Raw genomic sequence first — 57671 nt, 5'->3', positions numbered from 1 at the left:
GGCGATCGCCAAGGTAGTGCCGGACTTTCCCCTCATGCTCTACAACATCCCCGGCCGTACAGGGCAGAACCTGCTACCAGAAACAGTGATCCGCCTTGCTGACCATCCGAACATTGTTGCCATCAAAGAAGCCAGCGGCAACCTTGACCAAGCCAGCACCCTTCGTGCCCAGCTGCCGCCACATTTTCGCATTTACTCTGGGGATGACTCCCTGACGTTACCACTACTGGCCGTGGGTGGTTATGGTGTCGTCAGTGTAGCCAGTCACCTTGTTGGCTCACGCATTCAAGAGATGATCCAAGCTTTTATTCAAGGCGACACAGCGACAGCGACTGCTATTCATTGTCAACTATTGCCCCTGTTCAAGGTTTTATTTGTGACGACGAATCCGATTCCGATTAAAGCTGCCCTCAGCCTGCAAGGTTGGGCGGTGGGTGCTCCCCGATTGCCCCTCACGTCTGCGAGTGACGCTGTGATTGACCAATTGAAGCCTGTTTTAGATGCTCTTGGCCTACTGAAGTCTTAAGACAACGCTGGGCATTTCCCAAGCTGCACCTTTTTTGTTGTTTCATCGTAAGGAGACCTATGAGTCAATCCGCTGCAACTGCTGCCCTGAAAATTATTCCCCTCGGTGGGCTGCACGAAATTGGCAAGAACACCTGTGTTTTTGAATTTCAAGATGAAATTATTTTGCTGGACGCAGGGTTAGCTTTTCCCACTGATGGCATGCATGGGGTCAATATCGTCTTACCCGATATGACGTACCTGCGGCAAAACCGCGAAAAAATCAAGGGAATGATTGTGACCCATGGTCATGAAGATCACATTGGTGGCATCCCCTTTCATCTCAAGCAGTTTGATATTCCCGTCATCTATGGCCCTCGCCTTGCCATGGCGTTGCTGCAAGGGAAACTCGAAGAGGCAGGGGTTGGCGATCGCACCGAACTGCGCACGGTACAGCCGCGGGAGATGGTGCGTTTGGGCAAAAACTTCCTTGTGGAGTATATCCGCAATACCCATTCCATTGCCGATAGCTTCTCCGTGGCGATTCATACCCCCATTGGCGTGATTATCCACACCGGGGATTTCAAATTTGACTTTACCCCCGTTGATGGCGAGTGCTTTGACATTCAGCGGCTAGCGGAGCATGGGGAGAAGGGGGTTCTCTGTCTCATTAGTGACTCCACCAACTCGGAAGTGCCCGGCCACACCCCCTCGGAGCGATCGGTGTTTCCCAACTTGGATCGTGCCTTTAGCCAAGCAGAGGGGCGGATTATTTTTACCACCTTTGCCTCTTCGGTACATCGCCTCAGTATGGCCTTGGAATTGGCGCAAAAGCATGGCCGCGTGGTTTCGGTCTTGGGGCGATCGATGCTCAATGTCATTGCCCATGCGCGGCAGTTGGGCTACATTCACTGCCCAGACGATCTCTTTGTGCCACTGCACATGATGCACAAGTACCCCGATCATCAGGTGATGTACCTGACCACTGGCTCCCAAGGGGAACCTCTGTCTGCCCTGACGCGGATTTCCAAAGGGGAACACAACAAAATTAAAATTCGCCCCGGCGATACTGTGATTCTCTCGGCTCACCCCATTCCGGGGAACACGATTGCCGTGGTCAACATGATCGATCGCCTGATGATGCAAGGCGCCAAAGTCATCTACGGTCGCGAACAGGGCATTCACGTCTCTGGCCATGCCTGCCAAGAGGATCAAAAGCTAATGCTGGCCTTGACGAAGCCCAAGTTCTTTTTGCCCGTACATGGCGAGCACCGCATGCTGGTGAAACATGCCCAAACGGCTCAGAGCATGGGCATTCCCCCGGAGAATATGGTGATTATTGACAACGGCGATGTGGTGGAACTCACCCGTGACTCGATTCGGGTCGTCGATAAGGTACCTGCTGGTATTGAGTTACTGGATCGCGGTGGCATTGTCAAAGCCCATGTGCTGCAAGAGCGACAACAACTGGCTGAGGAAGGCATTATCACCGTGGCGGTGGCGGTGGGTACTGATGGCAGTCTGAAAGCTACTCCTGAAGTCCACCTGCGGGGTGTGGTCACGGCGATTGAGCCACAGGCTTGGCAGGCTTGGGTACATGCCACGGTCGAAACTGCTTTGAGCGATCGCTGGAGTGAATATGCCCGCAACGGCGATATCGATTGGGCAGGGGTCAAAGCCCACATTGAACGCGAACTGGTGCGACTGGTGCGCCGTGAACTTCAGGGCAATGCCTCAGTCCTATTGCTTCTGCAACCCATCGAAGTCACCCCCACTGTGACGACAGGAATTCGGCGGCGTCGCAGCACCGCTTCTGTGGTTGGCTAGCATCAAGCCCCTTGGGCAGGAGAAGGTGCCTATTTTGTAGGGCATCCCTGCCCGTTTATTTTTGTTGCCGCTGCGCTAGCTAGCGTTGAAACGATCGGGGGCTTTCAGTAGTTAACAACTAAAGCTAGAATTACAATAACTGACTAGTACCAATGTCGCAAATAAAAATTGTGGCGCGCAATGGATATTGATGATTTTGATCTTAATTCGATGACTACTGCAGCTCAGCATCCTGACCCTTGTGTGCGTCGGCAGGTAGCGCAGTCTGCTACTACTTCACCAAACATTTTGCGGATGTTGGCCAATGACCCCCATGAAAAAGTGCGCCTTGCGGTTGCTGCCAATGGCAATACCCCTGCTGAAGTCCTAGAGGCTTGGCTATCGGAAGCTCAAAGCAATAAACCGTTAGCAGAAGCTCTTGCCCAGAACCTCAGTGCATCCCATACTCTCCTGACAACTTTAGCACAACATCCAGCGGCCAATGTCCGCCGTAAAGTGGCGATGAATCCCCAGACCCCTCCAGCGACCCTCTATAAACTAGCTGAGGAATTTCCGGCGGCAGTAGCTCGCAATCCTGGGATGAAACTCCTTGTGCTCCAAGACAGTGAACGACAGAGCATTAGTGATGAAGCCTTAATACGAATATTAGAGCTTACAGAGCCGCCGACTTGGGCATTGACAGTTGCAGTTCAGCGTCAAAGCGCAAAAGTAAGACAGCAGGCGGCTAGGGCAACAACGATTCTTCCTGAACTCCTCGAAACCCTTGCGAAGGATAAGGAGAGTGATGTCCGCCAAGCGGTAGCGAGGAACCCCAATACTCCTGCTTCTGTTTTGGAAGCCCTTGCTGAGGATGAGGATAGCGATGTCCGCCAAGCAGTAGCGGGGAACCCGAATACCCCTGTCTCACTCCTCGAAACCCTTGCTGAGGATAAGGAGAGTGATGTCCGCCAAGCAGTAGCGGAGAACCCGAATACTCCTGCCTCTGCCCTCGAAACCCTTGCGAAGCATTGGTGGTATGTCCGCGCAGCAGTAGCGGGGAACCCGAATACCCCTGTCTCACTCCTCGAAACCCTTGCGAAGGAGAACGATTTGATTGTCTGCGTAGCAGTAGCGGGGAATCCCAATACTCCTGCTTCTGTTTTGGAAATCCTTGCGAAGGATGAGTATTGGGCTGTTCGCGGAGCAGTAGCACAGAACCCCAATACTCCTGCTTCTGTTTTGGAAATCCTTGCGAAGGATGAGTATTGGGCTGTTCGCGAAGCAGTAGCACAGAACCCCAATACTCCTGCTTCTGTTTTGGAAATCCTTGCGAAGGATGAGTATTGGGCTGTTCGCGAAGCAGTAGCACAGAACCCCAATACTCCTGCTTCTGTTTTGGAAACCCGTGCGAAGGATAAGGATAGGGATGTCCGCAGAGCAGTAGCGGGGAACCCCAATACTCCTGCTTCTGCCCTCGAAACCCTTGCGAAGGAGAACGATTGGGCTGTTCGCGAAGCAGTAGCACAGAACCCCAATACTCCTGCTTCTGTTTTGGAAACCCTTGCGAAGGATTGGTATTTGGATGTTCGCGCAGAAGTAGCGGGGAACCCCAATACTCCTGCTTCTGTTTTGGCAACCCTTGCTGAGGATGAGGATAGATATGCTCGCAGAGCAGTAGCGGGGAACCCCAATACTCCTGCTTCTGTTTTGGAAATCCTTGCGAAGGATGAGGATAGCGATGTTCGCAGAGCAGTAGCGGGGAACCCCAATACTCCTGCTTCTGTTTTGGAAATCCTTGCGAAGGATGAGGATAGCGATGTTCGCAGAGCAGTAGCGGGGAACCCCAATACTCCTGCTCCTGTTTTGGAAACCCTTGCGAAGGATTTGTATTTGGATGTTCGTGAAGCAGTAGCGGGGAACCCCAATACTCCTGCTTCTGTTTTGGAAACCCTTGCTGAGGATGAGGATAGCGATGTCCGCAGAGCAGTAGCAGAAAGACCTGAAATTGTTTCGTTGATTGAGGAGGCTAAGAGCAACGACACCTCTACCATCCGACTAGCAGAGCTAGCTAGCCACTTTTATACGGGTGTTTGCGCAGCAGTAGCACGGAACCCGAATACTCCTGCTTCTGTTTTGGAAATCCTTGCTGAGGATGAGGATAGCGATGTCCGCAGAGCAGTAGCAGAAAGACCTGACATTGTTTCGTTGATTGAGGAGGCTAAGAGCAACGACACCTCTACCATCCGACTAGCAGAGCTAGCTAGCCACTTTTATACGGATGTTCGCGCATCAGTAGCGGGGAACCCGAAGACGCCTACCTATGCCCTCGAAATCCTTGCTGAGGATGAAGCTCAGGATGTTCGCGCGGCAGTAGCGGGCAACCCGAAGACGCCTACCTATGCCCTCGAAATCCTTGCGAAGGATGAATATGAGGCTCAGGATGTTCGCGCATCAGTAGCGGGGAACCCGAATACCCCTGTCTCACTCCTCGAAACCCTTGCGAAGGATAAGGAGAGTGATGTTCGCCAAGCGGTAGCGGGGAACCCCAATACTCCTGCTTCTGTTTTGGAAATCCTTGCTGAGGATGAGGCTCAGGATGTTCGCGCAGCAGTAGCGGGGAACCCGAAGACGCCTACCTATGCCCTCGAAACCCTTGCGAAGGATAAGGAGAGTGATGTTCGCCAAGCGGTAGCGGGGAACCCCAATACTCCTGCTTCTGTTTTGGAAATCCTTGCTGAGGATGAGGCTCAGGATGTTCGCGCATCAGTAGCGGGGAACCCCAATACTCCTGCTTCTGTTTTGGAAATCCTTGCGAAGGATGAGGATAGCGCTGTTCGCAGAGCAGTAGCAGAAAGACCTGAAATTGTTTCGTTGATTGAGGAGGCTAAGAGCAACGACACCGCTACCATCCGACTAGCAGAGCTAGCTAGACACTTTTGTACGGATGTTCGCGCAGCAGTAGCGGGGAACCCCAATACTCCCGCCTCTGCCCTCGAAACCCTTGCTGAGGATGAGGAGAGTAATGTTTGCGCAGCAGTAGCGGGGAACCCGAATACCCCTGTCTCACTCCTCGAAACCCTTGCGAAGGATGAGGATAGGGATGTTCGCAGAGCAGTAGCGGGGAACCCGAATACTCCTGCTTCTGTTTTGGAAACCCTTGCGAAGGATGAGGATAGCGATGTCCGCAGAGCAATAGCAGAAAGACCTGAAATTGTTTCGTTGATTGAGGAGGCCAAGAGCAACGACACCGCTACCATCCGACTAGCAGAGCTAGCTAGCCACTTTTATACGGATGTTCGCCAAGCAGTAGTGCGGAACTCCAATACTCCTGCTTCTGTTTTGGAAACCCTTGCTGAGGATGAGGATAGCGATGTCCGCAGAGCAGTAGCAGAAAGACCTGAAATTGTTTCGTTGATTGAGGAGGCTGAGAGCAACGACACCGCTACCATCCGACTAGCAGAGCTAGCTAGCCACTTTTGGACGGATGTTCGCGCAGCAGTAGCGGGGAACCCGAAGACGCCTACCTATGCCCTCGAAATCCTTGCTGAGGATGAAGCTCAGGATGTTCGCGCGGCAGTAGCGGGCAACCCGAAGACGCCTACCTATGCCCTCGAAATCCTTGCTGAGGACGAGGCTCAGGATGTTCGCGCAGCAGTAGCGGTCAACCCGAAGACGCCTGCCTCTGCCCTCGAAACCCTTGCGAAGGACAAGGAGAGTGATGTTCGCGCATCAGTAGCGTGGAAGCTCAATACTCCTGCTTCTGTTTTGGAAACCCTTGCGAAGGATTGGTATTTGGATGTTCGCGCAGCAGTAGCGTTGAACCCCAATACTCCTGCTTCTGTTTTGGCAACCCTTGCGAAGGATTCGTATTGTCGTGAAGCAGTAGCGGGGAACCCCAATACTCCTGCTTCTGTTTTGGAAACCCTTGCTGAGGATGAGGAGAGTGATGTCCACCAAGCAGTAGCGGGGAACCCGAATACTCCTGTCTCACTCCTCGAAACCCTTGCTGAGGATAAGGAGAGTGATGTCCGCCAAGCAGTAGCGGGGAACCCGAATACCCCTGTCTCACTCCTCGAAACCCTTGCTGAGGATAAGGAGAGTGATGTCCGCCAGGCAGTAGCGGGGAACCCGAATACCCCTGTCTCACTCCTCGAAACCCTTGCTGAGGATAAGGAGAGTGATGTCCGCCAAGCAGTAGCGGGGAACCCGAATACCCCTGTCTCACTCCTCGAAACCCTTGCTGAGGATAAGGAGAGTGATGTCCGCCAAGCAGTAGCGGGGAACCCGAATACCCCTGTCTCACTCCTCGAAACCCTTGCGAAGAAGGATAAGGAGAACGATTGGACTCTCTGCGTGGCAGTAGCAAAAAGACTGTTGATTGAGGAGGCTAAGAGCAACGACACTGCTACCACCCGATTAGCAGAGCTAGCTAGCCACTTTTATACGTTTTATATTTATACGGATGTTACGGATGTTTTTTATATTTATACGGATGTTCGCGCAGCAGTAGCGGGGAACCCCAATACTCCTGTCTCACTCCTCGAAACCCTTGCGAAGGATAAGGATTGGGATGTTCGTGAAGCAGTAGCGGGGAACCCCAATACTCCTGCTTCTGCCCTCGAAACCCTTGCGAAGGATAAGAATAAGTATGTCCGCCAAGCAGTAGCAAGAAGACCTGAAATTGCTGCTTTAATCACGGAAGCTAACAGTGGCAACACTTCTACAGACCGACTAGCTGAACTAGCTAGCCACTTTTGTACGGATGTTCGCGCAGCAGTAGCGGGGAACCCGAAGACTCCTGTCTCACTCCTTGAAACCCTTGCGAAGGATTCGTATTGTCGTGAAGCAGTAGCGGGGAACCCGAAGACTCCTGTCTCACTCCTCGAAACCCTTGCGAAGGATAAGGAGAGTAATGTTCGTGAAGCGGTAGCGGGGAACCCCAATACTCCCGCCTCTGCCCTCGAAACCCTTGCTGAGGATGAGGATAGCGATGTTCGCAGAGCAGTAGCACGGAACCCCAATACTCCCGCCTCTGCCCTCGAAACCCTTGCTGAGGATGAGGATAGCGATGTTCGCAGAGCAGTAGCGGGGAACCCCAATACTCCTGCTTCTGTTTTGGAAACCCTTGCGAAGGATGGGGATTGTCGTGAAGCAGTAGCAAGAAGACCTGAAATTGCTGCTTTAATTACGGAAGCTAACAGTGGCAACACTTCTACAGACCGACTAGCCGAACTAGCTAGCCACTTTTGTACGGATGTCCGCCAAGCAGTAGCGGGGAACCCCAATACTCCTGCTTCTGTTTTGGAAACCCTTGCTGAGGATAGATATGCTCGCAGAGCAGTAGCGGGGAACCCCAATACTCCTGCTTCTGTTTTGGAAACCCTTGCTGAGGATAGATATGCTCGCAGAGCAGTAGCGGGGAACCCCAATACTCCTGCTTCTGTTTTGGAAACCCTTGCGAAGGAGAACGATTGGACTGTCCGCAGAGCAGTAGCAGAAAGACCTGAAATTGTTTCGTTGATTGAAGAGGCTAAGAGGAACGACACCGCTACCATCCGACTAGCAGAGCTAGCTAGCCACTTTTGTACGGATGTCCGCCAAGCAGTAGCGGGGAACCCCAATACTCCTGCTTCTGCCCTCGAAACCCTTGCGAAGGAGAACGATTGGACTGTCCGCGCAGAAGTAGCGAGGAACCCCAATACTCCTGCCTCACTCCTCGAAACCCTTGCGAAGGATGAGGTTTGGTATGTTCGCGCAGAAGTAGCACGGAACCCGAAGACTCCTGTCTCACTCCTTGAAACCCTTGCGAAGGATAAGAATAAGTATGTCCGTGCAGCAGTAGCGTGGAACCCCAATACTCCTGCTTCTGCCCTCGAAACCCTTGCTGAGGATGAGGAGAGTAGTGTTCGTGAAGCGGTAGCACAGAACCCCAATACTCCTGCTTCTGCCCTCGAAACCCTTGCAGAAGTATCTGTTTTGGAAACCCGTGCGAAGGATAAGGATAGGGATGTTCGCAGAGCAGTAGCGGGGAACCCCAATACTCCTGCTCCTGTTTTGGAAACTCTTGCGAAGGATAAGGGGAGTAGTGTTCGTGAAGCGGTAGCACAGAACCCCAATACCCCTGTCTCATTCCTCAAAACCCTTGCGAAACTCCTCAAAACCCTTGCGAAGATGAACAAATATTTTGTCCACTTCCTCAAAACCTTTACGAATTGGATTGGCCGCATAATATTAGCAGAATTCCGCATAGCAATAGCAGAAATACTTGAAATTGTTTCGTTGATTGAGGAGGCTGAGAGCAACGACACCGCTACCATCCGACTAGCAAAGCTAGCTAGCCACTTTTGTACATATGTTCGCAGAGCAGTAGCGGGGAACCCGAAGACTCCTGTCTCACTCCTCGAAACCCTTGCGAAGGATATGGAGGAGTATGTCCGCACAGGAGTAGCGGGGAACCCGAAGACTCCTGTCTCACTCCTCGAAACCCTTGCGAAGGATAAGAATAAGTATGTCCGTGCAGCAGTAGCGTGGAACCCCAATACTCCTGCTTCTGCCCTCGAAACCCTTGCTGAGGATGAGGAGAGTAGTGTTCGTGAAGCGGTAGCACAGAACCCCAATACTCCTGCTTCTGCCCTCGAAACCCTTGCAGAAGTATCTGTTTTGGAAACCCGTGCGAAGGATAAGGATAGGGATGTTCGCAGAGCAGTAGCGGGGAACCCCAATACTCCTGCTTCTGTTTTGGAAGCCCTTGCGAAGGATTGGTATTTGGATGTTCGCGCAGAAGTAGCGGGCAACCCCAATACTCCTGCTTCTGCCCTCGAAACCCTTGCTGAGGATGAGGAGAGTAGTGTTCGTGAAGCGGTAGCACAGAACCCCAATACTCCTGCTTCTGTTTTGGAAATCCTTGCTGAGGATGAGGATAGCGATGTTCGCAGAGCAGTAGCGGGGAACCCCAATACTCCTGCTTCTGTTTTGGAAATCCTTGCTGAGGATGAGGATAGCGATGTTCGCAGAGCAGTAGCGGGGAACCCCAATACTCCTGCTTCTGTTTTGGAAGCCCTTGCGAAGGATTGGTATTTGGATGTTCGCGCAGAAGTAGCGGGCAACCCCAATACTCCTGCTTCTGTTTTGGAAACCCTTGCGAAGGATAAGGAAAGTGATGTCCGCAGAGCAGTAGCAAGAAGACCTGAAATTGCTGCTTTAATCACGGAAGCTAACAGTGGCAACACTTCTACAGACCGACTAGCCGAACTAGCTGGCCACTTTTGTACGGATGTTCGCGCAGCAGTAGCGCGGAACCCTAATACTCCTGCTTCTGTTTTGGAAACCTTTGCGAAGGAGAACGATTGGACTGTCCGCGTGGCAGTAGCGCGGAACCCTAATACTCCTGCTTCTGTTTTGGAAACCTTTGTGAAGGAGAACAAATGGGTTATCCGCGTGGCAGTAGCGGGCAACCCGAAGACTCCTACCTATGCTCTCGAAATCCTTGCTGAGGATGAAGCTCAGGATGTTCGCGCAGCAGTAGCGGGGAACCCGAAGACTCCTGTCTCACTCCTCGAAACCCTTGCGAAGGATAAGGAAAGTGATGTCCGCAGAGCAGTAGCAAGAAGACCTGAAATTGCTGCTTTAATCACGGAAGCTAACAGTGGCAACACTTCTACAGACCGACTAGCTGAACTAGCTAGCCACTTTTGTACAGATATTCGCGCAGCAGTAGCGGGCAACCCGAAGACTCCTACCTATGCTCTCGAAATCCTTGCTGAGGATGAAGCTCAGGATGTTCGCGCAGCAGTAGCGGGCAACCCGAAGACTCCTACCTATGCCCTCGAAATCCTTGCTAAGGATGAATATGAGGCTCAGGATGTTCGCACAGCAGTAGCACGGAACCCGAAGACTCCCGCCTCTGCCCTCGAAACCCTTGCGAAGAATAAGGAGAGTTATGTCCGCCAAGCGGTAGCGAGGAACCCGAATACCCCTGTCTCACTCCTCGAAACCCTTGCTGAGGATGAGGATAGGGATGTTCGCAGAGCAGTAGCGGGGAACCCGAATACCCCCGTCTCACTCCTCGAAACCCTTGCGAAGGATGAGGTTTGGTATGTTCGCGCAGAAGTAGCACGGAACCCGAATACTCCTGCTTCTGCCCTCGAAACCCTTGCGAAGGATGAGGTTTGGTATGTTCGCAGAGCAGTAGCAGAAAGACCTGAAATTGTTTGGTTGATTGAAGAGGCTAAGAGCAACAACACCGCTACCATCCGACTAGCAGAGCTAGCTAGCCACTTTTGGACGGATGTTCGCGCAGCAGTAGCGGGGAACCCCAATACTCCTGCTTCTGCCCTCGAAACCCTTGCGAAGGATGAGGATAGCGATGTCCGCAGAGCAGTAGCAGAAAGACCTGAAATTGTTTCGTTGATTGAAGAGGCTAAGAGCAACAACACCGCTACCATCCGACTAGCAGAGCTAGCTAGCCACTTTTGGACGGATGTTCGCGCAGCAGTAGCGGGGCACCCCAATACTCCTGCTTCTGTTTTGGAAACCCTTGCGAAGAATAAGGAGAGTTATGTCCGCCAAGCGGTAGCGAGGAACCCGAATACCCCTGTCTCACTCCTCGAAACCCTTGCTGAGGATGAGGATAGGGATGTTCGCAGAGCAGTAGCGGGGAACCCGAATACCCCCGTCTCACTCCTCGAAACCCTTGCTGAGGATGAGGATAGGGATGTTCGCGCAGAAGTAGCACGGAACCCGAATACTCCTGCTTCTGCCCTCGAAACCCTTGCGAAGGATGAGGTTTGGTATGTTCGCGCAGAAGTAGCACGGAACCCGAATACTCCTGCTTCTGCCCTCGAAACCCTTGCGAAGGATGAGGATAGCGATGTCCGCAGAGCAGTAGCAGAAAGACCTGAAATTGTTTCGTTGATTGAAGAGGCTAAGAGCAACAACACCGCTACCATCCGACTAGCAGAGCTAGCTAGCCACTTTTGGACGGATGTTCGCGCAGCAGTAGCGGGGAACCCCAATACTCCTGCTTCTGTTTTGGAAACCCTTGCGAAGAATAAGGAGAGTTATGTCCGCCAAGCGGTAGCGAGGAACCCGAATACCCCTGTCTCACTCCTCGAAACCCTTGCTGAGGATGAGGATAGGGATGTTCGCAGAGCAGTAGCGGGGAACCCGAATACCCCCGTCTCACTCCTCGAAACCCTTGCGAAGGATGAGGTTTGGTATGTTCGCGCAGAAGTAGCACGGAACCCGAATACTCCTGCTTCTGCCCTCGAAACCCTTGCGAAGGATGAGGATAGCGATGTCCGCAGAGCAGTAGCAGAAAGACCTGAAATTGTTTCGTTGATTGAAGAGGCTAAGAGCAACAACACCGCTACCATCCGACTAGCAGAGCTAGCTAGCCACTTTTGGACGGATGTTCGCGCAGCAGTAGCGGGGAACCCCAATACTCCTGCTTCTGCCCTCGAAACCCTTGCGAAGGATGAGGTTTGGTATGTTCGCGCAGAAGTAGCACGGAACCCGAATACTCCTGCTTAAGTATTGGCTTTTTGGTCATGCTTAGAGTGGCTAGGTCTCAATCGAGGATAGTCGCACTTTTCCTTGGGGCGTGCGGGGAATTTGGGGCACGGAAATCCATTTCTTGGGGCATTTGTAGGCGCTGCACTGCTGTTTGAGCCATCGGCTGAGTTCCTCAGGGGAGGAGTCTCCCACATAGAGGGCAATGACTTGTTCGCCCCAGAGGGGGTCGGGTGCGCCATAGATATGGATGTCTTGGACAAGGCCACTGTTAAGGAGTAAGGCCTCTAACTCTTCGGGGTAGATATTCTCGCCACCACTGATGATTTTGCGGCTGCTGCGTCCCAAAATGTAGAGGCGATCGCCCCGCCATTCGCCGCGATCGTCCGTTTGGAATATCCCTTCATGGAATAACCCAGGGTAATAGCCAAGGGCAAGGGAGGCGGCCTGAATCTGAATCTCGCCCGTAGGGGTTAAAGCAATCTGGGCATGGGGTAAGACCTGACCACAGGAGCGATCGCCCGCCAAAAATTCCCCCTGCCGTTGGGCACAGATCATGCCAGCAGTTTCTGTCATGCCATAACTGAGACATAGAGGCAAGCGCTGGGTTGCTGCTTCCTCTAATAGTTGCGACCAAGTGGGGCCACCGCCCACGAAAATGCCCCTTAAATCCGCTAGCCATGGCAGAGGGTCTGCAAGCACCTGTTGCAGTTGCCGAGGTACCAGAGACAGCCACAGATCAACATTGGCAGGAGGTGCCGTTTGCCGTAGATCCCGTAGATGGGTACCGAGATAGAGTTCTCCACCACTCCAGAGCGATCGCACCACGGGCATGAGACCACTGACATGGTACAAGGGCAAAATACTCAGACAGTGAATCGCCCCTTGTTGCAAGTGGGTTTGTAGCCCGGCAACAGCTGCCTTGAGGGTGGCGATCGTGTGAATTGCCCAGCGCAACCGCCCTTGAGTGCCGCCAGTGGGAATCAGAATCCAGCCCTGGGGCAATGGTTCTCCAGAACCTTGGGGGTCGAGGGGGGGCACCGTTCCCCAAGCCATGAAATTCTGGGGTAGGATCGCTGCCACCTGCTGCCACTCTTGGGACTGCCAGTGGGGATTGGCCAGTAATAGAGGCGTCCCTGTGGAGAGCGCTGCGAGAAAACCACTGAGAAACGAGAGGGGATCGGGTTCTGCGAGAACGAGGAGAGTGGGTTGTTGCTCTTGGAGTTGCTCTTGATAGTTGGCTAATTGCTCGAGGAGTCTGGCGGTAGCAATGTGCCATTGTCCGTTGTAGGGATACCACAGCCAGTGGGGGGCAATACTCGTAAGGTTTTGTAACAAATTTGTCCTACCCCTCCCTAAACCAATAGGTAAAATCAAAGGATAAAGGAGTGCGTTTAGGAGACAGCAGCCTGACTATTCAACAGATGCAACGGGTAGCTGCAATTGCTGACCCTAGCCTTAAACTAGCATGGACCGCAGCCTATGCCGCCGACGATCGCAAGGGAGTGGATATCTGCCTTTTGGATGTGAGTGGCGTGTCCTACCTCACCGATTACTTTGTGATCATTACGGGACTCTCAAAAACCCAAGTGCGCGCCATTTATCAAGGGATTGAGGAGGCGGCTCTTGAACATTGCCAACGCCAGCCCCAACATATTGAAGGCCAAGCGGAATGTTCATGGGTGCTGATGGACTACGGTGATGTGATTGTCCATGTGCAGTTGCCCAAGGAACGTCAATACTACAACCTTGAGGCCTTTTGGGGTCACGCCCAACGCATTCCCTTTGAGTCACTAGTGACCACCTAGCCGATGCAGCCCTCTTGGTGGCAGTGGATTCTTTTGATCTTGCCACTGGTGGCGATCGCCAGCTTTATCCTCACCGCGGCCTCAATACAAATTCATGCTTGGGGACTGAGTTGGGTCTGGGCAGTAGTCGTGCTGATTCTGCTGCTGTGGCGGTGGGGGGTTGCCCATTGGCTCAAGGGTCAGCCGACAGAGATTGACCCCCGTCCCTTTGATTTGCCAAGAAGCAGTGATTCAGAAACGGATCAACGCGCCCTGAAGATTCTCCAACACACCCTTGAGCAGAGTCGTCAAGACCCACCCCCTTGGGAAAATTGGCCACTCTTTTGGCAGCGGGCACAAACCCTCGTCAGTGAGATTGCCAAGGTCTATTATCCCAATGCTCAGCGTCCTCTGCTGCAAATCTATGTGCCCCAAGCCTACCGCCTCTTGCGGGACACGATTGATGATGTGGATCGCTGGCTGGAAACCCTCAACCCAATTTTGTCGCGGGTAACTCTGGGGCAGGCAGTGCGCGCCTATGAACTTTCACGGCAGGTGGCACCCGTTGCGCGTTGGGGCTTTACGGCTTGGAATTGGGCGCAGTGGCTCCTCAATCCAAGTGTGGCGATTACCAAAACCTTTACCCAACAGCAGCAGCAAAAGGCCAATCAAGCCCTGATTGCTAACTTGGGGCTCACCCTGCGGGAACAGGTGCTCAAGGCCTTGGGACTGCGGGCGATCGCCCTCTACAGTGGCAGCCTCACCCAACTGGAATTACCCACCCCGCGCACAGATACAGGCACATTACAGGACATTTTAGAGCAGAGTCTGCCCCTTGCCCGTGCCGAAACTGAGCCTGTGAACGTCTTTCTCGTGGGTCGCACCGGCGCAGGCAAAAGTAGCCTGATCAATAGTTTATTTGCTGCCCCCACCACCCGTGTTTCCCCCTTGCCCAACACAAACGAGATCCGGCAATACCGTTGGCAGCAGGATTTGACCCTGTGGGATACCCCCGGCTACGAAGATATTCGCGGTGCCGATATTCAAGCTCGCCTGCGGGAATTACTGCCGCGCATGGATGTAGTGCTGCTGCTGACCCCAGCGCTGGATCCTGCCCTTGCCCCGGACATCACCGCCCTGCAATTGATTCGCCAAGAGGTGAGGGACTTGCCGATTGTGGTGGCGGTCACCCAAGTGGATCGGCTACGCCCCCTGCGGGAATGGCATCCCCCCTACGACTGGCAACGGGGTACCCGTCCCAAGGAAGTGAGTATTCGCGAGGCGGTGGCCTATCGCCAAGAACAGTTGGGCACCTATACGCCCCATATTTTGCCGATTGTCAACGGCACTGAAGAACGCATGGCTTGGGGACTCGATGCCCTCAGTGATACCCTTGTGAATTTAATTGCCCCCGCCAAGCAGATCCGCATGGCTCGCTGGCTTAGCGATCGCCAGACACGGCTTCACGCTGCTTCTCGCCTCATTGACACCTATTGCCACCGCATCACCACCAGTCAGGGCATTACCGATTTGCTCAAGCGACCAGTGCTCCAGTTTCTTTCGACCATGCTCACGGGGTCTCCCGCCGCTGCATGGCTCCTCGCCGAACAACTGCCCCTAGAACACCTGCCGGTGATTCTTTGTAAATTGCAACTGGCCTATGAACTCTACACGCTGTTGCAAAATGCCAGCGATTGCATCGAGGTACCAACGCGCCCCTTTGATCTGAAAACCTTGGCTCCCTTGCTGCTACAACGTCGTAGCCCCCTCAATCAAGACACTTGGGCAACGGGACACACCCTCGTAGAGTTTTGGACACAGCCTGAGCCACCTCTGACGCTGATGGCGCGCTATGAGGACTATTGGCAGCGCTTTGGTATGGTTCCAGAAAAATAGACGAAGATAAAGAAAGGATAAAAACTGTTCATCTCCTCACCCGCCATGACCTCCTCCAATGCCTCCTCCCCCATGGATCGTGAATCAGTTTGGCATGCTCTGAGTGCTGATGAAGTCATTAGCCGCCTGGGGAGCGATCGCCAACAGGGACTGAGTTCTGCAGAAGTGCAACGGCGACAAGCCCAATATGGCCGCAATGAACTCGTTGACAATGGCCGCCGCCCGCGCTGGCAGATTTTCATTGATCAGTTTCGCAATGTCATGCTGATCATGCTGCTCGTGGTGGCCTTCATCTCTGGCACATTGGAGATTCTCGAATCCCTCGAAGAAAACACCATCCCCTTCCCCAAGGACGCAACTGCAATTCTGGTGGTGGTTATTCTCAATGCCATTCTAGGCTATGTCCAAGAAGCCCGTGCTGAAGAGGCACTCGCTGCGCTGAAAAGTATGGCGGCGCCCAAGGTGCGTGTCCTGCGCGAGGGCAAGGTCATGGAAATTGATTCCCCTGAACTGGTGGTTGGGGACATTTTCTTTTTGGAAGCGGGGGTCAAAGTAGCTGCCGATGGTCGCCTCCTTGAAGCGGTCAACCTGCAAATCCGCGAGGCAGCACTCACCGGTGAAGCAGAAGCCGCCAGTAAAAATGCTGCGCAAATCTTGCCCCTTGATACGGAACTGGGCGATCGCGCCAATCTAGTCTTTGCGGGCACAGAGGTTAACCAAGGGCGAGGGATCGCCATCGTCACCGCGATCGGCATGGACACTGAACTAGGGAAAATTGCCGCTGCCCTGCAAGGGGTGGAGCAGGAACCCACACCCCTGCAAAAACGGATGACCGAGCTGGGCAATCGCCTAGTCGCCATTGCGTTGGTGCTGGTGAGCATTGTCGTGATTGCTGGGGGTCTCTACGATCCCTCACTGCTGCCGCATCTCATTGAAGTCTCCCTCAGTATGGCGGTGGCCGTGGTTCCCGAAGGCTTGCCCGCCGTGATTACCGTCACCCTTGCATTGGGAACACAACGGATGGTGAAACGCCATGCCCTGATTCGGCGGCTGCCGGCCGTGGAGACACTGGGGAGTGTGACAACGATCTGCTCGGATAAAACGGGTACCCTCACCCAAAACAAAATGGTGGTGCAGGCAGTGGCTACTACCTTCTATCGCGCCAAGGTGAGCGGCAATGGCTATGAACCCAAGGGCGACTTTTACGACGCCAATACCGATGACGCCTCAGCACTGTACGAACGGCACCTACTGCTACTGGCAGGGGCACTGTGTAATGATGCCTTGCTCAAACAACACGCAGCCGAATGGGTGATTCTCGGCGACCCGACCGAAGGCTCTCTCCTGCCCTTGGCCGCTAAAGGGGGGATTGACCTCAAAGCATTGCAGGAAAAGGCGGAGCGGGTCGCGGAGTTTCCCTTTGATGCCGATCGCAAGCGGATGAGTACGTTCTACCGCAGTGAGTCCGTTCCTGCGATTGCCGCCAAGGAACCCTACTGGATGATTACCAAAGGGTCACCCGAACTGACCTTGGAACGCTGTCAATGGCGGCAGGTGGGGCACGACATTCAACCCCTAACACTGGCCGATCGCCAAGAGATTCTCGCCGAAAACGATCGCTTTGCCGCTCAAGGGCTGCGGGTCTTGGGCATTGCCCATCGCTACTGGTCAGCGCTGCCACCAGCGGAGAGTGTAGATACCAGTGAGCAGGATTTGATCTGGTTGGGGCTAGTGGGCATTCTTGATCCCCCGCGTCCAGAGGTACTGGCGGCCGTCGCCACCTGTCGCACTGCTGGGATTCGCCCGATTATGATTACGGGGGATCATCAACTGACGGCACAGGCGATCGCCAGTCAAATTGGTATCTGTCAGTGGGGCGATCAGGCGCTAACCGGTCGAGACCTCGAAAAAATGAGTCCCGCAGAACTGGATGCAGCAACCCTGACCGTCAATGTCTATGCGCGGGTGTCTCCAGAACACAAACTGCGGATTGTGAAATCCTTGCAACGTCACGGTGAAATTGTGGCCATGACCGGTGATGGCGTCAATGATGCCCCTGCCCTCAAACAGGCCGACATTGGCGTAGCCATGGGGATTACGGGGACGGATGTCACCAAGGAAGCCAGCGATATGGTGCTCTTGGATGATAACTTTGCCACCATTGTCGCCGCTACCGAGGAAGGGCGAGTGATCTACAGCAATATTCGTCGCTTTATTAAATACATTCTCGGCTCCAACATTGGTGAGGTGATCACGATTGCCTGCTCACCCCTACTGGGACTAGGAGGTGTGCCTCTAACGCCCTTGCAAATCCTCTGGATGAACTTGGTGACGGATGGTCTGCCTGCCCTTGCCCTTGCTGTTGAGCCGGGGGATCCCGATGTCATGAAGCGTCCTCCGGTTAAACCCAATGAAAGTATTTTTAGCCGTGGCTTGGGTTCCTATATGATTCGTGTCGGTTTGATCTTGGCGATCGTCGGCATCTCCCTGATGGTATGGGCCTACAGCTACACCGCTGAACATCTGGAAGGAGGACTCGATCCAAGACGTTGGACAACCATGGTTTTTACCACCCTCTGTCTCGCTCAAATGGGTCATGCCCTTGCCGCCCGTTCCAGTACACGGCTGACGCTTGAAATGAGCCCCACCTCCAACCTTTTTGTTTGGGGATCAGTCATCCTGACAACGATTCTGCAACTCCTGCTGATCTACGCCTCCCCCTTGCGACGGTTCTTTGGTACCTATCTGCTCTCGGGAACTGAGCTAGCCGTGTGCATCGGCTTTAGCACCCTTGTCTTTGTGTGGGTGGAGCTAGAGAAACTGGTGTTGCGGCTATTCAACAAAGGCCAAGAACTAAAATTATTAGAGTAGTGTCTCTAGGTTGACTCAGGGTTTGGTTGGATGCGCATTCTCCTCGTAGAAGATGATCCAGAGCAACTAGAGCCGCTGAGCACTGCCCTCTCCCACGTGGGGCATCTGGTGGATGGAGTTCAGGAGGGAGAAACAGCCCAATGGCTGATGCAGGAAAAAACCTATGACTTGCTGATTTTGGACTGGATGCTACCGAAAGTCAGTGGCCTCGAACTGTGTAGCCAATACCGTCAACAGGGGAAGAGCACACCCATACTGTTGCTCACCGCCAAAGATACCACTGCTGACAAAGTGATGGGGCTAGATGCGGGTGCCGATGATTATTTGATCAAGCCCGTGGATGTGATGGAACTGTTGGCGCGGGTGCGTGCCCTTGGCCGGCGATCGCCCCAATGGCTAGGCGATCAATTGTATCTGCAAGATTTAGTCTTAGATTTGCCCTCAATGACACTCCAACGGGGCGATCGCACGATCGTGCTCTCCACAAGGGAATACCAGTTTTTGGAGTTTTTTCTGCGTCATCCGGGGCAAGTCATTAGTCGCGAACAACTGGAACTGAACCTTTGGGAGTGGGACAATCAACCAGAAAGTAACGCCGTCAGTACCCAAATTCGCCGCTTGCGCCTGCGCCTAGGGGAGCTGGGGTGTGCCGATTGGCTAGAGACCATCTACGGTATGGGCTACCGCCTACAAGCCAGTTCCTAGAACGATGCTGAAGGGATTATGCCTAAAGGTTCAAGGATGGCAGCGACTGCCCCCCACCCAACGGGGCATTGTCATCATTGCCCTACCTGTGTGCTGTCTCTTGAGTACTGTGGGGGTGTTGATTTGGCTCAGTGCTAGCATTGCGGACTACGAAGGATGGGTGCGCCATACGCAACGGGTGCAGCTTGAGGGACGGGAGCTATTAAATCACCTCATTGATGCTGAAACAGGGGTGCGCGGCTATCATCTCACGCGACAGGTGGGCTTTCTCGAACCGTACTACACTGCTGCCGCCCAATTGCCCTTAACCCTTGAGAATTTAGAGGTACTGATCAGCGATAACCCACACCAGTTAGAGCACTTTCGGCACTTCAAATCCTTAGTAGAAGAAACTTTTCACTTGTTAGCACAGCAACTGGAGGACGCCCCCAACCTTTCTCTAGCAGAGACGGAGCAACGACTCTACTTTTATCGGCAATTGGAGCAAGCAAAACAGGCAATGGATCGTTCCCGTGTTGCTATTAACGCCTTCATGAGCGAAGAAGATCGCCTTTTGGCCGATCGCCAACAACATTTAGAGGCGCTGCGGCAGATCAATACCGTTGTGCTCCTATTGGCGGTGGTGGTGGGGTTGGGCAGTAGTGGTTTAGCAATTCATTGGTTTCGCCAACTCTATCAGGAAGTGGATCTGCGGGGACAGCGTCTTGAGGCCGCCTGCGATCGCCTAGCTCGATTTACGGCCAATGCTTCCCACGAACTGCGAGCACCCATTGCAGCAATTCTCAGCCATGCCCAAGTCGGACTCCTGCTGGCTCGACAAGCCCCTGAGCAGTCCCTACCTCGGCTAGAAAAAGTGGCCACGCTGGCGAAGGCCATGGGACAACTGGTAAATGATTTGCTCTTTCTGGCTCGCTATGAGGGGGTATCTCCCCCAGACTTTGCCACATCCTTTGATTTAGTGCCCTTCATCGAGCAAGTCGTCCAAGAATGGCAGGAAACAGGCACAGCTAGTCATCACTTTTATCTCGAAGTGCCATCGGTTCCTATGTTTATTCAGGGCGATCGCGAGATGCTCAAGCAAGTGATTCTCAATCTGCTCACCAATGCTGATCGCTATACCCCCAAGGGAGGCACGATTACGCTTCGGTTAGAACCGCAGGGAAGCTCAGCAGTGATTCACGTCAGTGATACAGGCATGGGAATTAGTGAAGCGGCCCTGCCCCATATTTTTGATTATTTCTATCGGGATGAGCGGGTGCGACAACAGGGCATTAGCGGTTCAGGGCTAGGACTAGCGATTGTGCGCCAAATCGTCCATCTTCACCGGGGCAGCATCACAGTTCACAGCCAAGAGAATCAAGGTTCTACCTTTACCGTCAGATTGCCCCTTGCTCCCTAGGATAGGCTGTCACTTTTACGTCACTTTCACTTGATATTCTCAAGCTGGATCTGGCACAAACCACTGCTCCAAGCGCCAGATCTGCTTACTCAAGTTGAATTGGAGGATAGGATGATGACTCTACGATGGCAACCTCTTGTGGCAACCACTGTTGCAGCAATTCTCCTACCGCTGACGATCGCTCCAGCCGCAATGGCACGTCCCGGCTCTCCTTCATCTAGCTCTGTGGAACGGGAGGCGCGGAGTGCGTTTCGAGACCTCGCCAAAGCGCAATATGAAGGGATGCGGGCAAAGTCCATGAGTGGGGTAGATGCCAGTCTCTTGAGCTTGGGCGATCGCCTACTGGCCTCAGCCCAGCAACTTCAGCAAAGCGGCAACTACTTCCAAGCCAAGGAAACGGCCAAAGCAGCCACCCGTATTTATGAAGCTGCTCGCAACCTCGGTGAGGCTCGCACGGGTCAAGCGGATCTCTCCCGCAGTTACTTTGATGCGCCTTTTCAAGTGAGTCGTGAGTTGACCCGCACCGAAGCAGAAATGGCCTACTTTCGTGGGGGCAATTCCACCGTGCGCGATCTGTTTAGCCGTGCTCAGCAGTTAGCTCAACCTGCCAGCTTGACAGCAGCTGCACCCACCACCGCCAATGTTGCCAGCTTAGCCACCAATCGAGCCGCAGTACAACTCTTGAAGGCCAGTCGCCACCTGATGCGAGCGGAACGCGGTTTCTAAAAGCCCATGACCTTGGCTACGGTTTGCTCAGTGGGTTCAATGTGGCGGTGGAAGCGATCGCTCTGTTGCTTGAGCGCTGTTTCTGGATCCTTGAGACCATTGCCCGTCAGTACACAAACCACCGTGGCACCACTGGGCACCTGATCGGCCAATTTCAAGAGACCCGCCACAGAAGCCGCACTAGCAGGTTCACAGAAAATGCCTTCCTCGGAGGCCAGCAGGCAATAGGCATTGAGGATCTCCTCATCGGTGACGGCCTCAAAGGTTCCTTGACTGGCTTCTTTGACAGCGATCGCCCGTTGCCAGTTGGCAGGATTACCAATACGAATGGCCGTCGCAATCGTTTCCGGATGGGTGACAATCTCACCCTTGACAAGGGGGGCAGATCCCGCTGCTTGAAAGCCCATCATGCGCGGCAGGCGATCGCAACGATTTTGCTCACGATACTGGCAAAAGCCCATCCAATAAGCGGTAATGTTTCCTGCATTACCCATAGGGATACACAGCCAATCGGGGGCATTGCCCAAGCTATCCACCACCTCAAAGGCGGCGGTTTTCTGTCCTTCTAGCCGATAGGGATTGACGGAATTGACCAGCGTCACGGGGTAGGTTTCGGCCATTAGGCGCACAATCTCTAGGGCTTTATCAAAGTTGCCCTCAATGGCAATGACTTCGGCACCATACAGGAGGGCTTGGGCGAGTTTCCCTTGGGCAACATAGCCTTCGGGCACCAAGACATAGGCGCGCAGTCCCGCTCGGCGGGCATAGGCGGCAGCAGCGGCTGAGGTATTGCCTGTGCTGGCACAGATCACGGCTTCGGCTCCCGCTTCCTTGGCCTTGGAAATGGCCATCGTCATGCCGCGATCTTTGAAGCTCCCCGTCGGGTTGAGGCCATCATACTTGACATAAACCGAGACATTGCGGCCAATCCGTGCAGCAATTTGAGGCACGGGAATCAGTGGTGTATTGCCTTCATAGAGCGTAACTACTGGGGTGCGATCGCTCACGGGCAAAAAGTCACGGTAGGCGTGAATCAGGCCATGCCAAGCAGGACGGATGGGGGGAGCAGAGAGTGTTACAGGCACAGGTACGCAGTCAAGAAATATGAATAAATTTGAGGCTGAGGATAGAGCGCAGCCACACAGTACGATAATTTTAGCGATCAGGGGTTGCACTTGCCAATTGCCGCCCTAGGGGAGAGCTACACAATGCGCTTAATTTTGATCCGCCATGGTGAGGCTGTGGGTAATGCCTCAGGTGTCATGTTAGGACGGCAAGATGTGCCCCTCACAGAACGGGGACGGCAGCAAGCCCTTGCCCTGCGGGAAAAACTCCCACCGCCGAATGCCATTTACACGAGTCCACTGCAACGCTGCCACGATACGGCGATGCTCATGAATCCTCGTCCTGACCTAAAGGTTCAAGAGTTGGCGGAGTTAATTGAAATTGATCAGGGCATTTTCACAGGACTCACGTGGGCGCAGGCGCAGGCGCAGCATCCCGATCTCTGTGAAGAACTTGAAGAGAGTGACTACCTGATTCCCGTACCAGAGGCAGAGTCAATGGCCATGGCTTGGCAGCGGGCAAAACAGGCCTGGAAACAACTCCGACGCCACAGGGATGAGGACTGCGTTTGGTGTATTAGTCATGGCGGCTTTTTGCAGTGCCTGATTAGCGTTGTTCTGGGGAGCGATCGCCTGTGGGGGATGGAAATTCCCCCCGCTGCTTGGTTTGACTTTTCAGTACGAGTGGATTTAGATGGCCGCTTTGAGGCAGAAAATATCCGCTGGTGGCGCATCAATGCCTTTAATCAGTGCTCCTAGACGGCCAGCTCAGGTTAAGGTTGTTAACAAACCGCAATTTGCTCGATTGGCATCAAGATCTGCGAGCGGCGGAGGGTCGCGATCTTGGGGTTGGCACAGTTAGCTGCGGAATCCTGACCCAGCAATGGTCTTCAAATTCGTTGCCTAAGCGAAAGCGTTGAAAGGTTCCTTGGCTGCTCTGACGATCGATCCAGATGGGCAGGCTAATGAGACCTCGATTGTCTTTAATGAGCCAGCGGATCGAGCCATCGTTGTCCCGATAGGGGCGTACACCATTGACCAGTGCCCACGACTCCCCCAAACTCAGGCCACCAAAGCGGGAAATTTGCTGGGGTGTGGTGAGGGCGATCGCCAGCCGATCAACCAGCTTCAGTGGTGCATTTTCCTCACTCGAATCAACTTTGACAACCACTTGCACATCTGTGAGCAGTTCATGGTGATTCGGCTTGGAGAATTTACTCGTGGAATAGGTGCCGAGGCGATTCTTACTGAACTTGTGATGCCGCTGTTTGCGTAAAATTCGCGAAATGGGCGGGTCAGCACCAACGATACCAATGGCCAGTTTGACACCCCAATGTTGATCCAAATTCTCTTCACCGATCAGGGAAAGGAGCATGCCATAGATCGTGGAGGGGGGTGGATAGCGGTAGGTCTCCTTAAAGTCACGGGCAAAGCTGCGGGGAAAACTGGTACAGGGACAATCAATGTAAAGTTGCATTAGACAGGCACCTCAAGCTTGAGTTGTTGCTTTAATTGTTCTTTGGCGTGGGCGATCGCTTCTTTGACCCCGCGATAGACCTGAACCCCTAACGCCTTTAACTGCTGACCATAGGGGGTATCGGCAATCTCACCGCCAACGATTAGCTCATCAGCCTTCACATCCCCCACTTCCACTAGTCGCACTAGCCGCGGGCAGCCCACCGATTCGCCAATGCGCTTAAACACGTCCATAATCCAAGGACTCGGATCATCGGTTATCCGAAGCACAATGGACTCTGGACGAAAGTCGTACAAAAAGCGGGCATGGTTACCGCCCACATGACGGACAGCGCCAATAGCATCCAAGGCGAGTAGTGCCCGTTCCGGTTTCTTAAGACTTTCTGGCGTGAGGGCGATCGTGTACTGATAGGCAGTGCAGTGCACCTCTGTACTGTGAATCGAGGTTTTGCCCTTTTCCCCCCCTTTCGAGCCAAAGGCAATATCCCCCCAATAGGGATCCAGACTCATAGCGCGACTAATTTCTAGGGCACCCCGCCGTTTGGTCGTGGCATCTTCATTATCCTTCCCCTTTTTGGCGTCCATGTAGCCAAACAAGTCATCATCAATATATTTCTCAGCACTGAACTTTTCATCTTTGAAGCTATATCGATCGGTTTCAGGGTTAAATGTACGGTTGGTCTCTTTTTCGTAATGGTTTTGAAAATACTCCCGCAATCCCCAACGGATCGCTTCTGCACTCACAGTAGTGTATTGATCATTGCCACGGGTAATTTTTTGCAAAGTTGAGAGGGTGCTGCCATCCCCTTCCCCGCGGTTGTTGGCTGCGACAGCAGTGGTCGTTACAATTGTTGCAAAAAGATGTTTCGTCATTGTTATTTCTCCTGAATTAGAGACAGAAACTATTCATCGGCGAAGGAAAACATTTCATCTTCTGTGACATCCCCTTCAGCCATTGATTCCAAGGGGATATCGACACCGTTGAGAGAGTCTCCTCTCTTACTGCGGTAGGTAGCGATCGCCAGCAGTACCAGATCTCTTGCTCGCCGCCAGTTTTCCTCACGGTGAATCCAGTGAACAATTTGCGGGCCCTTATCGCGAGCGGCCTTGCTGCGAAACTGGCTTAGGAAATCCACCAATGCAGTAGCAAATTCCTGTTGCGTACTCGGACGTTGGAATCGGTAGATGACCTTATCGGTCACTTGCCCATAGTCTAAGTTGCGACCTTGCTTTTGAGCCTGTTTGAATTGCCCAGACAGGTATACGCTAAAGGCACCTTGGACCACCTCAAACAGCACTCGCTCATCAGGATTCAAGTATTCAGTCATTTTTACCAACCCTTCACGTTCATAGGCCTTATTACGTTTGTAAAACTCAAAGAAACCTGCATACCAAGGCTGACCTCCAATTAAATTGTCACAAATCCAAGGCAGTGCTTTAGAAAGAGCTAACCAAGTTTCACCATTCTCCTTTTGTCGCACGTGCGCAGGAAAAACTTGGCGAGCGACTTCATACAATTCGAGGACTTCATCCGTAACCTCTACGCGATACACCGCCTGTTTCAGGTAAGCTTGCTGGGCATCCCAGACTTGCTTCCCCAACTGGTAAACCTCGCAGTAGTGCCCGCCAAACTGCTGACTCTCTTCTATCGCCTTCTCTTGCAGTAGAAAGTGCAAAGCAGATTCACCAGCGCCACTGCTACGAAAGTCTCGATAGGTGCACCCCGACATCGCCCGACGGCGCTTAACCCAGTGCTTTAGATTTTGAACTTCAGGAATCACCAGTGCTGAGCGGGCAGAGAGCTTGCCACCAACAGTTTGGGGAGGAAGTTGGTAGTAGCCACAGGCAAGGGGCAAAAAAAGCAACGCCAGAAAGCCCTGCGGCGATTCTTGATAGGGACCATTGACAAAACATTCCACCAGTCCGGGCAGATGGTTTCCCTTCAGGGGAATTTCTTTTTTGAAGGCTCCCTTATTGTTAAAGGCTTCCTTGAAGTCGCTGGTGTAATAACAGCTCTCTAGGGGCTTCACCTCAATCGAGATCTCTGGTTGATCCGGCTCAATTAAGAACGTGCAAGTGACAGAAGTGTTGCTGAGTTTGCGCTGCGTATTGTGCTGGAGGAATGTGGTGAGTACCCCTTGGGTAAACGTGTATTGCCCCTGTGCATCAAGCTTGAGGGCAGGAACCTCTAGATAGCCTTGGTGATTAATCTGATAGGTTTGCTTTAGCAGCCATGTCACAACCTTTTGATCACTGTCTTTCCATGTCAACTCAACTGCTTCATCAGTAATGTTCCACGCCAATGGAGCATCATTGCGTTGGTTCTCCAGTTCAGATAAGGCTAGAGCCAATCCTGCAACCCCTGCGCGATGGGGGAGGAGGAAATTAGGGTCAAAAAGGGACAGGGTAAACTGACTCAAAGCTCACTCACCTCCTACTTAGGTTCAACAGCACCCAGTTCTGGGCAATAGCGCCACTGCTCTCTAGGGGCAATGAGATAACCGCTCTTATGGCGCTGCCAACCTTTGATGTTCTTAGTAGGGAGGGGAAGGGTGTAGCGCGGCAATTCACTCGACTTCAGTGGGGCAATTTTTTCCAGCTCTTGTTCGAGGAGTGCAGTAATGGTATAGCCTGCTTCACGCAAGGGAGCAGAGTAGGTTTGCCAGCGACCGTCTAGCCAGATGCAGTGCTCCTTTGGCTTGGTGTTAATATTCACTTGCTTGAGCCAGTCTGACAGTTGCCTTTGACTCACATCTTGTTTTTTGAAGGCGCGTGCCAGTGCCCAGCCTGCCTCTAAGTCCCCTTGCTTATAGGGAAAACCAACGTTTTCGTCAGGGTAAAAGAGAGCATCACAGGAATGACCACAGTATTGGCGATTTAGTCGCCCCAATCGCTGAATTAGCCCTGCGGGATCCGCCACTTGAGTCACAAGGAGGGTTGCAGATAGATCCAAAGACATTTCTGCCACTTGGGTCGTAATTGCTAGAACAGCTTGATCTTGCTGGAAAGCCTCCACCACGGCACGATGGTGTTTCACCCGATCTTCATAGCGAAAGCGACTGTGATAAAGGAGAGGCGTCAAGCCCCTCTTTTTTGCCTCTTGGTAGATGGCGATCGCTGTATCGACCTGATTGCAAACCCACAGAACTCTACCGCCCTGGTCAAGTTCTTGCTGAACCCGCTCCCAATCTGGCTGTGCTAGCTCATGGAAACGATAGCGGGGCAGGTCTTCTAGCGTTTGAGGGCCTTGAATTATTGCAATTTCCTCTGCCACTGCCTGCTGAATCGCCGCCACCTGCGCCGGTAGAAATGAGGCAGACATCAGCAAAATCGGCGCTTTAACAACCTTGAGAAATCGCAGTAAGGCACCAAAGAGAGCATCGTCATAGCAATGAACTTCATCAAAGACGAAAGCAGCCTTGGCAAGAGCTGGAAAGCAGTACAGGGGACGGCGATGACATTGCAGGAGTCCCAAAACGGTATCCACAGTGCAAACATTAACCTTTGCCCCCCACGCCTTGAAGGCTTCTAATTTCTGAGCGGCCTCATTAACCGCTCCATCGCCATTGTCTTCTTCTTCTCCTGTGCAAGCCAACTCCAAATCAATAGCCGACCGAGAGTGCAACAGCTCTGACTCTACTTGGTGATGAACATAGCCCAGAAAGCCCTCGGTGCTAGTGCCCGTTGTTGGATAACAAAAGAACAACTTGCGTTCAATGCCATGGCGTTGTGCCCAGCAATAGGCACCAAGGGTTTTCCCTGTACCGCAACCTGCCCGTGCCAATGTTACCCGTTTCGACTTGTCTTTAAGATCAATCTGAAATGGGCGCAGTGGATATTCCCCCCGACGCGCATCAATGACCTTTTGTAAATCAGCTTCCGTGAGGGTATTCTCTAGCTCTGATCGAATCCACTCCTGAATATTCGTTGAAACCTGCGCCGAGGCAGAACCAATGGCATCTGCTGCAATCAGTAGCGCTTTAACAACGGCAAGAAACGCTAGATCTGGTTCCCATTCGATGAAAGCATTCAAGACTTCGTCACGCTTATCTTTGATTGTTTTAATATCCCATCGCGATGAGAACGCAAAAGGAGGAATGATTTGAGGCAGCCCTAGGGTTCTCACCCCATAGCGAAGCAGCTTGTGGAAGGAAGGATGATGGACATACCAGTACAGGTAAGGGTCGCCACTGCCCTCGCGGATCTCCCCCAGTGCACCGGTGTTTCGCCCCTGCTGACCGCCTAATTTGAGGTGATGTCCTCCTGCTGCGGCGATCGCTGTCATCAAGTCAGCATTGGGGCATTGGCCAAGCCAGTTTCGGAACTCCCACGCCAGCAAGACAGACCCCACTTCATGACGGATTAGTTGTGGGTATTGCAAGGGGTTCTGTTGAGGCTGCACAGATGGAGTTGAACCCCTGAGGGAGTACCTTACCACCCCTTGAAATTGGTGATTGGCCTTGCCCCAGTCGTGTAAATAGGCTGCCAGCCGTGCCGTTGCCCTCAGGGTGTTAAATTCACAGGTTAGCCCAAATTGCTCGATCAGGCGATCGCCCAAGCAATCCACGAGGCTGGTGACTGATTTCACAACAGCGGCAGTATGACCCACAAGATGGTAAGCTCCTTGCCAATCTGCTGCTCCCGGAACCGAAGATTTGGCTAATAAGATATCAGGTTCCAGTTTTGGTGGTGTAGAACTAGGCGGCATCTGGTTCCTCCTTGACCGGGTAAAACCAGCCGCAGCCAAAATGTTGTCGTCCACCCAATCCATGCCACTGCAACTTTAGAGAATCTTCAGGAGTTAAATTTTCGACAATCACGCGGTAGCCCACTACCTTCCTGCCTTTTACTTGAATCGTGCGCCGTGCTAAGTCGCCATTGGCGTCAGAGGGAATAAAGGCTCTGCCCTGAATGCCTAAATGAGTTAGGCCTTTTTGACAAGATTGCAAAAAATAGCAGGGCACTTCTAGGTGATCAATTGCTTCTAATTTGAAAGTGACTAGGCGAGCTGCGAGGGTTCCTGAAGGCTCTGGCAATGTAATTCGAGGTTGCACAAGGCGAATCAGATGCCCCTGAATATCCAACACTTGGTTCTGGAAAAAGCGATACCACGTCTGCACTTGATCTGTAGGACAGCGAAGGCGAAAGCGTGAAGCACGATTTAGATAAATCATTCCCTCACCGTTAGGAATCCCAGCAATACTGCTAAGGCGAAGATCACTTGGTATATCTGAAGGTAGATCTGGCCGCCCCAATTGTTGCAACTGTTTTTTAATAGCAGAGTACAATGCATAGCCATGATCTGCTGGCAGTGTTCTTCCACGCAAGCTGTAATGGATTTCAAGAAAGTGATTGTGGCTAGTCATAACGCTATCTTATTATCCCCGCCTAATCTGAATGCTTTCCCTCAACTATGGGTCTCTGGAGCACTGCCAAGGGTAGCCACTGTCTAGTTTCAAGAATCATGCTAATGGATGGCTTATAGTTGTCAACTTACAAAAATTTTAACTTCTACTGTAGGTAACCACAAGGAGCAAAAAAGCTTTTGGATACAAATTTTTATTTTTATTCAAGAAAGTTAACCAACCACTGGGCTAGCCCACAGCGCTAGGAGTAGAGGCACTATTAATCTTGTCCACAACGTCCTCTGGCAAAAGTGCTCAACGCCTTACGGCATCAAAGGTAGAGGCACAATAAATATCCTCCCACCACATCTTTAAGATTCTTAGTGCTCAACGCCTTACGGCATCAAAGGTAGAGGCACCAGATGCATTGGAAATATCTTGCGACTGACCTTGATGTGCTCAACGCCTTACGGCATCAAAGGTAGAGGCACATCAAAGTAGTTTCTGATGTAGATGTTGAGTTGTGCTCAACGCCTTACGGCATCAAAGGTAGAGGCACATCAAAGTAGTTTCTGATGTAGATGTTGAGTTGTGCTCAACGCCTTACGGCATCAAAGGTAGAGGCACTATTGCGGCCATATTTAGAAAATGTTCAAAACAAGTGCTCAACGCCTTACGGCATCAAAGGTAGAGGCACGTTACTTCTGAGTGGCCAGCTAACGCGACATGGGTGTGCTCAACGCCTTACGGCATCAAAGGTAGAGGCACGCATCAGGTTTTCACGCAGATTTTCAGGGAGATGTGCTCAACGCCTTACGGCATCAAAGGTAGAGGCACTAAGCTTGGTCAGGTACGAAATACTCTCCAGCCGTGCTCAACGCCTTACGGCATCAAAGGTAGAGGCACACGTTAAACTGCTCTTTTTTTGTCCTGAACACGAGTGCTCAACGCCTTACGGCATCAAAGGTAGAGGCACTTAATGGCCTGACCCCCTGATCCAAAAACTCAAAGTGCTCAACGCCTTACGGCATCAAAGGTAGAGGCACGTGGGAGCTAAATAGAGGACTGAGGGACGGGCAGGTGCTCAACGCCTTACGGCATCAAAGGTAGAGGCACCTTTCAGTCTAGGTTCTGTTGGATCTGCCAGAGCTAAAGTGCTCAACGCCTTACGGCATCAAAGGTAGAGGCACAGCAAACATTCCTCCGTTGTTTTGTTTAGCCGACCGTGCTCAACGCCTTACGGCATCAAAGGTAGAGGCACGTTTTCCGTACATTTCAGAGAAGCTGAACTCTTGGTGCTCAACGCCTTACGGCATCAAAGGTAGAGGCACGCAGTCGGTTGTACTCAAAGAATTGGCAGATCGCGTGCTCAACGCCTTACGGCATCAAAGGTAGAGGCACGGCAAGAAGAATATGCAGTAGTTCGTGCACTACTAGTGCTCAACGCCTTACGGCATCAAAGGTAGAGGCACTGCATAATTGGCACATTGATTGTTTGGCAGAAGTGCTCAACGCCTTACGGCATCAAAGGTAGAGGCACATTTCATTAGGAGTTTATGCGTATGCAAGAGTTGTGCTCAACGCCTTACGGCATCAAAGGTAGAGGCACCTGTGCGGCCGTTTGCCGCACAACCAAATTTTTAGTGCTCAACGCCTTACGGCATCAAAGGTAGAGGCACCCGCCCAAGAAGGCCAAGAAGGCAAGGCCAAGCCGCCGTGCTCAACGCCTTACGGCATCAAAGGTAGAGGCACGCAGAAGGCAGTCGTGGGGGCGTCATCCTTGGCCGTGTGCTCAACGCCTTACGGCATCAAAGGTAGAGGCACAGGGCATTTTGCCCTTTGGGGTTGCTTTCTGTAACCCGTGCTCAACGCCTTACGGCATCAAAGGTAGAGGCACATTGACCGCATATCTGTTCGATCAGGATCACCTAGAGTGCTCAACGCCTTACGGCATCAAAGGTAGAGGCACGCTTCTGCCCATCGGCAGAAGAATTCTACACGTAGTGCTCAACGCCTTACGGCATCAAAGGTAGAGGCACTTCAGCGTCTAAAATAGCTAACACGCTTGAAAAGTGCTCAACGCCTTACGGCATCAAAGGTAGAGGCACACGGCGTTGCGGGCGCATAATCTGAAGCGCCTATTGGTGCTCAACGCCTTACGGCATCAAAGGTAGAGGCACGGAGTATAAATGCGGTGTTGATTTTTGACTCGATGTGCTCAACGCCTTACGGCATCAAAGGTAGAGGCACGATGCAGGAGTTAATTACCACACAATTTTTCGTGTGGTGCTCAACGCCTTACGGCATCAAAGGTAGAGGCACCCAAAAGGCATTGCAGAACATAATTGACCAATGACGTGCTCAACGCCTTACGGCATCAAAGGTAGAGGCACATCCAAACAGTATTTTTAATCAACACCCCCGTGTTGTGCTCAACGCCTTACGGCATCAAAGGTAGAGGCACGAATAACTTGACTTTAATTCTGGAGAAGATTAACTATGGTGCTCAACGCCTTACGGCATCAAAGGTAGAGGCACTTCTAATTGACGTCCAATTTGTTCTAACCGTTTTTGTGCTCAACGCCTTACGGCATCAAAGGTAGAGGCACAACTCTGCACCTAGACTAAAAGTCTAGTTAAACGTGCTCAACGCCTTACGGCATCAAAGGTAGAGGCACGAATAACTTGACTTTAATTCTGGAGAAGATTAACTATGGTGCTCAACGCCTTACGGCATCAAAGGTAGAGGCACTTCTAATTGACGTCCAATTTGTTCTAACCGTTTTTGTGCTCAACGCCTTACGGCATCAAAGGTAGAGGCACAACTCTGCACCTAGACTAAAAGTCTAGTTAAACGTGCTCAACGCCTTACGGCATCAAAGGTAGAGGCACGAGTGACTCTAATTTAGAAACACTAGAGTTAAGAGGTGCTCAACGCCTTACGGCATCAAAGGTAGAGGCACAGAACGATAACTCGTTCATACTTAAACTCCGTAAACTAGTGCTCAACGCCTTACGGCATCAAAGGTAGAGGCACTCTCTTGCAACTTTCACTAGTTCTGGATTACGTATGTGCTCAACGCCTTACGGCATCAAAGGTAGAGGCACTTTCTGATAAATTTCACATAATGCAGGATCTCGAGTGCTCAACGCCTTACGGCATCAAAGGTAGAGGCACGGATACAGAATATGAAACATTGCAGCAGCTAATTGTGCTCAACGCCTTACGGCATCAAAGGTAGAGGCACGAGGGGGAGACCCGCCAAAGTCTGCGCCAAAACGTGCTCAACGCCTTACGGCATCAAAGGTAGAGGCACATAGCGACCGCCGCGACTACTTGGGAGGCTAGCCGTGCTCAACGCCTTACGGCATCAAAGGTAGAGGCACTGAAAGCATCACGAAACTCAGTCCCAGAAGGGTTTAGTGCTCAACGCCTTACGGCATCAAAGGTAGAGGCACAGCAATCATGTCTGGATCAGCACTTTCTGAAGCTTCTGGTGCTCAACGCCTTACGGCATCAAAGGTAGAGGCACTCTAAGTCAATACCCTGGTCATTAAATTGAGGTTCGTGCTCAACGCCTTACGGCATCAAAGGTAGAGGCACGCGCAAGTTTTGATAGCAAAAAATGAGCGCCTAAAGTGCTCAACGCCTTACGGCATCAAAGGTAGAGGCACTGGGTAAATAAACGGTAGGATTTTCGTAAAGAAAAGGGTGCTCAACGCCTTACGGCATCAAAGGTAGAGGCACCCCCAGACTGCCCAAGAAGGCCGCCCCAGACTGCCGTGCTCAACGCCTTACGGCATCAAAGGTAGAGGCACGTGGGGGCAAAGGAGTCGTGGGGGCAAAGGAGTGTGCTCAACGCCTTACGGCATCAAAGGTAGAGGCACGCTTCAAATCCATTGGATAAGAACTTTCTGTTTGTGCTCAACGCCTTACGGCATCAAAGGTAGAGGCACGATTGACGCCCTGACCCTCTTGACGGCCTGATTGAGTGCTCAACGCCTTACGGCATCAAAGGTAGAGGCACTTAAGAGTCTTTGGTAAATCAATTGGTATAATGCTGGTGCTCAACGCCTTACGGCATCAAAGGTAGAGGCACTTCTCTTTAATTACTTGTGGCTCCGCCACTTTGCGTGCTCAACGCCTTACGGCATCAAAGGTAGAGGCACATCTACTGAATAAGGTTGTCGCACACGTTGCAGTGCTCAACGCCTTACGGCATCAAAGGTAGAGGCACGAACTAATTGGCAAATCACGTTGAGTCGCGCTAGTAAGTGCTCAACGCCTTACGGCATCAAAGGTAGAGGCACTGCCCTGAAGGCCGCTGAAGGCCACTGCCCTGAAGGCGTGCTCAACGCCTTACGGCATCAAAGGTAGAGGCACCATTTACCCCAAGAGGCTTAATGCGGTAATAAAGGTGCTCAACGCCTTACGGCATCAAAGGTAGAGGCACATCGGGCAAACCAAATGTTTTGCCCGTAGGCGGGTTCGTGCTCAACGCCTTACGGCATCAAAGGTAGAGGCACATAGAGACTAAATAAGGAACGACCACGACGCCCCAGTGCTCAACGCCTTACGGCATCAAAGGTAGAGGCACTCTTTGGGCGCTCTTTGGCCGTTCCTTAATTGTGGTGTGCTCAACGCCTTACGGCATCAAAGGTAGAGGCACGATCCTGCTTGCAGCCACTTTAATAAAGCTGTGCGTGCTCAACGCCTTACGGCATCAAAGGTAGAGGCACCAGATTTGAGAGGATAATGCTTGTCCTTCTTAAGGTGCTCAACGCCTTACGGCATCAAAGGTAGAGGCACGGGTGAATTCCTGTGGAATAAAAAGGTGTGTTATAAAGTGCTCAACGCCTTACGGCATCAAAGGTAGAGGCACCTGAATATCCGCAAACCAAAGATGGGTGCGTGCTGTGCTCAACGCCTTACGGCATCAAAGGTAGAGGCACAGCGGCGCCCTAGAAATGCCTCTAGGACTAGCTTAGCACAGTCACTTTTCAAGCACCTCAGGCACTTCGTTTTTTTGTGACTGTAAAATTTTTAGCCTCGGTCAGTATTCAGTTGTCGATCCCGCTCTGGGGAATAGGTTCAGAGATTTTCAAGCACCTCTAAATCTAACAAAAACTCTCAAACCTAGTCAAGGGGCTGTATTTGAATATCAGTGCGTTCGGAGAATATTTGAGTCCAGAGGTGCTTGCATGCTAAAAGATTTTGAAGTTCTGCTCCGACATTGGCCATGTCCCCGCTCGGTTGCAAGCGCATACCCGCTCAACGCATTGGCTGCACAATCCTACGATTAGGAGACTGTCTTCCTTGGTGAGGATTTTTTCCAGTTGCCAGCGCAGCTTTTCCCGCTCCCGTGGCGTGAGACGACAGCGAAAAATCGAGAACTGTAATCGTTCACCATAGCCCTCTAACTGCTTATAAGCCTGTCGCCAGCGCTTGGGGTCGCGGATGTCGTAGCAGATGAGGTACCAATTTTTGGATTCACCCATAGGTCAACGCAAAATGAGTTTGCCAAATAGACCTGCTTCCCCACACCATTCCTTTTCAAGCAAACGCACTTCCAGCTCCAAGAGTCGCCGATAAGTGAGCGAGTAGTTGGTTACTGGGTGCTTCCACGTTTCACCTTTGCGGGCTTCATAGAGTTCAATGAACTTGCGGCGCCCATAGTCACTCAGCCATACGTGATCTCGGCGTACCTCAAAGCATTGGTCAAGGTTCCACTGCATACGGTTAATCGAACCAATAACGACCATATCCACAAGGGGGACGCGGAAAATTTCCATCAAGTCCAACGCAAGGGGTGGTGCTTGGGTACGCGGCTGATGATAGAAGCCAAAGGCGGGTTCAAGACCAACCGTAAGAATGGCATTCATTACGTCTTTGAGCAGCATGCCATAGCCAAAACTGAGCAGCGCATTAAAACGATCTTTCGGGGGGCGGCGATTGCGACCGTTGAAGCGCAGCTCCTTCGGAACGTGATCCCCTAGAAGATAGGGCAATCCCGAAAAATACAGGGCAGCGAGATTGCCTTCAATGCCGCGTAGAGCCTCTCGGGAATTGGCGTGGGAGATGCTGCTAATGAGCCGATCCATTTGCGTAGTGGTCTCTTGCAATGCAGGCAGAGCATCTTGGCGATTCCGCTGTCCTCGGAGTAACAGGCGACGCTGACTTTGTCCGCGACAATTCACCAGTAACTGGGCAAGACGTAAACATTGGTCTGGGTTCGTCAGGGCTTGATATTGACGAATACGCCGTTGAATACTGCCCTTGCGGTTGTCAATGCTGCCGATATAGCGCCCACCACTGCTGATGAAGTGAACACCGACATCCTCATAGGCACAGAGATGAATGGCTGGGGTGGTAATTTGGGCAAATTTGTGGATAACAACTTGACCCACCTGCTGAATGGGCAGCTTTTGCTCAGGTTCATCGTCAATGGCAATCCGTAGCTGCTCGCCAGCTCGCCTGATTACCGATTTGCCAGCCGTGACATGGATAATCTCACGCTCGTCATCTCGCGGAAATAACCGCAGGGGTAAATGCTCAGGATCTCGGGCGAGGCGGGCTTCTTCAGGCAGGCAAACAGGTGCCAAGGAGCAGTTGAGACAGAGTTTTTCATTGCTACAGACAGGGGGACGTTCTAGGGAAGCACGCAGTTGACGCGCTTGCTCGATTGTGTCCCGCACCAGTTGGCGGCCTGCCTCATCTACAGGAACCCGTACAGTGATGTTATCGCGGTGATAGTGAATGCGGCCTTCGGGGACAGTGACGCCGAGAACGGTTTCTAGTAAACAGGCATAGGCCAGAATTTGTACCCTGTCGCTGTGCCAAGCTTGGGGCTGCTGCTGGCGATCGCGATAAGAACGGCCAATTTTGTGCTCGTAGGGAATCAAATGCCCCTCCAAGGTACGCAGTGCATCAACCCGCCCTCGTAAGCCAAGGGCTACACTTTCCAGATTAAATTCCTGCCAGTCTTCCCGTTCTAGTTTTTGTAGCTCAGCGTGGAGCCGCCGCCCCGCAAAGACGGATTCATTTTGGGTATAAAGCTCCTCAACTTCTTCGAGATAAAATAGCCGCCGACAGTAGGCAAAAGCACGCAGAGAGCTAACGCGCAGTGTTTCCGTTTCAGCGCAGGCAACGGTCTGTTCCATGATTGATATCTCCAGTGAGAAGATTCCACTGGTTTATCCATTGGCCTTAGGGAGAAAATGCAAGGCAAAAGTCAGGAAGAATTTCCTCTCCTGAAAGCGTTGTTGGCAGAGACACGCTCTCTGGTGTTTGCTGGGGGCGATAAATTTCTGCCATTTGTTGCTGGGGGACAATCAACCAGCCAAGGCGGCAACCATTGTCCATGTATTCCTGCATTTTTGCCCTTAAATGGGACAAGTCATCACTAGCAGATGCGAGTTCAATCACAAAATCGGGGCAAAGAGGCACAAAGCCTTGACGTTCCTCTGGGGTTAGGCGCTGCCAATGTTCCTTGGTAATCCATGCAACATCGGGTGAGCGAATGGCGCCATTGGGCAGGCGAAATCCCGTTGAGGAGTCAAAGACCTCACCTAGTTGAGTTTGGCGATTCCAAAGACTAATGTCAGCCGTGAGGGCGGCATTGTAGCGACCCGTTTCGCCGCCTGTAGGGGGCATAACAACCAATTCTCCCGCAGCAGTTAATTCAAACCGTAGATTAGGATTGGCTTTGATAATCTCTGCGAATTGCTCTTCAGTGAACTGAAGGGTTTTGGGTAGATACACGGGGGGAGCATGGTGCATAGCTATTGCTCCTCAAAGATCTAACGGTTTTTCCACCATTCAAAACTACGTTTCCATTCTCGCGATCGCGGGGGTAATTCTTGGAATGATGCTGCCACGTGGTTAAAGACCTGCTCCACCACGAGTAAGGGCACCCGATCTTCGGCTTCAAAGAGAATAGCCAGCCGCTGCCCCCCTTGGAGATGCATCAAATATAACTCTTGGTGAATCGGTCGGGGGGTTGGATAATAAAACAGTTCACCACGGACTCGCCGTCCCAAAATTCGCCGCTCAATGCGTGCGGGGGCTGCTGAGAGAGGACCCCCCACTTGGGTAAACCGTAGCCAACTGCGCAACTCCTGATCGGAAAGTCCCCCCAGTACCTCGCTTGTTTTGGGTAGGCTAATCAGGCTCACCATTAACTCGTGCTCCCCCGGTACGGCATTGGCGGGATAGACCACAGCAACGCCATTTTCACCAAAAGAAGTGGGTGGCGAAAATTGTAGGGGTGTTTCAAAGGATAAGCCTAGGAGTTGATAGCGTTGGGGGATAGGGGCAGCAGCCTGAATCGTCACTTCACTCGCCCGACCTATGAGCAGGGGAAAAGCGCCCAAAAGGGTCAGACTACAACCAAGGGTCAGCAGTAAACGCATAACGGCCTCACACTAGGGGGATGACTGGTATTGTTGACGATAGGCTATGTATAGACCTTCTAGGAAGTCCTCGGCACTGAGGGCAGGCCAGTTGGCGGGATAGGTGGGCAGCAACAGGGGTTCTAATTGCTGGCGCAGCTCTTGAGCCGCTTGATAACGACCGACAGGACTCAGGCGATCGCGATTGTTGAGGTAATTGCGTACTAGGAGATAGTGTTCGGGAGTCATCTGTTCCCAATGGGCGAGCGATCGCAACTCCTGCACCCAAGCCGCCTGTGGTTGCTGACCGGTTGTAGCTTTAGGTGCCAACCGTGTCGCCTGTTCATCTTGAATCACAAGGGTACCCGCCACCCTATCTCCCAAACGTTTTTCTGATCGAGATAACGCCACTAGGAATGCCCCTATACCAAAAAAAGCAAAATCAATGGGTTGCAGCAGACTGCGCAAGGTCGCTTCCCGCAGACCAATGGGGCGGCCATTATCTTGAACAACGCGAATTTCTGCATAGCGCTTGCCGGGGGTTTGTCCCTGCCAGTAGGTTTCAAAGAAGATGTAATAGCCGTTGTAGAAGGCAAACATCACCAATAGGTAAATGCCCAAACTCCAAGCCTCAATACTTTGGCCACTAGCGGGTAGCACCTCAATCAGCCACGGGTAAAGGGCATAGAAGTAGATGTACCCTGCCGCCAGCGAAAAAAGCACAAGTGCCGTGTAGAGAATCACCTGATCAATCAGCCAAGCCAAAACGCGGCTGCCAATTCCTGCTAGGGCAAAGTCCAACTCGATGCTTTCCGGTGTGCGTAGTGTGACCCGCCGCAACCAGCGCAGGGGATTCACTGCTTCAGGGCGGACTTGAAACGCTGCTCCTTCATTGCGGACTCGCAGATCCCAATACAGAACTGCCTTGATCCCTTGCCAGAGGGGCAGGAGCAAAACCCCTACAAAGAGGCCAGCAACGGGAAGAATCACCACGCTGTTGATAATACTGCCAAGGAGATTGGCGGGAATCGTTGCAAGGGAAGCAACAAAAAATACCGTTAGGGTATGCCATGCCTGTCCCTGCGTCAGTTGCCAACTGCGCCGAACGGATTTGAGGGGCGTACAGTCGGGTTCAAGGGCTAAGACCACATCAACAAGGGAGAGCCGCGCCATAAAGTAGCTAATCACCAACAGCGCAAGGAGCACTAGCAACAGGATACTGAGCAGAAAAGTTAAAAAGAAGAGACTTCTTGCGGGTTCCGTTTGGATATTCTGCTCGAGGAATTGCACTAAGGGGGATGCCACCAAATAAATTAAGTAGCCGATCGCCCCCAAGACCCCATACACCAAGAGCAAAATGACACCGACCATCAGAGTGGCCAGCAAATAATTCAGCATCTTGGGAAAAATAAAGCTGCGGGCTGCCGATTCTGATTCCTCAAGGGCCGTCAGGACAGCGTAAATACGGCGAGAAAGCAGCGCACCACTGGCCATTAGCCGTGTCCAACCAAAGAGATAAAAGGGCAAAGCCACGAGGACACTAATGCCTGTGAGCCAGAGAAAGGGGGCAACATTATCCATCGCCCCAGCAAGAATCCCCCCAACAATCAGTGCTACGGCCACGATCAGCACGGCGGCAATGGTGAGCAGAAAAAACCACGCATGGGCAAAAAGGCTCAAAAGAAAGTAGCGATTGCCCTGATGACGGTACAGCTGCAAAGCAATCGTGACTACATTGCCGCTAGAGAGAGAATGGGGAAGCCGTCCTCGCCGCCAAAAAGGCCACATTCGCGATACCCAACCAATTGGAGATCGAAATGATCCTAGCGTTTGCGCCCATTGGTTCCTGCGCCACCTTTGTAAAATTTGTTAACATTAGAACAATTTAATCCTTCGTTCATCACTGTTTTCGTTCTGTTTTCGATGGCTGAGGTGCGGGCATTGACCCCTCTGGCCAGCTTAGGTATTGATTGCGTTTTGGCCAGTTCAAGGAGCACGTATGGCACTGTACGCAGAACTACATCGGCATTTGGGTGGCTCAGTTGTACCGCGTATTCTTTGGCGGTATTTTCAGCGGAACGATCTCGCCCTTGCAGATCGCTTTCCTGACTATGAGGAATTTGAAACCTTTTATACTCGCCCCCGCCAATCCCTTGAAGAATACCTCGAACTCCACACCCTAGTGGAGAGTGTGCAAACGCCGCAAACTTTGCCCTATTTCATCTTTCGCTTGATTCGCGGCGCCTATATTTTTGAAAACTTGGCCTATCTAGAGCTGCGCTATACCCCCTATCTGCGCACGGATCCGCAGCGATCCCAGAGCGATCGCATTGAGCAGATGGCCGACATTGTTAAAACGGTGGGTCTGGCTTGCCAAGTACCAGAATACCCGATTGTCACGAGCCAAATTCTCTGTATGCACACGCGGCTACCCTATGCGGTGAACCGTGCCATTGTTGATCTGGCGGCGAGTTTTCCGCAGTTTGTCTGTGGCATTGACTTGGCCGGGGGCGATAGCGTCTATGGCGATCGCATGGCGGAATTTATTGAACTCTATGCCTATGCCCGCGATCGCGGTCTTAAAACCACTGGCCACCTCTACGAAACGGTGAATGGCTGCTATCCCGAATTGCTACCCTACCTGCAACGCATTGGTCATGGCATTCAAATTCCCCTGCGCTATCCAGAGCTGCTCAAGGAAGTGGCAGCAGCCGGTCAATGCCTCGAAGTGTGCCCCACCACCTATTTTCAAACGGGTACCCTTGAGAGCTACGCGCAATTACGCCTCGTCTTTGAACGCTGTTTTGAAGCGGGGGTGGACGTGGCCATCTGTACTGACAACGCGGGTCTGCACAACGTGCGGCTGCCCTTTGAGTACGAAAACTTGCTCACCCACGACATCCTCAACTTCAAGGAGTTACAAGCCTGTCAGGAAGCTGCTTTTCGCCATGCCTTTGCTTGGCCCCATGCGCAACCGCCGACCCTACTGTTGAGTAACCTGCTTCAGGGCAATTCCCCCCAAAATGCACTGGCAGGCTGCGCAATCCAGTAAGATAGACCTATGAGCAAGATTGAACGCATTACCGGTCGTGGCCTTCCTCTGCGGGGCAACGATATCGATACGGATCGCATTATTCCCGCACGGTTTCTCCGCTGTGTCACTTTTGATGGCCTTGGGGAACACGTTTTTGCTGACGATCGCCAGTCGGGGCAACACCCTTTTGACCTGCCTCAGTACCAAGGGGCACGGATTCTGGTGGTGAATGCCAATTTTGGCTGTGGCTCTAGTCGCGAACACGCCCCCCAAGCGATCGCCCGTTGGGGAATTCAAGCAATTGTCGGCGAAAGCTTTGCCGAGATCTTTGCCGGGAACTGCTTGGCAATGGGGGTTCCCTGTCTGACGGCAGCTCCAGAACAGGTACAAGCACTGCAAACTCTCTTAGAAGATCAGCCCACTACGGAACTGACCCTAGACTTACAGGCGCTGACCTTGACAGCAGGCGATCAAGTGATTCCCTTAACCATGGCGGAAAGTACGCGGCAAATGCTCCTTTCGGGTCAATGGGATGCCTGTGGTCAACTGTTGGCCAATCAGGACAAAATTCACGACGTTGCAGCGCGGCTGCCCTATGTGCGGTGGGCAGTTAGTTAACCCGTCGCAGTAGCCAAAGCCAAGCCCCAAAGAGCCAACGCCAGCCTTGCCAGCGGCGCGATCGCCCCAATGCAATCACCTCTGGTAGATCAAACAGCTGGTACACTGCCTCTGCCCGTTGCCACTGCCGTCGCCGCAAAAATCGCCACGTTCCCGCCAAGATAAACTGGTGAAAAAAGTCACACTGGCACTGCCGCAGTTCCGCTGGTGAGAGAATCGATAAATTCGCAGCGGCGGCAAAAATATTCCCTAGGGTAGCCAAGGTCTGGGCTTGAAACATCCCCATTGTCAGGGCTTGATCGTGGATCGTGTAGGCAGCAGTGGCGCGGGGAACCGTGTAAACCCCCTTCTGGGCAAAGAAGCGTAGCCATTGGTAGAGGTCTGTGGCTTCGCCGTAGGCGGGATCAAAATAGCCCACCTCCTCGAGGAGCGATCGCCGCCAGATCAAGGCGGGAAATCGCACAAACGAGGAATGACGCAGCAATTGCCTAAGGGCTTGAGCTGGGGAGAGCCATGTTTGCTGCCGGGGTATCTGCCGTCGCAAACAGCGTTGATGCGAATCCACCAAATGCACGCCAAAGAGAAAGACTTCAAACTGGCTACCATATTGGATGAGGGTTTCCAGAATCCTCGTGATCCCTTGGGGCAATAGGTAATCATCATCGTGCAACAGCAGGATAAACTCCCCAGCGGCCTGCGCTAAACTGGCATTCCAATTGGCCACCATTCCTAAGCGCTGGGCATTGTGCTGGTAGTGCCAGCGGCCTGACCATCCAGCCAGCAAATCCTCCACTGCTGTGGGGGTGGCAGAATCATCGATAATAATGACTTCCACCGGATCGTGGCTCTCAGGGGGCAAGGCTGCGACAACTGAGCGAACCGCTTGTGCCAATCCTTGGGGACGGTTATAGGCCGGAATGCAAATGCTCAATAGGGGTGCTTGTGCCATTGTTGGGAACCTGCACAGGGTGCTGCATAATCCATCGGGGTGGTGCGTTAAGTGAAGGGACTGTAGGGCACTGTTTTCGGAGCGATTGCTATGACCTCTGCCACCGTCGATCGCCAACGTTTGCAAGCGGCTTTGGCTTCCCTCAACCTTAGTTTAGAGGCAGAACTCACTCAATATCGCTGCCATCGCATGGTACAAGCCCATTCCCCCTTTGCAGCGCCGCCGGTTCCCGAGTCTGCAACTTCCCCAGAACCGAGTGTCACCCCTGCTGCCGCAGAAACAGCTTCCCAAACCGTTCCTCCCGTTGTCAATTCTTTGACCCCCACCCCTGAGACAGCAGCAGCCACCGATGAACGCACCAATGAGGTGGCTCCCGATCCCTTTTTCGAGTTTGATCCCACAGATTTAGCAGAACTCTTGCCCCCCTCCTATGCCAGCGATCCCCCTGCCCCGCAAACGCCAACCCGAACAAAGCGCCCCTTTGCCTCTACCCGCGAGCTGCTCAAGCAGGCCCGAAAAAACCAACAGCGGCCTTGGTTCCAACGGCGTGAAAGCAATAGTCAACATCTGGTGCAACGCTGGTTAATTGTGGTTGGCATTCTGGCCGGCTTTAGTGGCGCAGCCCTCTGGTGGTTCAACCGCCGACCTGCCCCCGTTGCCACTGAATCACCTGCAACGCCAACAGCAGCATCACCCACGCCCCCCGTCGGCCCTGATATGACTGCGCGGGAATTTCCCGATGTCAATCGCAGCACCCTTGCCCAATTGGAACCTGCGGCGAGTCCATCAACCAGTGCCTCACCCACCCCTACGGCCAGCCCAACCCCGGCTGAACCTGAACATACGACGCAGCTTTTTGTGGAAAAAATGCCCAATGGTCGCTACTATGTGCTGGCTCCCTACAAGGAACCTGCGGACTTAGAAAAAGTCCAAGCTGTGGTGCCTGATGCCTTTTTGGTGGGCAACGGCGACCAAACCAAGATTCAACTGGGGATGTTTGTCGATGAGGCCTCGGCTCAAGCGATGGTCAATCAGTTACGCGATCGCCTCTAGGGGATGAGCCAGCGATCGCTGGCATTGCCGTATTGCTCCTGCCACTGCGACCAAGTGAGATTTTCCCCCTCTAGGCGAAAGGGATAGGCCGCTTCACTCCACCAGTGGTTATCCTGCAATTTCAGCGTTTGCAAGAAGGGTTCCCCCTTGAGGGTGGTCAGGAGTTGCTCTTGGCGGCTACCAATCCAATTCCCCTCTAGGTACCAATCTTGAGAGGTCATCGTGACTTCCTCACCCGTTTCGGGTAGGGTGATGGTTCGAGGCGAAGGATCGCGGACGCCAATTTGTGCCCCTTGGTTTTCCCAAATCCAGTTGTGGCGCAGGGTAACATGGGCAACCGCCCAGCCAAAAATGCCGGGGGTTTGTAGATAGTTCGGGGCAATGCTGTAGTTATAGGCAATTAAGGAATCTTCAATGGTCACTGGACCTGTGCTCGCCTCGAGGAAAAGACCGACAACGGCATTGCCGAGAAATTGCGATCGCCGAATCTCAACGTTTTGATTATCAGTATCAAGCCACAGACCGGCCGCTTGATTCTCAATCGCGCGGTAGCGATCGAAGACGGCGCGGCGCAAATGAAAGTACTTATCCCCCGCATCCCAATCGTAAAAGCCTGCCCATGCCCCCCGCCAATTATTCCCTTGAACGAGCACCTGCTGCACTGTGAAGTCCCGCAAATGAACCCCCGCCATGCCCCGCCAGCCATTTTGCAGAAACTGTGTTCGTTCCACCCGCAGGCGATCGCTCTGATGACTTTCGAGGCCGCCCCAATTATTGCCCCAAAAAGTACAGTCTTTAACCTCAATGTCATGGCTGCGTTCAATGCGCACCGCTTGGCTAAATGTGCCGCCATAGTGCTCAAAGCGTAGGCCCACCAAACTGATAAAACCACTGTCTAAGATGCGTAAGGCCTCACGGTGAACGGCTACTTCCAATTCACTGGGTGAGATGCCCACAGACAGAGCCACATACAGTTGTTGCTCCGTATCATCCACGTAGAAATCATCCCCCTGCAATTCCCTAAATGAAAGTCGCTGCCGCAGGGGAGTATCCCGCCACCACACCAGTTCGCCCCGCTGCGCTACGAGGGGTAACTCAATGCCATAGTTTGTCCACGGGTTACCCGAAAAGCCCCAAGCCAGTGTCCAAGGGTGACGGTAAATGGTGAACCTAGGGGTGCTGGAGACTTCTTGCCAATCTGACCATTGTTGACTGCCCCGCACAATCACGCGTTCGCCCGCCTGAGCCACCAGTCGCAGGGGCATCTGCCGATGATGAATCGTTCCCAATGCCTCCCGATAAATGCCGCCATGAATGTAAATGTCGGTGGGGCGATCGTGCGCCTGTGCCCACGCCAAAGCAGCAGCAATCGTACGGAAAGGGGTTACGGCATCACTGGCTTGGGGATCGGCTGGATTGACTTCTAGGGTGAGGGGTGAGGCTGGAATGGCCGCAATTCTTGGTTGCCCCATCAAGCACAAAACAATCACAAGTAGAATGAGCAGCGCGTGTGGCCACTTCATCGCCGCAGTGGACGGGCTAAATAGGGCACCCAGAGGGCGATCGCAGCCACAAAGATCAAGAGCAAGCCAAGGGGCATCTCAATGGATTGCCAAAACAAAAATCGCAGCGACACCGCTTTTGCATTCTGTACCGAAAAGAGGGCGATCGCCCCGCTGCTGATCATCCAGAGTAAAAAGAGCAAAAAGCGGCGCATTTACTTCCCTTCCGCTTGGCGAATCATCTCCTCCGTCTTATGGTAGCGGTTATAGACAGAAAACCCCGTAAACATGCCCTTAAGAAAGTCATTCAGTTGCTCGCGGGTACTGGCACTGGCCGTACTCAAAGGTGCCGGCAAAAAGCGATCGCCAAAACCAACAAAGACCAAACCAACCACCAGCACAGGCAAAATCAAGTCTTTGACACGCATAGGGCAAACCTCCACAGGATGATGGCGGAATCAAGAGGACGCGCTAACAGGGAGAACAGATAACTAATAGTTTCTAATGTGCCGCAGGATTGTAAATAATTTTCAGCCTATGCAAAAGAGGGCGATCGCGGTTACAAAGCGTCTATAGCAAGAATTGTCAACAAAAATGTCAATAAACATAAACCGTGAAAATACCCATGAAATCTCTGGGAAGGTTGTTGCTACTATAGTAGGCAAGCCATCCAGACCCTAACGCGCCCTATGGTCAACACATCGTCATCTTCTTCTCGGAAAGCACTTACCGTGCGCGGCAGAGCCGCTAGCCCCACAGAACGAGCCATTGTTGCCTCCGGTTACGCCAGTATCGATCAGGTGCGGGAAGCCATGAACACCGCCCGCAAAACGGGCAAGTCCCTCGTAACCGTGTTGCAGGAGATTACGGGCACCACCATGCCCCCCGATGTGTTACGCCAGTACCACAAGCAACAGCTTTTTGAACTCAAAGTGATCTACGGGGTTGATTGCCTCGATCCCGAACTCAATCGTTTCCCCACCGAGCAAATCGAGGAACTGATCAACACGATTGTACCGATTGACACCTGCCGCACCTACCAAGTCATCCCCATTGCCAAGCACCTCGACGCTGATCCCCCCTATCTGCTCGTGGCGATGGTGGATCCAGATAACCTCCAAGCCATTGACAACCTCACCCGCTTACTCCGCGCCCACAACCTCACCCTCAAGCGAATGGTGATCACCCTAGAGGATTACCAACGCCTCATTGACCCGATTCTCAATAAACAGGTAGCTGAAACCACCGCTAGCAAAAGCGCCCCGGCTGCGATCGGTGACATCAACATCGAAGAAGACATCGAAGCCATGGGCGGCCTCGAAGAGCTGGAAGGGGAGCAGGAGGTTGACCTTGCTGAGGCGCTGAAAGGTGCAGAAGATGCTCCGATTATTGCCCTTGTCAACAAAATTTTGGCCAAAGCCCTCACCGAAGGCGTTTCCGACATTCACATCGAACCTCAAGAGGAATACCTGCGGATTCGTTTCCGCAAAGATGGGGTGCTTCACCAAGCCTTTGATCCACTGCCGAAGAAAATCGTGCCAGCCGTCGTTTCCCGCTTCAAAATCTTGGCTGACCTTGATATTGCTGAGCGGCGTGCCCCCCAAGATGGTCGTATCCGCAAAATGTTCCAAGGGCGACGGGTGGACTTCCGAGTGAATACCCTCCCCAGCCGCTGGGGCGAAAAAGTCGTACTGCGGATTCTCGATAACTCCGCCACCCAACTCGGTCTCGACAAGCTGATTACTGACCCTGAGAGCCTTGCTATTGTGCGGGAGATGACCAAGCGCCCCTTTGGCCTCATCCTCGTTACAGGTCCCACTGGTTCAGGGAAAACCACCACGCTTTACTCTGCGCTGGCTGAATGTAATAGTCCCGGTGTCAACATCAGTACAGCGGAAGACCCGATTGAATACACGCTCCCCGGCCTAACGCAGGTACAGGTTATTCGCGAAAAAGGCATGGACTTTGCCTCAATTTTGCGAGCCTTTCTCCGCCAAGACCCCGATGTAATTCTGGTGGGCGAAACCCGTGACAAAGAAACCGCAAAAACCGCCATTGAAGCGGCTTTGACGGGGCACTTGGTCTTGACAACCCTGCACACTAACGATGCCCCCAGTGCAATTGCCCGCCTCTCGGAAATGGGCATTGAACCCTTTATGGTTTCCGCCTCCCTCATTGGGGTTGTTGCCCAACGGCTGATGCGGCGGGTATGCAGTGAGTGTCGGATTCCCTATACACCCACCCGTGAGGAACTGGCGCGCTTTGGCTTGTCTGCCTCCAAGGATGTCAACCTCACCCTCTACAAAGCCAATAAACTGACACCCGAGCAAATTCAAGCGGCTAAGGCAACTGGCCAACCCATTTGCAGTAAATGTGGTGGTTTGGGCTACAAAGGACGGGTCGGCGTCTACGAAATTATGCGGATCACCGAGCGACTGCAACGGCTGATTACCGAAGGTGCCCCCACCGAGCAAATCAAGGAGGCGGCCGTCGAAGAGGGCATGAAAACCCTGCTTGCCTATAGCTTGGGGTTAGTCAAGGAAGGACTCACCACCCTCGAAGAAGTGGAGCGCGTCACCTTTACGGACACTGGACTAGAGGCAGAACTCAAGGCCAAACGTAAGAGTTCTTTAACCTGCCGTACCTGCGGTGCCGAGGCGCAGCCCGAATGGTTAGAATGCCCCTATTGCATGACACCCCGCTTTGTGGATTAACAAGATTATTAATGTCAGTGATGAACTTTCGTGTTGTTGACCAAACTGCTTAGACGAGGAACACCCTATGGAGCTAATGATTGAAGACCTAATGGAGCAAGTGGTGGCCAATGGTGGCTCCGATTTGCATATCTCCGCTGGCTTACCCCCCTACATTCGCATTAGCGGCAAATTAACCCCGACCGACTACGAACCCCTCACCCCAGAGCAATGCCAGCGCCTGATTTTCAGCATGCTCAACAATACCCAACGCAAGCACCTAGAGCAAAACTGGGAGTTGGACTGCTCCTATGGTGTACGTGGCCTCGCCCGGTTCCGCGTCAATGTGTATAAAGACCGGGGAACCTATGCTGCTTGCTTGCGAGCACTCAGTTCCAAAATTCCCACGTTTGAGCAGTTGGGATTGCCCAATGTTGTCCGCGAAATGAGTGAGCGGCCACGGGGCTTGATTCTGGTGACTGGGCCGACAGGATCAGGGAAAACCACAACCTTGGCGGCGATGATTGACTTGATCAACAAAACCCGCGCTGAGCATATCCTGACGATTGAAGACCCCATTGAGTTTGTCTATGAACCCATCAAGAGCCTGATCCACCAACGGCAGGTGGGGGAAGATACCAAGAGCTTTGCCAATGCTCTGCGGGCAGCGCTGCGGGAAGACCCCGATATTATCCTTGTGGGTGAGATGCGGGACTTGGAAACAATTCAGCTTGCCATCTCAGCGGCAGAAACCGGTCACTTGGTCTTTGGTACCTTGCACACCAGTTCAGCTGCCCAAACCGTTGACCGTATGGTGGATGTGTTCCCGCCAGAGCAGCAGCAGCAAATTCGCGTCCAGTTGTCCAACTCGTTAGTGGCGGTCTTTAGCCAAACGCTGGTTCCTAAGAAAAATCCCAAGCCCGGTGAATTTGGGCGGATTATGGCACAAGAGATCATGGTGGTGACCCCTGCTATCTCCAACCTGATTCGCGAAGGCAAAACCTCGCAGATTTATTCGGCAATTCAAACGGGCGGCAAGCTGGGGATGCAGACCCTTGAAAAAGTCTTGGCCGATTATTATCGTGCGGGCATCATCACCTATGAAGCAGCAATGGCCAAGTCCTCGCGTCAGGACGAGTTGCAACGTCTGATTGGTACGGGTACACCTGCGGCAGCAGCACGCTAGTTAGCAATTATTGATAAAAAGAAGGGGTATTGAGTCATGGCAACCTATGAAGTGCGGATCCGGGATGCCCAAGGCAAATACAAGACCGTCCGCGAGCGAGCTTCGACACCAAGGGAAGCACGCATGGCTTTGCAATTGCAAGGGGTACAGGTTCTAGAGGTCAAGGAGGCCAAAAAACTCACCCTCAAGTCAGACCTCGACCTCACTTTCCTCTCCAAAATTACGGTGAAAGATCGAGCGATCTTTGCGCGGCAGTTTGCGGCACTGGTGAATGCAGGTGTGGCCTTGGTGCGTGGGATTGGTGTTTTGGCAGATCAATGCACCAACCCGAAATTAAAAAAAATCCTCATGGCCGTCAACAATGACATTCAACAGGGGAGCAGCCTTGCTGATGCCATGCGTCCCCATCCTGAGGCCTTTGATAACCTGTTTGTGGCTATGATCCAAGCGGGGGAAACGGGGGGGGTGCTCGATGAGGTGCTCAACCGTCTCTCGAAGTTACTGGAGGATCAAGCCCGCCTCAATAACCAAATCAAGTCCGCCCTGACCTATCCCGTGGTGGTGGGCCTGCTGGCGGTGGGCATCTTCTTGGGGATGGTGATTTTCCTGATCCCTGTGTTTGAGGGTATTTTCAAACAGTTGGGGGGGGAATTGCCGCCCTTTACCGCCATGATGGTGGCGCTTAGTGAATTCCTGCGCACGCCGCAGTATATGGCATTGTTGATTATCTGTGTGGTGGGCTTGGTATTGGGGATTCGCTTTTATTACAAGACTCCGGCTGGCCGGCTGATGATTGATGGCTTGCTGTTGAAGCTACCCCTCTTTGGTGATTTGGTGGAAAAAACAGCGGTGGCACGGTTCTGCCGCACATTTGGTTCGCTGTCCCGTTCAGGGGTACCGATTTTGCGTTCCCTTGAAATTGTCAGTGCCACAGCGGGGAACCAAGTGATCTCCAATGCCATTGACCGAGCGGCACAGGAAGTGCAGAAGGGAGGAATGCTCAGCCTTGCCCTGCAACAGGAACGGGTCTTTCCAGTGCTGGCGACCCAGATGATTAACGTGGGCGAAGAGACAGGGGAACTGGATAAGATGCTGATGAAGGTGGCCGACTTCTATGAAGATGAAGTGGAACAGGCGGTGAAGTCCCTAACAAGTGTGATGGAACCCTTGATGATTGCGGTGCTAGGGGGTATGGTAGGGTCAATTCTGGTGGCGATGTACCTGCCCATGTTCAAGATCTTCGATCTGGTCAAGTAAGCCTTGCCATGGCACATCTGTCCCCGTCGCGAACCCACTACGACATTCTCGAGGTGGCACCCACGGCCTCGTTGGCGGAGATTCGCCGTGCCTATCGAGAAAAGAGTAAGCTCTACCATCCTGATACGACGACGTTGCCGGTGGCGATCGCTCGCGAGGAGTTTCATCGCCTCAATGAGGCCTATGCAGTGCTGACCAATCCAGAGCAGCGGCAGTGGTATGACTTGCAATTACGCCTGCGGGCACAGTCAAAACAGTCAGGCACGATGGGGATAGGTGCCTCTTCTCGCTCTCAGGGGTCTGTTCGCTCTACTGCCGTGCCACCCGACGATCGCCCCCTCTCGCCGGGGGAGCTATTTGCTCTGTTTATCTTGGGGGTCACGTTTGTCGGCTGTCTGGTTCTGGCGGTAATTGTCGGTTTGTCCCAACAGGGGCAAGAATGGATCTTGCAAATTGTCAGTCGCATCTCAGAACTTGGATGAACACTCTGCCTAATCCCCAAACCCCCCTCTACAACCATGCCCTGCCGCAAATTGAAGCATGGCTACAGCAAAAGGGCTGTGTGCGGGACGAAACGGATATCCACTGTTGGGAGTTAGAGTATCCCCAGTGGTCAGCTCGGATTTGCTTGGATATTGAGGAGCTACAGGTGGTCTATCACGATCGCCTTGAGGGCAGTGTGATTCAGCGCTCTTTTAAGTACTCCTGCCCCCGTGCCGAGGTGGAGGAAGCCATTTTTGCGGGGCCTTAAATGCCCACGGCCATCATAATCGGCATTGCAGGGGCTGCTTCTTGGGTGGCTTGATTCTTGATCCGCTTCAGGCCAAAAATCCAGAGGATTTGATCTTCGATGGCTGCTGCTTGCTCTTTTGCCCCTGCTTTCAACAGGAGTTGATGGGTCATCATCAGCTTCTCAATTTCAGCCACTTGGGTGCAGACTTCTTCCTCATCTAAATAAAGGCTCTCGAGCACCGCATTCAAGTCTGCTTCGGGATCAGCAACTAAGCAAGCCCCTTCCACCACCACGGATTTGAGCTGCCCTTGGTATTGCCGCAACAGACGGCGAATTGTGTAGGCAGTAACGGGCAATAATTTTGTCATGTTGTGTTCCCCCAATTACTTATGTCAGCATCTATTAATTTCCCGCTGTCCACTTCCACCCATGGGCAAATTTTGTGGGGGATCAACAGGGGATATAGCTGCTCGTTAAGGATTGATTTACTGTACGTTATTATTCTATGAACTTCGCAACTTGGGGATCATGCGTAATTCCACGTAAAAGCGCTTTTAGATGTGATTTAGATCACGGAAACCATGACGTTATCGGCACTTGGGAATATTGTAAATTTACGTTAAGAAATTATAAGTATTAAGAAATATAAATCTACCAAAATTCGCCGCAGTGCTCCGTCTATACCGCAAAGCAGTTAGGTAGTGGTGAGGCGGCGGGCGACCGGAGGGAGCAGTCACTCAATCTCAGATTGTTGCTGGATATATTGAGCTAGCACCGAAAATCGGGCGCGACTAATATAGCTATTTCGAAAGGGAGTGAGATATTTTCAAGAGGGATAGGCTATACTCAAAGCGTCATGAATGTTACTCAAGAATATGAGCTATAGCTTGGACTGACGAGAGCGGGTTGTCTCCTATATCAAGCAAGGTGGCAAAATCAGTGAAGCAACTCAAATCTTTCAGGTGAGCCGCGCCACTATCCATCGCTGGCTGAAGCGAGAGGACTTAGCGCCCACGGTTGTCCCCCGTCGTCCTTGGAAGCTGGATTGGGCGGCCTTAGCAGCGGATGTTGCTACCCATTCCGATGATCGTTTAATCGACCGTGCCCAGCGATTTGGCGTCCAAGTTTCCACCATTAGTTATGCCCTCGCCCAGATGAGCATCACCCGCAAAAAAAACAGATGCGTTACCAAGAAGGGTGTGAGGCAGAGCGACAAGCGTATTGACACATGGGTAGAGAGCCATGGGGAGGAAACGGTGGTGTCTATCGATGAGAGGGGGTTTGACTCTCGAGTGGAGTGTGAGTATGGGTGGTCAGCGCGAGGCCAACGAATTGATGGAGAGCGAGCGGGGAAGCGTCAGAAAAGAGAGAGTTGAGTCGCAGGACGGTATAGATACCAGAAAGACACCGATTCATCCAAAAGGGGCGATTCAGGCAGTGGTGAAAGCGGCGGGTCACGAGGTGTTATTTTTACCGAAATACTCTCCTGATTTGAATGTGATTGAGCACGACTTTAGTGCGCTGAAGCGAGCGCGGATGTATGCAGGGTCAAACAGTTCGATTGATGAGGTGATTCGCAAGTATTGTGCTGGATGATATCTCATTCCTTATTGGAATAGCTATACAACTTCAGTTGAATTTCATCAAAACCACCATTCAGTGACCTTCATAAACGCTCAGAACGCCGACTGTCCGAGTGGGGATACTGCAACAGACGAATGCCAGAGCAGCAGAAAGCGTGAAGCCAACGGTAGAAGCACTCGGAGACTGGGGATTTTGCTGATTCCACGCGGCGGGCAGCCGTCTACGAGCAGAGTTAGAGACCCTATTAGGTGAGGGATTTGCAGGGGTACTCGTCTCGGATGACTTCAGCGTGTATAACGGTGATGAGGTGAAAGGGCAACAGAAATGTCTGGCGCATCTGAGGCGAACTTCAAAAAGGTGGGCAAGCTCAAACAGGGGCATCGAATGGGCATTCGGCTTTATGGGTGAAGTGCAAGCAGCGATTGAGTAGTGGCTGCCGCAAGTTGGGCATGAGGCGGGTTTATTGTTGCGCTCTCTACTCCTGCTGTCGCAACCACGTCCACCAGCGATTCAGGGGGGCATAGAGCAAGGGTGCCCAAAGACTACTCATAATGGCTGAACTAAGCGCGACTTGCCGATGGTGCTGCCAAATCTCCTCGAGGGGAAAGCCACTACCAAGGCTCATTTGGATTGCGATGACCGTTTGCTGAAGAATGGCCATTGCAAAGGTAATCAAAGCAACCGAAATAAAATCCTCAGAAACAAAGCGCTGCTTTTGCATCAGGGCGGTCAGCCCCCCCACCAAAGCTAAGCTGACTGCGTGGCTAGGATGAGCACTGACTAAACCATCTTGAATCCAACCGAGGGCAATACCCGCCAGTACCCCTTGTCCCCACGATCGCTTGACACTCCACACCACCACCCAGATTAAAAACCAGTCGGGCACCAATAGATGCAGGTTGGGTAAGTGAATAAAGCTCAGCAGGGCACAGAGTCCCACAGAGCTAATAATAATCAACCAGTTGAGGCTAGTTCGGCGTAAACGTGTCTGTCGGTTCAGCATAGGGAATGACGGTGACCCACTCAAGGCGATCAATCGGTGCGCCCAGAATAACAGTGGCATGGGGGCGGGTGGGATCGCTCAGTTCTACCGATTGCACCTCACCAATGGGAATGCCCGCTGGATAGAGACTACTCAAGGCTGAGGTATAGAGGACATCCTTGGGCTGTACCTTCGGGTCTTTCTCTAAAAACTCGACAATCACCTGCTGGTTGAGTTGTCCCCGCAGAATCCCCATCTGCCGCGTCCGACCCACCACAACCCCCACTCGACTGGCGGGATCCGTGAGCAACATCACCCGACTGGTATTGGGGGTAATGCTGGTAATGCGCCCGACAAGGCCACCGTTGCCCACCACGACTGAACCGATGGTGAGACCCTGACGACTGCCTTCCCCCAAGAGGAGCGATCGCCACCACTGATCGGAACTGCGACCAATCACCGGCACAACGCGGCCATTGAAATTGGCCAGCATCGGTGCATTCAGCATTCGCCGCAACCGTTGGTTTTCTGCTTGGACGGCGGCCAGTTGCTGCTCCAGTTGCCATGTGCGGGCTTGAATCAAGGCTTGCTGATCGTCCACTGCGCCTTGAAAGGGCAAACTAAGAAGGCGGTACAGTTCACGAATTGCTGCCCCATTGGTCTCACGCAAAATCCAAGCACTTGTGAGTACCAAAGCAACAAGGACTAAGCCACCGGCATATCGTCCCCACCAGCGCAGCAGAAAAGCCATAGCTGCTGATCCTTAACCCATCACTGCCGGTTGTGTGGAAAAGACACGAGCAAGGTCTTTGAAGTTTTCCAGTACCCGACCGGTACCCATGACCACACACCGCAGGGGATCCGCTGCTACATGAACGACAATGCCCGTTTCATGGCTAATCAGAGTATCGAGACCCCGTAGCAGAGCACCGCCGCCAGCCAGCATAATCCCGCGATCCACAATGTCTGCGGCTAGTTCTGGGGGCGTCCGCTCAAGGGTACGCTTGATGGCTTCAATAATTGCCGAGAGGGGCTCGGCCATGCTTTCGCGAATTTCTTCTGCTTTGACCGTAACTGTGCGTGGTAGGCCAGAGAGTTGGTGCAGTCCGCGCACTTCCATGGCTTCGGAGTCATAGCTGTCATTGGGGTAGGCAGAGCCAATGCGAATCTTGATCTCCTCAGCCGTGCGTTCACCAATAATCAGGTTGTGTACTTTTTTCAAATACTGGACGATCGCCTCAGAAATTTCATCGCCAGCAACGCGGACGGATTCACTCAAAACGGTGCCCTGCAAACTGAGAACCGCCACTTCAGTCGTGCCACCACCAATGTCCACAATCATGTTGCCCGTCGGTTCTTCCACGGGTAAACCCGCACCAAAGGCGGCGGCGACGGGTTCATCAATCAAATACACTTCCCGCGCCCCAGCACCCCGCGCAGCATCCTCAATGGCACGGCGTTCGACACCGGTCACGCCACTAGGAATCCCAATCACCACACGGGGGGCAAACAAATTCTTACCGCCGTGCACTTGGCGCATAAAGTGCTTCAGCATGAGTTCCGCACGCTCAAAATCGGCAATGACGCCATCCCGCAGGGGACGTACGGCCACCACATTGCCCGGTGTCCGTCCCAGCATTCGCTTTGCTTCAACGCCAACGGCAAGGGGTTGTTTGGTATTTTGGTCAATAGCAACAACAGAGGGTTCCTCTAAAACCACCCCCCGCCCAGACACATAAACCAGGGTGTTGGCTGTGCCCAAGTCAATGCCGATGTCTCGTGATAGCCGACTAAATACTCCCACGATGGTGTACCCCTTCTTTGAATCCTGTTGGTTGTAACAGTGCTGTTACCAAAAAACGTGATGGCAAGATTGTATTACGTTTTGTTTGGAAAATCTCGGTGGGTTCTCCCTCGGTCGAGATTGTTTGATAAAGGGATAACTCCTCATTATCTTGGCTCATGATTTCTTGACTCATGACCCACCGCAGGCTATTGATTGACAGCATCCTCTTCATCAGGGTCACTCAAGGCCATGCCATTGGCTTCGCGCCGCAGGGTTTGCCGCTGCTGCTGCGTGACTTCGATACCGACGGCGATCGCTTCCTTGAGCCGTTCTAAGGTGGCTTGCCAGCGTTCTTGGGTGGTTTCTGAGAGGCGATCGCGATGTTGCTCAAAACTCGCAGTAATGTCTTCGAGCAGTTCGGGCAGGGCATCAGCGGATTTGCGCAGGAGTTGTCGGGTTTCCTTGCCAGAGCGGGGAGCCATCAACAGCCCCACGACTGTCCCGATCGCGCTCCCTAGGAGCAGTCCCCCCCAAAAAGCACCACCGCCACCCTGTTGCTGACTCATCGCTTTCTCCTTTGCAGGCGGATACCATGTCGCCCTATCCAGCTTATCAAGGTTAAAAACAGACGAACATTGCGCTGTTGCCGCCGCCATTTGGGCAATTGCGATCGCAAGCCTGCTACCCCCCGCTGGCCAATGATAATCACCTCAGGGGCACCGCCTAAGACCCCGTGGGTACTCCGCTCCGCATCTAGGAGCGCACGGGACACCCCCCGCAGAATCTGGCGCAGCTTGACCAACTGCCATGCCAACCACAGGGCAATTAGCGCAATCAGGCAATTGCAGCCAATCACAATCCAGACCATTCGTGGCATAGGGGGCATCGAAGTTTACGATTGTTGGTTTATCTTTTCATAGATTGCCATAGTGGAGGGCGATGTGCGGGTGAGGTCGTTAATTCGATTTCCTTCAGCGCGATCGCCCCTCGCTAGCACCCAGTTGCCACTGCTGCATCCAAGACCGCCACATACTTAATAAGAATAGGGTTGTACTCCCTAGTTTACTGTGGAGATTGGAGAGCGGGGTTGCTGGCTGGAATTGCAAATTATGGTTAAATCACTCCCAAAACGAAAGCAGCGGCGAGGCATACGGCCTTGGCTGGTGTCGCTGTTGTTGGCGGCACTGATGGTTGGCGGTGGGCTGTTCAGTTGGTACCATTGGCGATCGCCTTCGCCCCTTTACACGCTGACTGTTGAAGCGCCGCCCCAAAGTCCGCAAGAGTTAAAGCAATGGGCAGAGTCTGCGGATCCCCTCAAGCGCGATCGCGCCCGCTATCTTTTGGCCGTAGAAAGCCTGAGTCAACAGCAACCCCAAGCTGCCCTGCAGTGGCTCCAAGATCTTGAGCAGACTTACCGTCCCATGGCCGCACCCATTCTCCTGCTGCGAGCGGAGGCCTATCGGCAACGGGGAGATAACCGCAAGGCGAAGGAAACGTGGGAACAGTTGCTGCGGGAGTATGGCAGTGAACCTGAAGCGGCAGTGGCACTCCTGAGCCTCAATCAACCGCAAAAGGCGATCGAACGCTTTCCACAGCATCCTGCCGTCGTCAACTATGTGGCGCAACAGTTAGAGAAAAATCCCGATCAAGTGCCCTACCTGAAGCTGGTGGCACGCCACGGCCTCTTTCTTAAGGCATACGGCACCTACCTTGAAATTTTGCGGCAGCGCTACGCCGATCAACTGACGCCCGCCGATTGGGAAGCGATCGCCTTTGGCTATTGGGAGAAAATGCAGTATGCTCGGGCAGCAGCGGCCTATGCCAAGGCACCACCAACCCCTTTGAATCTCTATCGGGTGGGCCGGGGACGTCAATTGAGTGAGGACACCTCTGGGGCGATCGCCGCCTATCAAGCCCTGATCAACCGCTTTCCCCAAAGTTCCGAAGCAGCCCTTGCCCAACTGCGCCTTGCCCGTTTAGTCAAAACACCGGCGGAGCGTCTCCCTTTGCTGGCCAAGTGTCTTCAGTTAGCGAGGCAAAATCAAGCACCCGCGATCGCTGCCGATGCCCTTCTGGCACAGTACCAAGCTCATCAGGAACTAGGCAACACCAAGGGGGCACAACAAAGCCAACAACAACTCTTCAAGACCTATCCCCAAAGCAGCGCCGCAGCGGAACTGCGCTGGCAACTGGCCCAAGGGGCTGCCCAAAAACGGCAGTGGTCTCAGGCACAACAGTGGGTTAGCGAAATTCTCAAATTGAACCCTGAGAGTGAGCTGGCACCGCGAGCCGCCTTTTGGCAAGGAAAATGGCAAGGGGAAGCAGGACAACCCCAAGGGCAACGCCAAACTTGGCAACTGGTCATAGAGCGCTATCCCCACACCTACTATGCTTGGCGAGCCGCCAGTCTGCTCAAGAAACCCGTGGGCACCTTTACAACCCTGCGACAACAGCGACCCTCAGTGGCGAGCGATCGCAAGCCCCTCCTTCCCTTGGCCACGGGGAGTGCCACCCTACGCGAACTGTACCTGCTGCGGCAGTCTCAGGAGGCTTGGCAGCGCTGGCAGTGGGAATTCCACAATCGGGTGACACCGACAGCGGCAGAACAACTCACTGATGGCCTGATTCGCCTTGGCGTTGGGGAATACCTCGATGGCATCTTTATGCTGCAAAACTTGTTTACGCGCTCAGCCAGTGAACCGGAGGTGGCAACGTTCTTTGCGCCCATTCGCCGCGATGTCCGCTTCTGGTATGCCCTTTACCCCCTGCCCTACTGGGAATTAGTGGAAAAGTGGTCCCTAGCTCGCAACTTAA

The 57671-nt window shown here is 52.9% G+C and carries 41 protein-coding genes, 2 pseudogenes and 1 CRISPR repeat array (2 of these 44 running past the window's edge); of the genes and pseudogenes, 21 read left to right on the top strand and 22 right to left on the bottom strand.

Annotation, left to right across the window (positions count from 1 at the left end; genetic code table 11):
* The 3 genes from dapA to RHJ02_RS05035 all read left to right on the top strand — a co-directional run.
* A protein-coding gene (gene dapA, locus RHJ02_RS05045; RefSeq protein ID WP_310800529.1) for a 4-hydroxy-tetrahydrodipicolinate synthase crosses the window boundary here: on the top strand, positions 1-526 show its 3' portion. The gene continues 365 nt to the left of window position 1, outside the view; 526 of the gene's 891 nt are visible here — the last part of the coding sequence; its start codon lies off the left edge, out of view; the stop codon is at positions 524-526.
* A 59-nt stretch (positions 527-585) separates the two neighbouring features.
* Positions 586-2331, top strand: a complete 1746-nt coding sequence (locus tag RHJ02_RS05040) for a ribonuclease J (RefSeq protein WP_206201342.1) — start codon at positions 586-588, stop codon at positions 2329-2331.
* Between the two features lie 210 nt (positions 2332-2541).
* The gene (locus tag RHJ02_RS05035; protein ID WP_310822159.1) at positions 2542-11841 is read left to right on the top strand and encodes a hypothetical protein; all 9300 of its coding nucleotides are present in this window, start codon (positions 2542-2544) and stop codon (positions 11839-11841) included.
* Positions 11842-11871: 30 nt separating this feature from the next.
* Here the strand turns inward: RHJ02_RS05035 and RHJ02_RS05030 are convergent, their stop codons facing one another.
* Complete coding sequence (locus tag RHJ02_RS05030) at positions 11872-13158, bottom strand: AMP-binding protein (protein ID WP_206201340.1); 1287 nt, start codon at positions 13156-13158, stop codon at positions 11872-11874.
* 86 nt (positions 13159-13244) lie between these two features.
* Here RHJ02_RS05030 and rsfS point away from each other — a divergent pair, with 86 nt between their 5' ends.
* The 6 genes from rsfS to RHJ02_RS05000 all read left to right on the top strand — a co-directional run bounded on the left by rsfS (position 13245) and on the right by RHJ02_RS05000 (position 21204).
* Positions 13245-13628, top strand: a complete 384-nt coding sequence (rsfS, locus tag RHJ02_RS05025) for a ribosome silencing factor (RefSeq protein ID WP_225901661.1) — start codon at positions 13245-13247, stop codon at positions 13626-13628.
* A 3-nt stretch (positions 13629-13631) separates the two neighbouring features.
* Positions 13632-15503 carry a GTPase gene (locus tag RHJ02_RS05020; protein ID WP_310800527.1) on the top strand — a complete coding sequence of 624 codons (1872 nt, stop codon included), beginning with the start codon at positions 13632-13634 and terminating at the stop codon, positions 15501-15503.
* Between the two features lie 45 nt (positions 15504-15548).
* Positions 15549-18374, top strand: a complete 2826-nt coding sequence (locus RHJ02_RS05015) for a cation-translocating P-type ATPase (protein WP_310800526.1) — start codon at positions 15549-15551, stop codon at positions 18372-18374.
* Positions 18375-18404: 30 nt separating this feature from the next.
* Positions 18405-19079, top strand: a complete 675-nt coding sequence (gene rppA / locus RHJ02_RS05010) for a two-component system response regulator RppA (RefSeq protein WP_149817808.1) — start codon at positions 18405-18407, stop codon at positions 19077-19079.
* A gap of 4 nt (positions 19080-19083) precedes the next feature.
* Positions 19084-20478, top strand: coding sequence for an ATP-binding protein (locus RHJ02_RS05005; RefSeq protein WP_206201336.1), 1395 nt, complete (start codon positions 19084-19086; stop codon positions 20476-20478).
* Positions 20479-20589: 111 nt separating this feature from the next.
* Complete coding sequence (locus RHJ02_RS05000; protein WP_206201335.1) at positions 20590-21204, top strand: hypothetical protein; 615 nt, start codon at positions 20590-20592, stop codon at positions 21202-21204.
* Here RHJ02_RS05000 and thrC read toward each other — a convergent pair.
* The gene (gene thrC, locus RHJ02_RS04995) at positions 21201-22289 is read right to left on the bottom strand and encodes a threonine synthase (protein WP_206201334.1); all 1089 of its coding nucleotides are present in this window, start codon (positions 22287-22289) and stop codon (positions 21201-21203) included. The two genes, RHJ02_RS05000 and thrC, sit on opposite strands and share 4 nt — an antisense overlap.
* A gap of 123 nt (positions 22290-22412) precedes the next feature.
* Here thrC and RHJ02_RS04990 point away from each other — a divergent pair, with 123 nt between their 5' ends.
* Positions 22413-23027: a histidine phosphatase family protein gene (locus RHJ02_RS04990; protein ID WP_310800525.1), complete on the top strand. Its 615-nt coding sequence runs from the start codon at positions 22413-22415 to the stop codon at positions 23025-23027.
* A gap of 52 nt (positions 23028-23079) precedes the next feature.
* Here RHJ02_RS04990 and cas5 read toward each other — a convergent pair whose 3' ends face one another.
* The 10 genes from cas5 to RHJ02_RS04940 form a co-directional block, all read right to left on the bottom strand.
* Positions 23080-23745: a CRISPR-associated protein Cas5 gene (gene cas5 / locus RHJ02_RS04985; RefSeq protein WP_302676603.1), complete on the bottom strand. Its 666-nt coding sequence runs from the start codon at positions 23743-23745 to the stop codon at positions 23080-23082.
* Positions 23745-24617, bottom strand: a complete 873-nt coding sequence (gene cas7i, locus RHJ02_RS04980) for a type I-B CRISPR-associated protein Cas7/Cst2/DevR (protein ID WP_206201331.1) — start codon at positions 24615-24617, stop codon at positions 23745-23747. Before cas7i ends, cas5 begins: the two co-directional genes overlap by 1 nt.
* Positions 24618-24646: 29 nt before the next feature.
* Entirely contained in the window at positions 24647-26164 is a 1518-nt protein-coding gene (gene cas8a1 / locus RHJ02_RS04975) for a type I-MYXAN CRISPR-associated Cas8a1/Cmx1 (RefSeq protein WP_310743476.1), read from the bottom strand.
* A gap of 14 nt (positions 26165-26178) precedes the next feature.
* On the bottom strand, positions 26179-28353 hold the full coding sequence (gene cas3 / locus RHJ02_RS04970; RefSeq protein WP_310800524.1) for a CRISPR-associated helicase Cas3': 2175 nt from the start codon (positions 28351-28353) through the stop codon (positions 26179-26181).
* An 88-nt stretch (positions 28354-28441) separates the two neighbouring features.
* The gene (gene cas6, locus RHJ02_RS04965; RefSeq protein WP_310800523.1) at positions 28442-29110 is read right to left on the bottom strand and encodes a type I-MYXAN CRISPR-associated protein Cas6/Cmx6; all 669 of its coding nucleotides are present in this window, start codon (positions 29108-29110) and stop codon (positions 28442-28444) included.
* A 290-nt stretch (positions 29111-29400) separates the two neighbouring features.
* Positions 29401-34042: a CRISPR direct-repeat array (repeat unit 36 nt; unit sequence GTGCTCAACGCCTTACGGCATCAAAGGTAGAGGCAC).
* 252 nt (positions 34043-34294) lie between these two features.
* Complete coding sequence (gene cas2 / locus RHJ02_RS04960) at positions 34295-34588, bottom strand: CRISPR-associated endonuclease Cas2 (RefSeq protein WP_149817829.1); 294 nt, start codon at positions 34586-34588, stop codon at positions 34295-34297.
* A gap of 3 nt (positions 34589-34591) precedes the next feature.
* The gene (locus RHJ02_RS04955) at positions 34592-36250 is read right to left on the bottom strand and encodes a type I-MYXAN CRISPR-associated endonuclease Cas4/Cas1 (protein WP_310800522.1); all 1659 of its coding nucleotides are present in this window, start codon (positions 36248-36250) and stop codon (positions 34592-34594) included.
* Positions 36251-36296: 46 nt separating this feature from the next.
* Positions 36297-36869: a Uma2 family endonuclease gene (locus tag RHJ02_RS04950; RefSeq protein WP_149817833.1), complete on the bottom strand. Its 573-nt coding sequence runs from the start codon at positions 36867-36869 to the stop codon at positions 36297-36299.
* Between the two features lie 20 nt (positions 36870-36889).
* Complete coding sequence (locus tag RHJ02_RS04945; RefSeq protein WP_206201326.1) at positions 36890-37501, bottom strand: hypothetical protein; 612 nt, start codon at positions 37499-37501, stop codon at positions 36890-36892.
* Between the two features lie 12 nt (positions 37502-37513).
* On the bottom strand, positions 37514-39268 hold the full coding sequence (locus RHJ02_RS04940) for an RDD family protein (RefSeq protein WP_225901659.1): 1755 nt from the start codon (positions 39266-39268) through the stop codon (positions 37514-37516).
* 211 nt (positions 39269-39479) lie between these two features.
* Here RHJ02_RS04940 and RHJ02_RS04935 point away from each other — a divergent pair, with 211 nt between their 5' ends.
* The gene (locus tag RHJ02_RS04935) at positions 39480-40532 is read left to right on the top strand and encodes an adenosine deaminase (RefSeq protein WP_310800521.1); all 1053 of its coding nucleotides are present in this window, start codon (positions 39480-39482) and stop codon (positions 40530-40532) included.
* A 9-nt stretch (positions 40533-40541) separates the two neighbouring features.
* Positions 40542-41132, top strand: coding sequence for a 3-isopropylmalate dehydratase small subunit (gene leuD, locus RHJ02_RS04930; protein WP_206201324.1), 591 nt, complete (start codon positions 40542-40544; stop codon positions 41130-41132).
* Here the strand turns inward: leuD and RHJ02_RS04925 are convergent.
* Positions 41125-42081, bottom strand: coding sequence for a glycosyltransferase family 2 protein (locus tag RHJ02_RS04925; protein ID WP_206201323.1), 957 nt, complete (start codon positions 42079-42081; stop codon positions 41125-41127). The genes leuD and RHJ02_RS04925 overlap by 8 nt on opposite strands.
* A 90-nt stretch (positions 42082-42171) precedes the next feature.
* Here RHJ02_RS04925 and RHJ02_RS04920 point away from each other — a divergent pair, with 90 nt between their 5' ends.
* Positions 42172-43134: a hypothetical protein gene (locus tag RHJ02_RS04920; protein WP_310800520.1), complete on the top strand. Its 963-nt coding sequence runs from the start codon at positions 42172-42174 to the stop codon at positions 43132-43134.
* Here RHJ02_RS04920 and RHJ02_RS04915 read toward each other — a convergent pair.
* From RHJ02_RS04915 to RHJ02_RS04905, 3 genes are read right to left on the bottom strand one after another with little or no spacing between them, the layout of a single operon-like run.
* Positions 43131-44606, bottom strand: a complete 1476-nt coding sequence (locus RHJ02_RS04915) for a right-handed parallel beta-helix repeat-containing protein (protein ID WP_310822156.1) — start codon at positions 44604-44606, stop codon at positions 43131-43133. The two genes, RHJ02_RS04920 and RHJ02_RS04915, sit on opposite strands and share 4 nt — an antisense overlap.
* A 47-nt stretch (positions 44607-44653) precedes the next feature.
* A complete protein-coding gene (locus tag RHJ02_RS04910; protein ID WP_206201320.1) occupies positions 44654-44851 on the bottom strand; it encodes a lipopolysaccharide assembly protein LapA domain-containing protein in 198 nt (65 codons plus the stop codon).
* On the bottom strand, positions 44852-45064 hold the full coding sequence (locus RHJ02_RS04905) for a hypothetical protein (RefSeq protein ID WP_206201319.1): 213 nt from the start codon (positions 45062-45064) through the stop codon (positions 44852-44854). It abuts the gene before it with no gap.
* Positions 45065-45325: 261 nt separating this feature from the next.
* Between RHJ02_RS04905 and RHJ02_RS04900 the strand changes: the two genes are divergently transcribed.
* The 5 genes from RHJ02_RS04900 (at position 45326) to RHJ02_RS04880 (ending at position 50523) form a co-directional block, all read left to right on the top strand.
* Positions 45326-47350, top strand: a complete 2025-nt coding sequence (locus RHJ02_RS04900) for a GspE/PulE family protein (protein WP_206201318.1) — start codon at positions 45326-45328, stop codon at positions 47348-47350.
* 67 nt (positions 47351-47417) lie between these two features.
* The gene (locus tag RHJ02_RS04895; RefSeq protein ID WP_206201317.1) at positions 47418-48515 is read left to right on the top strand and encodes a type IV pilus twitching motility protein PilT; all 1098 of its coding nucleotides are present in this window, start codon (positions 47418-47420) and stop codon (positions 48513-48515) included.
* A 36-nt stretch (positions 48516-48551) separates the two neighbouring features.
* Positions 48552-49772: a type II secretion system F family protein gene (locus tag RHJ02_RS04890; protein WP_206201316.1), complete on the top strand. Its 1221-nt coding sequence runs from the start codon at positions 48552-48554 to the stop codon at positions 49770-49772.
* 8 nt (positions 49773-49780) lie between these two features.
* Entirely contained in the window at positions 49781-50254 is a 474-nt protein-coding gene (locus RHJ02_RS04885) for a J domain-containing protein (RefSeq protein ID WP_206201315.1), read from the top strand.
* Positions 50251-50523 (top strand): DUF3143 domain-containing protein, encoded by a 273-nt coding sequence (locus RHJ02_RS04880; RefSeq protein ID WP_149817855.1) that lies wholly within the window; start codon positions 50251-50253, stop codon positions 50521-50523. Before RHJ02_RS04885 ends, RHJ02_RS04880 begins: the two co-directional genes overlap by 4 nt.
* Here RHJ02_RS04880 and RHJ02_RS04875 read toward each other — a convergent pair.
* Positions 50520-50873, bottom strand: a complete 354-nt coding sequence (locus RHJ02_RS04875) for a hypothetical protein (RefSeq protein WP_206201314.1) — start codon at positions 50871-50873, stop codon at positions 50520-50522. The two genes, RHJ02_RS04880 and RHJ02_RS04875, sit on opposite strands and share 4 nt — an antisense overlap.
* A 549-nt stretch (positions 50874-51422) precedes the next feature.
* Between RHJ02_RS04875 and RHJ02_RS04870 the strand changes: the two are divergent.
* Positions 51423-52101 (top strand): annotated as a pseudogene (locus tag RHJ02_RS04870) (IS630 transposase-related protein).
* 247 nt (positions 52102-52348) lie between these two features.
* Positions 52349-52519: pseudogene (locus RHJ02_RS13130) on the top strand (hypothetical protein); the annotation flags it as partial.
* Positions 52520-52564: 45 nt separating this feature from the next.
* Here the strand turns inward: RHJ02_RS13130 and mreD are convergent.
* The 5 genes from mreD to RHJ02_RS04845 form a co-directional block, all read right to left on the bottom strand.
* Positions 52565-53092 (bottom strand): rod shape-determining protein MreD, encoded by a 528-nt coding sequence (gene mreD / locus RHJ02_RS04865; protein ID WP_206201313.1) that lies wholly within the window; start codon positions 53090-53092, stop codon positions 52565-52567.
* Positions 53058-53822 (bottom strand): rod shape-determining protein MreC, encoded by a 765-nt coding sequence (gene mreC / locus RHJ02_RS04860; protein WP_310800518.1) that lies wholly within the window; start codon positions 53820-53822, stop codon positions 53058-53060. Before mreC ends, mreD begins: the two co-directional genes overlap by 35 nt.
* A gap of 12 nt (positions 53823-53834) precedes the next feature.
* On the bottom strand, positions 53835-54875 hold the full coding sequence (locus tag RHJ02_RS04855; RefSeq protein WP_206201311.1) for a rod shape-determining protein: 1041 nt from the start codon (positions 54873-54875) through the stop codon (positions 53835-53837).
* A 188-nt stretch (positions 54876-55063) separates the two neighbouring features.
* Entirely contained in the window at positions 55064-55423 is a 360-nt protein-coding gene (locus tag RHJ02_RS04850; protein WP_206201310.1) for a YtxH domain-containing protein, read from the bottom strand.
* The gene (locus RHJ02_RS04845; RefSeq protein WP_206201309.1) at positions 55420-55734 is read right to left on the bottom strand and encodes a hypothetical protein; all 315 of its coding nucleotides are present in this window, start codon (positions 55732-55734) and stop codon (positions 55420-55422) included. Before RHJ02_RS04845 ends, RHJ02_RS04850 begins: the two co-directional genes overlap by 4 nt.
* 232 nt (positions 55735-55966) lie before the next feature.
* Between RHJ02_RS04845 and RHJ02_RS04840 the strand changes: the two genes are divergently transcribed.
* Positions 55967-57671 carry the 5' portion of a transglycosylase SLT domain-containing protein gene (locus tag RHJ02_RS04840; RefSeq protein WP_206201308.1) on the top strand. Its footprint extends 404 nt past the window's final position, so 1705 of the gene's 2109 nt are visible here — the first part of the coding sequence; its start codon is at positions 55967-55969; the stop codon falls past the right edge of the window.

Origin of the sequence: Thermosynechococcus sp. TG215, from assembly GCF_031583455.1 — a bacterium.
Lineage (GTDB): Bacteria > Cyanobacteriota > Cyanobacteriia > Thermosynechococcales > Thermosynechococcaceae > Thermosynechococcus.
The sequence above is the reverse complement of the archived record's forward strand: the minus strand, read 5'-3'. Positions and strand labels throughout refer to the sequence as shown.

What these genes read in the sequence shown, in the direction of transcription:
- RHJ02_RS05040 (WP_206201342.1), top strand. Translation starts at nt 586, where the DNA reads ATGAGTCAATCCGCTGCAACTGCTGCCCTGAAAATTATTCCCCTCGGT.
- RHJ02_RS05035 (WP_310822159.1), top strand. Translation starts at nt 2,542, where the DNA reads ATGACTACTGCAGCTCAGCATCCTGACCCTTGTGTGCGTCGGCAGGTA.
- rsfS (WP_225901661.1), top strand. Translation starts at nt 13,245, where the DNA reads ATGCAACGGGTAGCTGCAATTGCTGACCCTAGCCTTAAACTAGCATGG.
- RHJ02_RS05020 (WP_310800527.1), top strand. Translation starts at nt 13,632, where the DNA reads ATGCAGCCCTCTTGGTGGCAGTGGATTCTTTTGATCTTGCCACTGGTG.
- RHJ02_RS05015 (WP_310800526.1), top strand. Translation starts at nt 15,549, where the DNA reads ATGACCTCCTCCAATGCCTCCTCCCCCATGGATCGTGAATCAGTTTGG.
- rppA (WP_149817808.1), top strand. Translation starts at nt 18,405, where the DNA reads ATGCGCATTCTCCTCGTAGAAGATGATCCAGAGCAACTAGAGCCGCTG.
- RHJ02_RS05005 (WP_206201336.1), top strand. Translation starts at nt 19,084, where the DNA reads ATGCTGAAGGGATTATGCCTAAAGGTTCAAGGATGGCAGCGACTGCCC.
- RHJ02_RS05000 (WP_206201335.1), top strand. Translation starts at nt 20,590, where the DNA reads ATGATGACTCTACGATGGCAACCTCTTGTGGCAACCACTGTTGCAGCA.
- RHJ02_RS04990 (WP_310800525.1), top strand. Translation starts at nt 22,413, where the DNA reads ATGCGCTTAATTTTGATCCGCCATGGTGAGGCTGTGGGTAATGCCTCA.
- cas5 (WP_302676603.1), bottom strand. Translation starts at nt 23,745, where the DNA reads ATGCAACTTTACATTGATTGTCCCTGTACCAGTTTTCCCCGCAGCTTT.
- cas7i (WP_206201331.1), bottom strand. Translation starts at nt 24,617, where the DNA reads ATGACGAAACATCTTTTTGCAACAATTGTAACGACCACTGCTGTCGCA.
- cas6 (WP_310800523.1), bottom strand. Translation starts at nt 29,110, where the DNA reads ATGACTAGCCACAATCACTTTCTTGAAATCCATTACAGCTTGCGTGGA.
- cas2 (WP_149817829.1), bottom strand. Translation starts at nt 34,588, where the DNA reads ATGGGTGAATCCAAAAATTGGTACCTCATCTGCTACGACATCCGCGAC.
- RHJ02_RS04955 (WP_310800522.1), bottom strand. Translation starts at nt 36,250, where the DNA reads ATGGAACAGACCGTTGCCTGCGCTGAAACGGAAACACTGCGCGTTAGC.
- RHJ02_RS04950 (WP_149817833.1), bottom strand. Translation starts at nt 36,869, where the DNA reads ATGCACCATGCTCCCCCCGTGTATCTACCCAAAACCCTTCAGTTCACT.
- RHJ02_RS04945 (WP_206201326.1), bottom strand. Translation starts at nt 37,501, where the DNA reads ATGCGTTTACTGCTGACCCTTGGTTGTAGTCTGACCCTTTTGGGCGCT.
- RHJ02_RS04940 (WP_225901659.1), bottom strand. Translation starts at nt 39,268, where the DNA reads ATGTGGCCTTTTTGGCGGCGAGGACGGCTTCCCCATTCTCTCTCTAGC.
- RHJ02_RS04935 (WP_310800521.1), top strand. Translation starts at nt 39,480, where the DNA reads ATGGCACTGTACGCAGAACTACATCGGCATTTGGGTGGCTCAGTTGTA.
- leuD (WP_206201324.1), top strand. Translation starts at nt 40,542, where the DNA reads ATGAGCAAGATTGAACGCATTACCGGTCGTGGCCTTCCTCTGCGGGGC.
- RHJ02_RS04925 (WP_206201323.1), bottom strand. Translation starts at nt 42,081, where the DNA reads ATGGCACAAGCACCCCTATTGAGCATTTGCATTCCGGCCTATAACCGT.
- RHJ02_RS04920 (WP_310800520.1), top strand. Translation starts at nt 42,172, where the DNA reads ATGACCTCTGCCACCGTCGATCGCCAACGTTTGCAAGCGGCTTTGGCT.
- RHJ02_RS04915 (WP_310822156.1), bottom strand. Translation starts at nt 44,606, where the DNA reads ATGGGGCAACCAAGAATTGCGGCCATTCCAGCCTCACCCCTCACCCTA.
- RHJ02_RS04910 (WP_206201320.1), bottom strand. Translation starts at nt 44,851, where the DNA reads ATGCGCCGCTTTTTGCTCTTTTTACTCTGGATGATCAGCAGCGGGGCG.
- RHJ02_RS04905 (WP_206201319.1), bottom strand. Translation starts at nt 45,064, where the DNA reads ATGCGTGTCAAAGACTTGATTTTGCCTGTGCTGGTGGTTGGTTTGGTC.
- RHJ02_RS04900 (WP_206201318.1), top strand. Translation starts at nt 45,326, where the DNA reads ATGGTCAACACATCGTCATCTTCTTCTCGGAAAGCACTTACCGTGCGC.
- RHJ02_RS04895 (WP_206201317.1), top strand. Translation starts at nt 47,418, where the DNA reads ATGGAGCTAATGATTGAAGACCTAATGGAGCAAGTGGTGGCCAATGGT.
- RHJ02_RS04890 (WP_206201316.1), top strand. Translation starts at nt 48,552, where the DNA reads ATGGCAACCTATGAAGTGCGGATCCGGGATGCCCAAGGCAAATACAAG.
- RHJ02_RS04885 (WP_206201315.1), top strand. Translation starts at nt 49,781, where the DNA reads ATGGCACATCTGTCCCCGTCGCGAACCCACTACGACATTCTCGAGGTG.
- RHJ02_RS04880 (WP_149817855.1), top strand. Translation starts at nt 50,251, where the DNA reads ATGAACACTCTGCCTAATCCCCAAACCCCCCTCTACAACCATGCCCTG.
- RHJ02_RS04875 (WP_206201314.1), bottom strand. Translation starts at nt 50,873, where the DNA reads ATGACAAAATTATTGCCCGTTACTGCCTACACAATTCGCCGTCTGTTG.
- mreD (WP_206201313.1), bottom strand. Translation starts at nt 53,092, where the DNA reads ATGCTGAACCGACAGACACGTTTACGCCGAACTAGCCTCAACTGGTTG.
- mreC (WP_310800518.1), bottom strand. Translation starts at nt 53,822, where the DNA reads ATGGCTTTTCTGCTGCGCTGGTGGGGACGATATGCCGGTGGCTTAGTC.
- RHJ02_RS04850 (WP_206201310.1), bottom strand. Translation starts at nt 55,423, where the DNA reads ATGAGTCAGCAACAGGGTGGCGGTGGTGCTTTTTGGGGGGGACTGCTC.
- RHJ02_RS04845 (WP_206201309.1), bottom strand. Translation starts at nt 55,734, where the DNA reads ATGCCACGAATGGTCTGGATTGTGATTGGCTGCAATTGCCTGATTGCG.